30 protein-coding genes (1 of these 30 running past the window's edge) are annotated in these 57,671 nt (G+C 72.3%); 4 read left to right on the forward strand and 26 right to left on the reverse strand.

The window, feature by feature from the left end; translation table 11 throughout:
- From QSK30_RS28585 to QSK30_RS28595, 4 genes are all read right to left on the reverse strand, one after another.
- Nucleotides 1-191 (reverse strand): hypothetical protein (locus tag QSK30_RS28585; RefSeq protein WP_285507486.1); only part of this gene is annotated, 191 nt, incomplete at its 3' end.
- Nucleotides 192-234: 43 nt separating this feature from the next.
- Complete coding sequence (locus QSK30_RS37000) at nucleotides 235-420, reverse strand: transposase (protein WP_352231634.1); 186 nt, start codon at nucleotides 418-420, stop codon at nucleotides 235-237.
- A 105-nt stretch (nucleotides 421-525) separates the two neighbouring features.
- Nucleotides 526-1,224 carry a TetR/AcrR family transcriptional regulator gene (locus QSK30_RS28590; protein ID WP_285507488.1) on the reverse strand — a complete coding sequence of 233 codons (699 nt, stop codon included), beginning with the start codon at nucleotides 1,222-1,224 and terminating at the stop codon, nucleotides 526-528.
- Nucleotides 1,225-1,550: 326 nt separating this feature from the next.
- A complete protein-coding gene (locus QSK30_RS28595) occupies nucleotides 1,551-2,519 on the reverse strand; it encodes a quinone oxidoreductase family protein (RefSeq protein WP_285507489.1) in 969 nt (322 codons plus the stop codon).
- A 151-nt stretch (nucleotides 2,520-2,670) separates the two neighbouring features.
- Between QSK30_RS28595 and QSK30_RS28600 the strand changes: the two genes are divergently transcribed.
- Complete coding sequence (locus QSK30_RS28600; RefSeq protein WP_285507491.1) at nucleotides 2,671-3,522, forward strand: alpha/beta fold hydrolase; 852 nt, start codon at nucleotides 2,671-2,673, stop codon at nucleotides 3,520-3,522.
- Nucleotides 3,523-3,578: 56 nt separating this feature from the next.
- Here QSK30_RS28600 and QSK30_RS28605 read toward each other — a convergent pair whose 3' ends face one another.
- From QSK30_RS28605 to QSK30_RS28650, 10 genes are all read right to left on the reverse strand, one after another.
- On the reverse strand, nucleotides 3,579-6,164 hold the full coding sequence (locus tag QSK30_RS28605; RefSeq protein ID WP_285507493.1) for a VWA domain-containing protein: 2,586 nt from the start codon (nucleotides 6,162-6,164) through the stop codon (nucleotides 3,579-3,581).
- Nucleotides 6,165-6,502: 338 nt separating this feature from the next.
- Nucleotides 6,503-7,429 carry a TauD/TfdA family dioxygenase gene (locus tag QSK30_RS28610; RefSeq protein WP_285507495.1) on the reverse strand — a complete coding sequence of 309 codons (927 nt, stop codon included), beginning with the start codon at nucleotides 7,427-7,429 and terminating at the stop codon, nucleotides 6,503-6,505.
- A gap of 31 nt (nucleotides 7,430-7,460) precedes the next feature.
- The gene (locus QSK30_RS28615) at nucleotides 7,461-8,534 is read right to left on the reverse strand and encodes an ABC transporter substrate-binding protein (protein WP_285507497.1); all 1,074 of its coding nucleotides are present in this window, start codon (nucleotides 8,532-8,534) and stop codon (nucleotides 7,461-7,463) included.
- A 14-nt stretch (nucleotides 8,535-8,548) separates the two neighbouring features.
- Nucleotides 8,549-12,181 (reverse strand): non-ribosomal peptide synthetase, encoded by a 3,633-nt coding sequence (locus tag QSK30_RS28620; protein ID WP_285507499.1) that lies wholly within the window; start codon nucleotides 12,179-12,181, stop codon nucleotides 8,549-8,551.
- Complete coding sequence (locus QSK30_RS28625) at nucleotides 12,178-27,258, reverse strand: non-ribosomal peptide synthetase (RefSeq protein WP_285507501.1); 15,081 nt, start codon at nucleotides 27,256-27,258, stop codon at nucleotides 12,178-12,180. The genes QSK30_RS28620 and QSK30_RS28625 overlap by 4 nt, the downstream gene beginning before the upstream one ends.
- Nucleotides 27,255-31,853: a non-ribosomal peptide synthetase gene (locus QSK30_RS28630; protein ID WP_285507504.1), complete on the reverse strand. Its 4,599-nt coding sequence runs from the start codon at nucleotides 31,851-31,853 to the stop codon at nucleotides 27,255-27,257. The genes QSK30_RS28625 and QSK30_RS28630 overlap by 4 nt, the downstream gene beginning before the upstream one ends.
- Before the next feature lie 79 nt (nucleotides 31,854-31,932).
- Nucleotides 31,933-33,546 (reverse strand): (2,3-dihydroxybenzoyl)adenylate synthase, encoded by a 1,614-nt coding sequence (locus tag QSK30_RS28635; protein WP_285507506.1) that lies wholly within the window; start codon nucleotides 33,544-33,546, stop codon nucleotides 31,933-31,935.
- Complete coding sequence (locus tag QSK30_RS28640) at nucleotides 33,543-38,393, reverse strand: salicylate synthase (RefSeq protein ID WP_285507508.1); 4,851 nt, start codon at nucleotides 38,391-38,393, stop codon at nucleotides 33,543-33,545. Before QSK30_RS28640 ends, QSK30_RS28635 begins: the two co-directional genes overlap by 4 nt.
- The gene (locus tag QSK30_RS28645; RefSeq protein WP_285507510.1) at nucleotides 38,390-38,608 is read right to left on the reverse strand and encodes an MbtH family protein; all 219 of its coding nucleotides are present in this window, start codon (nucleotides 38,606-38,608) and stop codon (nucleotides 38,390-38,392) included. Before QSK30_RS28645 ends, QSK30_RS28640 begins: the two co-directional genes overlap by 4 nt.
- Nucleotides 38,609-38,899: 291 nt before the next feature.
- Nucleotides 38,900-39,823, reverse strand: coding sequence for a M48 family metalloprotease (locus tag QSK30_RS28650; RefSeq protein WP_285507512.1), 924 nt, complete (start codon nucleotides 39,821-39,823; stop codon nucleotides 38,900-38,902).
- Nucleotides 39,824-39,902: 79 nt separating this feature from the next.
- Here QSK30_RS28650 and QSK30_RS28655 point away from each other — a divergent pair, with 79 nt between their 5' ends.
- Nucleotides 39,903-40,289 carry a BlaI/MecI/CopY family transcriptional regulator gene (locus QSK30_RS28655; RefSeq protein ID WP_285507513.1) on the forward strand — a complete coding sequence of 129 codons (387 nt, stop codon included), beginning with the start codon at nucleotides 39,903-39,905 and terminating at the stop codon, nucleotides 40,287-40,289.
- A 238-nt stretch (nucleotides 40,290-40,527) separates the two neighbouring features.
- Here QSK30_RS28655 and QSK30_RS28660 read toward each other — a convergent pair whose 3' ends face one another.
- The 6 genes from QSK30_RS28660 to QSK30_RS28685 all read right to left on the reverse strand — a co-directional run bounded on the left by QSK30_RS28660 (nucleotide 40,528) and on the right by QSK30_RS28685 (nucleotide 47,747).
- Entirely contained in the window at nucleotides 40,528-41,463 is a 936-nt protein-coding gene (locus tag QSK30_RS28660; protein WP_285507514.1) for a DNA-3-methyladenine glycosylase family protein, read from the reverse strand.
- Between the two features lie 85 nt (nucleotides 41,464-41,548).
- Nucleotides 41,549-42,610, reverse strand: coding sequence for an LLM class flavin-dependent oxidoreductase (locus QSK30_RS28665; RefSeq protein ID WP_285507515.1), 1,062 nt, complete (start codon nucleotides 42,608-42,610; stop codon nucleotides 41,549-41,551).
- Nucleotides 42,607-44,265, reverse strand: coding sequence for an ABC transporter ATP-binding protein (locus QSK30_RS28670; RefSeq protein ID WP_285507516.1), 1,659 nt, complete (start codon nucleotides 44,263-44,265; stop codon nucleotides 42,607-42,609). The genes QSK30_RS28665 and QSK30_RS28670 overlap by 4 nt, the downstream gene beginning before the upstream one ends.
- Entirely contained in the window at nucleotides 44,244-45,092 is an 849-nt protein-coding gene (locus QSK30_RS28675; RefSeq protein ID WP_285507518.1) for an ABC transporter permease, read from the reverse strand. The genes QSK30_RS28670 and QSK30_RS28675 overlap by 22 nt, the downstream gene beginning before the upstream one ends.
- On the reverse strand, nucleotides 45,089-46,084 hold the full coding sequence (locus QSK30_RS28680; protein ID WP_285507519.1) for an ABC transporter permease: 996 nt from the start codon (nucleotides 46,082-46,084) through the stop codon (nucleotides 45,089-45,091). The genes QSK30_RS28675 and QSK30_RS28680 overlap by 4 nt, the downstream gene beginning before the upstream one ends.
- A 10-nt stretch (nucleotides 46,085-46,094) precedes the next feature.
- Nucleotides 46,095-47,747 (reverse strand): ABC transporter substrate-binding protein, encoded by a 1,653-nt coding sequence (locus QSK30_RS28685; protein WP_285507521.1) that lies wholly within the window; start codon nucleotides 47,745-47,747, stop codon nucleotides 46,095-46,097.
- Between the two features lie 150 nt (nucleotides 47,748-47,897).
- Between QSK30_RS28685 and QSK30_RS28690 the strand changes: the two genes are divergently transcribed.
- Entirely contained in the window at nucleotides 47,898-50,204 is a 2,307-nt protein-coding gene (locus QSK30_RS28690; protein ID WP_285507523.1) for a molybdopterin-dependent oxidoreductase, read from the forward strand.
- 44 nt (nucleotides 50,205-50,248) lie between these two features.
- Here the strand turns inward: QSK30_RS28690 and QSK30_RS28695 are convergent, their stop codons facing one another.
- From QSK30_RS28695 to QSK30_RS28705, 3 genes are all read right to left on the reverse strand, one after another.
- Entirely contained in the window at nucleotides 50,249-51,445 is a 1,197-nt protein-coding gene (locus QSK30_RS28695; protein ID WP_285507524.1) for an acyl-CoA dehydrogenase family protein, read from the reverse strand.
- Complete coding sequence (locus QSK30_RS28700) at nucleotides 51,442-52,662, reverse strand: LLM class flavin-dependent oxidoreductase (protein ID WP_285507525.1); 1,221 nt, start codon at nucleotides 52,660-52,662, stop codon at nucleotides 51,442-51,444. Before QSK30_RS28700 ends, QSK30_RS28695 begins: the two co-directional genes overlap by 4 nt.
- Before the next feature lie 146 nt (nucleotides 52,663-52,808).
- Complete coding sequence (locus QSK30_RS28705; RefSeq protein WP_285507526.1) at nucleotides 52,809-53,708, reverse strand: LysR family transcriptional regulator; 900 nt, start codon at nucleotides 53,706-53,708, stop codon at nucleotides 52,809-52,811.
- Between the two features lie 174 nt (nucleotides 53,709-53,882).
- On the opposite strand from QSK30_RS28705, the gene QSK30_RS28710 reads away from it, so the two are divergent.
- Nucleotides 53,883-54,428, forward strand: a complete 546-nt coding sequence (locus QSK30_RS28710) for a flavin reductase family protein (protein ID WP_285507527.1) — start codon at nucleotides 53,883-53,885, stop codon at nucleotides 54,426-54,428.
- A gap of 590 nt (nucleotides 54,429-55,018) precedes the next feature.
- Here QSK30_RS28710 and QSK30_RS28715 read toward each other — a convergent pair.
- From QSK30_RS28715 to QSK30_RS28725, 3 genes are all read right to left on the reverse strand, one after another.
- Complete coding sequence (locus tag QSK30_RS28715) at nucleotides 55,019-56,029, reverse strand: ketopantoate reductase family protein (RefSeq protein ID WP_285507529.1); 1,011 nt, start codon at nucleotides 56,027-56,029, stop codon at nucleotides 55,019-55,021.
- The gene (locus QSK30_RS28720; RefSeq protein WP_285507531.1) at nucleotides 56,026-56,739 is read right to left on the reverse strand and encodes an alpha/beta hydrolase; all 714 of its coding nucleotides are present in this window, start codon (nucleotides 56,737-56,739) and stop codon (nucleotides 56,026-56,028) included. Before QSK30_RS28720 ends, QSK30_RS28715 begins: the two co-directional genes overlap by 4 nt.
- 130 nt (nucleotides 56,740-56,869) lie before the next feature.
- Nucleotides 56,870-57,671: the 3' portion of an FAD-binding oxidoreductase gene (locus QSK30_RS28725; protein ID WP_285507538.1), read on the reverse strand. It continues 542 nt past the right edge of the window; the window shows 802 of its 1,344 coding nt (coding positions 543-1,344); its start codon lies off the right edge, out of view; the stop codon is at nucleotides 56,870-56,872.

The raw sequence follows: 57,671 nt of genomic DNA on the forward strand, positions 1-57,671 counted from the left end.
GATCCTGGTAGTGACTCCGCCACGGGACCGGCCGACGGCACGATCACATGGCTCGCTCTGCCCGCCGCGGGATTCGCTCGCCCCCTGTGCGGGGCGGCGGCGTGCTGATGCGCCCGCACGATGCTGGAATCGACCGATACCTCACGGTCCAGTTCAACGATCGCCCCGGCCAGCAGCCGCACCTGCGCCACCAGCGCGCACAGGGTACCGGTGCGCGACCAGCGCCAGAACCGGTTACAGACCGTCTTCCACAGCCCATCGCGCTCCGGAAGATCCCGCCACGCCTGTCTTGGCCTTGAACAACATCCCGTTGATCACCCGACGGTCATCCACCCGCGGACGACCCTCCGCCCCCGAAACGGGCAGCAACAGCTCGATGACCCGCCACTGTTCGTCAATCAGCTCATGCCTACGCACCACAACCCAAGATCACAGCAGATCACCCACACCAGCTTTGAGGACAGGCCCTAGGCGCCCCGTCCTGTCGGGCTTGTTTCTCGGCGAAACCGGGGGCTTTCGGCGCTGTCAGGAGTCTTGAGGGCGCGATGGATCGGGGGGACCGAGCAGGCCGTACAGCAGCAGGTCGGTGAGGGTGTCGATGGCCTCGTCGTCGGATAGGTCCGGGGTGATTGGCTCGGTGTCCTCCAGCAGCCACACTCGGCAGAACTGTTCTAGTAGGGCGATGATCGCGGAGGCGAGCACGACGGTGCGGCCCGCGAGGCGGACCCCGGCAGCACGCATGTCGTCGAGGTGGGCGCGCAGCATCGCGGTCTCTTCGTATCGTAGCGATACCACGCGCTTGGCGAAGGACTCGTTGCTCAGGGCCGCTTGCTGCAACGCGATCAGGATCGGTCGGTGCCGCTCGTAGGTGTTCCACAGGACGGCGACGTGCCAGCGCAGGTGTTCGCGGTTGGTGAGGTCGTGCACCGCCGTGTGGGTGGTGAGCTCGTTGCCCATCTCCGCGATCCAGTCCGCCAGCAGCGCCTCGAGCAGCGCTTCCTTATGCGGGAAGTGGTTGTAGAACGAGCCCGCGGACCGCTCGGCCGCCGCGGTGATGTCGGTGACCTTCGCGTTGAGGTACCCGCTGCGCTCGAAGACCCGCAGCGCCGCCGCCTTGAGCGCGGCCTCGGTGGCGGCGGCCTTGGCCTTCCTGGTGCCGCCGGCGGGCGGGTCCTCCCCCGCCCCCGTGCCGGGCCCGGTTCGGACCGGTGTCGCCTCGGCCATCGCCACTCCTTCGGGAGCCTGCCCTCGGCGTCGACTCCGGCACTCGCGACCGGCATAGGCGACGCCAGGTGGCATTCGTTGAACGCACGCTCAGTGAATCACCATTCTCTCAACCACTGTAGTGGGGACATCTGCACAGCACCGAGACGACACCGATCCGGAGGATCTCTGCCAGGTGAGGGCGCCGGGCTGGCCTGCGGCGCTGGCACGGTGGGCGATCTGGTCATCGCCCTCGATGATCGCCACGTCCAGGACGCGCTGCCAAGGGCCTCCCGCGGTCACCACCACAACCGTTCGCGCGCAGTCCTCTACGGCGAACTGCCCGCCTACGGGATGAGTACCTGGCGGCGGCCGTCTCGATCACCCCGTTGCCAAGCCTGTTCCACCTCCGCCAGCGGGACCTCCTCCACAGCGATCTTGATCGCGCCGGCAGCCGCGAACCGGCAGAGCTTTCCGAAGGCCTTGAGGCGCACCTCGTGCGGGGCGAATCCACCTGAGCCCGATAACGTCACCCTGGCGCTGCGCAGCGCCGCCGCGGGTAGTTCGACGGTGGCGCCGGCTAGGTCGCCGACCTGCACGATCCGGGTCTCGCGGGCGACCGGCTTGAACTCGTGCTGGGTGAGCGCGGCGAGCAGGGCTGCCATTGGCGGTCCCCACAGGTAGTCGACGACGACCTGGAAGCCGTCCTCGCCCGCCGCCGCGGCGAAAGCCGGGATCAGCTTGTCCTTGGGTAAGTCCAACGGGATCAGCGCGTCGGCGCCGAGGTCGGTCAGCGACTCCAGGGCCTGCCGGTCTCGGCCGGCGGCCACCACGCGCCCGGCGCCGAGGAGGCGGCCCAGCTGGATCGCGAGCCGCCCGCACACCCCGGTCGCGCCCAGTACGAGCACCGTGTCGCCCTCGGCGAGCTGCCCGCGCCACACGAGGGGGAGGTAGGCGGCCATCCCCGGGTTGATGAACGCGGCGGCTTCGGCGTCCGAGAGCCCGCTCGGCAGCGGGGCCCGCGTCCACGTCGGCACGACGGTGCGCTGCGCCATCGAGCCGAACGGCGTCCGCGGCAGCGCGAAGTAGTACCGGCCACCGTCCGGGCCGATCCCGACGCCGTCGAGGCCGCAGACGAGTGGCAGGTCAGCGGCATTGCCGCTGGTGTAGTGCTCGCCCGTCGCGCGCGCCCGGTCGACCCGGTGCAGCGCGGCCGCCCGGACCTCGATCAAGGACTCCCCGTCACCTGCTTCCGGGTCGCTGAACTCCGCGAAGCGGGGCGGTTCGCCGAAGGCGCTGAGTACGGCCGCGTGCATGTCAGACCACCTGAACCTCTCGAGTGACAACTGAATCGAACTTCGATGAATTCGGATTCACTGACTTGAGATTCAGTGTGACTCGAGCGCGCTCGGGTGTCAAGGCCGCCTGAGACCGGGTTCTGTCGGCCTTCTGGGGTAGTCATGACCCGTGGGCAACGAGACGAACGTCCAAGTCAACGGAGTCGACCTGTGCTTCCAGACCTTCGGCGCGCCGGACGCCCCGGCGGTCCTGCTGATCGCCGGGCTGTCGATGTCGATGGACCACTGGCCGGACGAGTTCTGCCGGCGGCTCGCGGCCGCCGGGCGGCTGGTCGTCCGCTACGACCTGCGGGACAACGGCCGCTCGGTCACCTATCCGCCCGGCGCGCCCGGCTACACCGGCGCGGACTTGGAGCGGGACGCCCTGGGTTTGCTCGACGCGCTGGGCCTGGCCCGCGCGCACCTGGTCGGGTTGTCCGCGGGTGGCGGGATCGCCCTGGTCCTGGCCATCGAGCACGCGGACCGGGTCTCGAGCCTGACCCTGATGTCCACCACGTCCGGATCGGGCGACGACCTGCCCCGGCCGGTGCCGCGGTTGCGGGCACGGTTCGCCGCGCCACCACCGGAGCCGGACTGGACAGACCGCGACGCGGTGGTCGACTACCTCGTCGACGACCTGCGCGCGTTCGCCGGGTCGCACCCGCAGGACGAGGCGGAGAAGCGCGCGCTGGCCGAGCGGGTCGTCGACCGCACCCTCGACATGGCCTCGAGCGTGCGGAACAACTGGCTCATCGACCACGGCGCCGGTGACCCGATCCGCCCGAGGCTGGACCGGGTCACCGCGCCGACACTGGTGATCCACGGGACCGAGGACCCGCTCTTCCCCGTCGAACACGGCGAAGCACTCGCGCGGGAGATCCCCGGCGCTCGACTGCTGGCACTGGACCGGGTCGGACACGAGGTGCCCCCGCGCGCGACCTGGGACACCGTCCTCGACGCGATCGTGGCACACACGTCCTGACCGAACTGTCCATAGTGGCCTGATCAATCAGGCCACTGTGGACAGTTGGCGCACCGTCACTTGCGGAGGACCACCCGCGCGGTGGTGATGTTGTTGCGGTAGTCGGGGTCGCGGACCACGAGCGAAGCACCGGCCCCGGCGATGGTCTGGGCACCGGTGAGCGTCCGGTCGGAGGTGACCGTCACGGCGTAGCTAGTCGACGTGCCGGACGCGAGCGTCGGGAGGTAGAACGCGACGACGCGCCCGTGGTCGGTGACTATGCCGCCCGCCGGGTTGGTGACGCGCGTGCCCTTGGGCAACGTGATGCCCGAGAGGATCGCGGTCGCGGCGGCCGGGCCGTTGTTGCGGACCGTTAGCGTCACGACAAACGGTGCCCCGCTCGTCGCGGTGGCGGGAGCGGAAAGGCTGACGGCGATGTCGGCCCTCGCCGGACCCTGAGGTGCGGTGACGTTGCCGGTGAAGGTGGCCGGTGTCGTCACGCCAGGCGTGGTCGCCGTGATGGTGACCAGCCCGGTCGTGCTCCCCGCGGTCAAAGTGGGTGCGGTGGCCTGCCCGTTGGTGCCAGTGTTCACCGTCGCGGCGGTGGCACCGCCCGCGAAAGCGGCTGTACCCGCGGTGACCGTGAAGGTGACCGGCGTGTCGACGGCCGGACCACCGGCGGTGTTCGTGACCGTGGCGACCAGTGGTGCGGCGAACGAGGTGCCCGCTGTCGCGGACTGACCGCTACCCGAGGTAGCCGCGATGGACGCCGGTACGGCGTTGGTAACCGATCCGGTGAATGTCGCGGGCGCGATCCCCGGAGCGCTCGCCGTGATGGTGACGCCCCCGGCCGTGCGTCCCGCCGTCAACACGGGTGAGGTCGCCCGCCCGTCAGTGCCGGTGGTCGCGGTCGCCGTCGCCGCGCCGCCGGGGAATGTGGCGGGGCCGGTAGTGGCGAAAGTGACGGGAGTACCCGCCGAGGGCTGCCCGATGGTGTCGGTCACCGTGGCCACGAGCGGCGCGGCGAACGGAGTGCCCGCCGGGGTGGACTGGCCGCCGCCCGAGGTGGGGGCGATGGCGCGGGGTACGGCAGCGGTGACGGTCTCGGTGAAGGTGGCGATCGAGGTGGTGCCCGGTGCGCTCGCAACCACGGTAACTGCCCCGGGAGTGATGCCCGCGGTCAAGGCGGGCGTGGTCGCGCGGCCGTCGGTCCCCGAGGTGACCGTCACCGATGTCGCGCCGCCGGGGAAGGTGGCCGGACCGGCGAGGGTGAAGGTGACGGGTGTTCCCGCCACGGGCTGCGAGGTGGGGTTGAGCACCGACGCGGTCAGTGCCGTCGGGAAGGCGGTTCCCGCGGGGGTTGACTGGCCGTTGCCCGCGACCGGGGCGAGCGTCAAGTCCGCGCCGGGGGTCGCGGCGTTGTCGAAGATTTCCCGCAAGATGGCCGAGTAGTCCGCGGCCGTCCCGTCCGGCCGGTAGACGTACCGGCCGCCGGTTTCGCGGGCCAGCCGTTCGAACACCGCCCGCGCCGACGGTGTCTCAGCCGCCGCACGCGTGTCCCCCGCCGCGACGCAGTCGCCGGAGAGCAGGACGTGCACCGGGACACCGAGGCCCCGGGCGCGGCCGATCAGGCCGTCGATGTCGCCGCTGTGCGGGGACGCGTCGGTGACCAGCACGATCTCGCCCGCGCTGTCCTCGTCACCGGTCAGGCGGTCCAGCGCCAGGCTCACCGCGCCTGCGGAGTCCTCCGGGCAGTCGTCGCCGCCGCTGGCGTAGAGGCCGTTGACGGCCGCGATGGCAGCGGCGGAGTCCGTGGTGTTGGGCAGCACCAGCGTCGGGCTGTCCTTGAAGGTGATCAGCTCGTAGGACACCTCGCGCTGCACCTGGTCGTAGTCCTCGCCGCCGCGGCTGCCGATGAACCCGGCGAGCGCGGACTTGGCCCCCGCCAGCTCGTTGCTCATCGACCCGGTGTCGTCGACGGCCATGTCGACCCGCAACGGCGGCCAAGTCGATACCAGGTTCTGGACCTTGACCTCGGCGCCGCACGAACCGGTGTGCGTGGTCTCCATGGCGGTGCGGTTCATCGGGTTCCGCGCCCCGCCGGGGACCTTGAGGATGGCGAAGTTGACCTCCGCGCCGGTGGTGAGGAAGTCGTCCTGGTAGACCGATCCGTGGCGGATGCCCACCGGACTCGGGTCCCGCGAGACCGTGGAGGCCATGAACCCCGAGACGGCGGCGGTCTGCGGCCCGAACGGGCAGGTGATGACGGTTTTCGCGTTGCCGGTGATCCCGGCGCCCCGCCCGTTGATCTGGGCCACGACGCTGCCGAAGCCGAAGAACACCCCGGCGGTCCCCAGCTGGGCGCGGGTGGCCACCGCGTCCTCGACGGTGACCCGGTTGCTCCCCCGGTCGATTGTGTACACCTTGGACGGGTCGAGCTGGTTCAGGTAGTCGAGCTTGAGGCCGCGCAACAACTCCCCCAGCACGGGGTTGCTCGCCACAGCGGCACGGCTGTAGTCCACCGACATCTTCGCGATGTCGTTTGTGGACACACTCTTATCGGCGGCGGGCGCCTGCTCGGCGGCCGCGGGTGACACCCCGACGCACAGGGCTATCGCCACTGCCGCGGCCAACCCCAATTCACGGATCTTCGTCGCACTCATGGACCTTCCTTTGTCGAAGCGGGCACTATCCCGGCGTTCGCGACACCTCACAAACCCGTTAGCCCCGCCGACGAGGAATCACCCGTGCAACCCGATCCCCCACCTGGGTGGGTGCACGAGCACACTGGGAGTGGACTTGGACGCGACGCCCCGATCGGGGGCCGGCGGCAAGGGCGGGGCCTGGCGGGCGGGCGCCGACGCTCGCCGTCCGGTCGACCTCGTCCCGCAGATGGTGCACGGCGATCTACCCGGCACCGTTGGACGAACCACGAACCCCAGAGTGCGCGGGTGAGGGTCGGGGCTGAGCTGGTCGGCCCCGACCTCCACTCGCCGGTGGATCAGGTGGCGTTGGATGGTTCGGCCATGGCCACGGCGATCTTGCGGGGGCCGGTGAACGGTTCGCGGCCGTGAGCGACTGACATGTTGTCCACCACCAGCAAGTCGTCGCGCTGGTAGTCGAAGCGGGTTGACGCGGTGCGGAAGCAGGCTCGTAGGTGGGCGACCACGTCGTCGGGGATTGGGGTGTTGTCGCCGTAGTAGGTGTTGTTGGGGAGTCCTTCTTGGCCGTACAGGTCTAGCAGGCCCTCCCGTACGTCGTCGGGGAGGCTGCTCTCGTGGAAAAGCACGATGTGGTTGAACCACACCGGGAGGCCGGTCACCGGGTGGGTGTGGACGGCGTCGCGGACGGCTGTGGTGCGCAGACCCTCGTCTGTCCACTCGGGAGTGATACCGCCTGCCGCGCACTGCCGTTCGACCTCGGTGCGGCTCTCCGTGCCGAACACGGTGGTCCAGCGCAGGCCGACGTCCTCGCCGTAGTTGCGCACGACCATCCACTTGCGACGCTCGAACTCCGCCCGCACGTCCGGGTCGACGGTCTCGTAGACCGCGCGGACCGACGCCAGCGGGGTGGCGCCCTGGGTCAGCGGCGGCTCGACGCAGTGGAAGAACAGCGTCAGCGGCCACACGGCCTGGTAGGACATCTCGTTGTGCAGCGGGATCTCCGCCGCCCGCGGGTACTCTGTCGAGGTGTAGACGTTGCCCTTGATCACGCTGCGCGGCGAGGACTGCTCGGTGTAGGTCAGCGGCTCGCCGGACAGGGCGCGCACGGCGTCGGCGAGGCCGTCCGGGCCACCGATGTCGAAGCCGCGCAGCAGCACGGCTCCCTTGGCGTGCAACAGGTCCCGGATGGCCGCGCGGTCGCGGCGCAGGCGGTCGAGCACGGGGCCGTCGCCCTCGACGACCTCAGCCAGGGTCGGTGCGGTCATCAGTGGTCCTCCGTGGGTCGAGCGGGGTGGTTCACGCCTTGCCCGCCGCCTGGACCAGCAGCGGAACGATCTTGTCCAGCGCGTAGGGGATGCTCAGCGTGGAGGGGAACGCCAGCGACAGCGCGGTCTCGACCTCCAACGGCACGTAGGCGCCGCGCTTGACCGCGGGCAGGGCCTGGAAGAGGCGGTCGGCCTCGACCTTGGCCCGCTCCTCGGGGTTGCGGAAGGAGAACAGGACCACGTCGGCGTCGAGCAGGGCGGTGTTCTCCTGCGCCACGACCGCGCGCCCGGCCGGACCGGACTGCGGCAGGCCGGTGACCTTGTCCGACAGCTTCATCCCGAGCTGGGAGATGAACGCGGCCGAGGCGTCGGCGGGCAGGATGATGGTGGCCAGGGCACCCTCGGCGTTGAGCAGGTTGAAGGTGAACGTCTTGCCCGCGAGCGCGGCCCCGTGCTGCTTCTTCGCGGCGTCGATCTTCGAGGTGACCTCGGCGACCAGCTTGTCGGCCTCGTCCTCGCGGCCCAGCGCGGTGCCGATCCGGCCGACCCGGGTCTGCCAGGTGTCCTCGGCGACGTCCTGGGCGTAGGACAGCGTGGGCGCGATCGCGCTGAGGTTGGCGTAGTCGTCGGCCAGGCTGTAGCTGTCGGTGGCCAGGATCAGGTCCGGGCCGAGCGCGATGATCTTCTCGAACGGCAGGCTGTCCTCATAGGACAGCTGCTCGACCTTGGCACCACCCAGCTTGGCCTCGACCCACGGCGGCAGGCCGGAGTCGAAGTTGGACGCCGGGGTGGTGGCGAGCGGGTTCACCCCGAGCGAGACGGCCTCGTCCAGGTCGCGCATGAAGCCGACCGTGACGACGCGCTGGGGCCGGGCCGGGATGACGGCCTTGCCCTCGGCACCGTCGATCGTCACCGGGAAGCCCCCGCCGCCCGCCGCGGGCCCCGCGGAGGTGGTGGGCGCGGACCCGGCGGAACCTCCGCTCCCGCACGCCGCCAGTCCGGCGGTGAGCGCGCCCACGCCGGTCGCGGTCAGGAAGAACCTCCGGGACAGCGGGCGCGCCACGCCAGTCCCGTTGTTGTGCACCATGTCGTTCGAGCCTCTCATGCTTTCTTGCCTGGTTACTGCTGGTCGGTGAGGGCGGCGGCGGCGATCGGACCGACGTCGCGCAGTGCCGCCGCGCCCATCAGGTCCTCGTGCGGCCAGTCGACCTCGCGCACGGACACGCGGCCCGCGACGTGGGGAGCCCAGTCTGGCGGTTGGCCATCGGAGGCGCGGACGAGCGTGAGGTCGCCCCGGTAGCGGTCGAGCGGGCCATCTCGGTCCACAGTGGACACTGTGCGCAGGCTCGTGACCAGGTCGCGGGCCCGCGCTTCGGGGAGTCCGGCGAGCACCGCGTCCGGGACGGTGTCCTCACCGGGTTCCTGGTCGGTGGTGGGGTGGCTGTCGAGCAGGACGAGCGCGCGGACCTCGCGGCCCGCCCGCTCGAGCAGGCAGGCGATCGCGTGGGCGATCACTCCGCCCAGCGACCACCCGAGCAGACACACCGGGCCTGCCGGAGCGGTCTCGGCGATGGCCGCGGCGTAGCGCTCGGCGACCTCGCGCAGCGTGGGCTCGCCGGTGAACTCCGTGGCCTGCAGGGCGAACACCGGCCGGTCCGGCAGGTGGGGCAGCAGGCCCGCGTAGGCCCAGCCGAGCCCGAGCGCCGGGTGCACGCAGAACAACGGTGGCGCGCTCCCGTTGGCGCGCAGGGGCATGACCGTGTCCAGCGCCCGGTCACTTTGCTGAGTGCCCAATCGCGCCGCGATGCCCGCCGGGGTCTGGCCGTCGAGGATCAGCCGGACACCGACCGCCGTCCCCAGTTCGGCACGAGCCCGGGAAGCGAGCCGGGCAGCGAGCAATGAATGCCCGCCCAGGGCGAGGAAGGAGTCGTCGGGGCCGACCTCCGGCAGGTCGAGCACCTCGGCGAAGAGGGCGCACAGCGCCTTCTCCGCCGGGGTGGCCGGTTGCCGGGTGGACGTGGTGGCGAAATCGGGAGCGGGCAGGGCGCGCCGGTCGAGCTTTCCGTTGGGCAGGGTCGGGAACTCCGCCAGCACCACCACCGCGGAAGGTACGAGGTACTCGGGCAGCAGCGCCGCGAGCCCGGCCCGGATGTCGGTGTCAGCGGCACCCGACGACCGGACCACGTAGGCCACGAGCCTGCCGGACCGCACGACCACCGCCGCCCGGCCGATCCCCGGAAGTCCACTCAAGACAGATTCGACCTCGCCCGGCTCGACCCGGTGGCCGCGGACCTTCACCTGGTCGTCGGCCCGGCCGAGGAAGTCGATGGTGCCGGAGGCGTTGTGCCGCACCAGGTCACCGGTCCGGTAGAGCCTGCCACCGGACCCGAACGGGTCGGCGACGAACCGGGACGCGGTCTCGGTCGGCCGTCCCACGTACCCGCGCGCCACGCCCGCGCCGCCGACGTACAGCTCACCGGGCACGCCCGCGGGCACGGGGTTGAGGGCCGAGTCGAGGACGTAGGCCGTGGTGTTGGCCATCGGGAGGCCGATGTGCGGCGCGGTGCCCGGCAGCACGCGCGTCCATAGCGCGTCGACCGTGGTCTCCGTGGGACCGTAGAAGTTTAGCCCGGTCACCCCGGCCCCCGCGAGGTTGCCCCAGAGCGCCGCCCCGACCGCTTCCGCTCCGGTCGCGACCACGGACGGCCGGTGCTCGCCGGCCAGCAAACCGTCCGCCACCAACAACTCCAGCAACGACGGCGGCACGTCCAAGAAGTCCACCCGGTGCTCCCGCACATAGCCGACGATCTCGACCGAGTCGCCCATCAAATCGTCGGGCAACACGTGCATCTCGTGCCCCGACAACATCCACACCAACGGGTCCACCGACCCGTCGAACGCGAACGACAACGCGTTGAGCACCCGGACCGCCCGTCCCAGCGGCTCCATCACCGCTCGGCGGTGCGCTTGCGCGAGGTTGGCCAAGCCGCCGTGGGTCGCCACGACACCCTTGGGGCGACCGGAGGAGCCCGAGGTGAACACGATGTACGCGGCCGAGTCCGGCCCCAGCGGACCGAGCGGCACGCCCGTGCCGGTCCAGGTCCGCGGGTCTGGCCGAACGCCGTCGAGGTCGTCGCGGGCCGTGATCACGATCGCGGGCGTGGCCTCGGCCAGCACCGCAGAAACCCGGGCAGCCGGGTAGACGGGATCGACCGGGACCACCACTCCCCCGGCCCGCCACACCGCCAACATCGCCACGACAACGTCCACCGACCGCGGCAACACCACCGCGACCCGGGTCTCCCTACCGACACCGAGGGACACCAGGTGTGCGGCCAACCTGTCCGCCAGCGCGCCCAGCTCGCCGAAGGTCAGCGACACGCCCGCACAGACGACAGCCACGGCGGCGGGGTCCTGCGCCGCGATCAAATCGAGGGCGAGAACCTCGGGGAACGCGACCACGTGGTCGTTCCAGCGAACCTGGTCGGCCGGGGACGAGCCACCGACCCGGCCAACCGGGCGCGCGGGATCGGCGGTGATCGCGGTCAGCACGTCGGCCAACCGCGCGGCGATCTCGGCCGCTCGGCGGGGTGCCACGAGGTCGGCGCGGTGCTCCAGCAACAGGCGCTCACCGGGTACGGCGGTCAGCGTCAGCGGGTAGTGGGTCGCGTCCTCGGTGTCCACAGCGGACACTCGCAGGTCGAGCGCGTCGCGCACCCGGTCGATACCGTCGTCGTCGACGGGGTAGGACTCGACGACCACCAGGGTGTCGAACAGCGGCCCAATTCCGGCGAGCGCCTGCACCTCGGCGAGGCCGAGGTGGTGGTGTTCCAGCGTCGCGGCCTGGGTCTGGTGCAGCATGCCTAGTAGCTCTGCCACCGAACGCCCCGGCCGCAGGTCGAGCCGGACGGGGACAGTGTTGATGAACAGTCCGACCATCGCCTCGGCCCCGGGAAGGTCGGCGGGCCTGCCCGAGACGGTGGCGCCGAACACGACGTCGTCGCGCCCGGTGAGTCTGCCCAGCGTGATTCCCCAGGCTGCATGCACGAGCGTGCTGAAGGTGACCCCCAGATCGCGGGCGCGCTCGACTAGGTCGACACCGTCGAAGGGCACCGGGATCCGGACGGTGCGCGCGGACGTGGTCGGCTCGCCCACCGGCGCGAGCAGCGTCGGCTCCGTCAGGCCGTCCAGGACACCACGCCACACATCCAGCGAGGTGGCCCGGTCCCGGCGGTTGAGCCAGGAGAGGAAGTCGCGGAACGGGCGGGGTGCGGGCAGCGGAATGCCCGCGTAGATGGCGAACAGATCGCGCAGCAGCAACGGCGCGGACCAGCCGTCCAGCAGGATGTGGTGGTTCGACAGGACCAGCCGGTGCCTATCCGGACCGGTCCGGATGAGCAGGAACCGGATTAGCGGCGGCTCGTCCATGGTGAACGGGGCCGCTCGGTCCGCGGCGAGCGCGTCGTCGACCGCGGGCCCGGTCAGCTCGACCTCGGTCCACGGCACGGCGACCCGGCGCAGCACGACCTGCACCGCGCCCGCCGGGTCGGCGACGAACGCGGCCCGCAGGTTGGCGTGGCGCGCGATCAACGCCTCCGCCGCCGATCGCAGCCGGGCCGGGTCGAGCGGGCCGGTGAGGTCCACGACCGTCTGGACGGTGTAGACGTCCTCGGTGTCGAGGGTGGCGTGGAACAGCAGGCCCTCTTGCAGCGGCGCGAGCGGCAGTACCTCCTCGATATTCGACCGGCTCACGGCGCGCCCCACTTGGCCTCGAAGGCGTCGAGCCTGCCCTGGTCGATCGACACCAGCGGCATGTCCGACGGGGTGTGCCCGCCGCCCGCGCGGCGGGTGTGGTCCACCAGGGCGCGCAGTGCCCGCGCCCACGCGTCGGCCAGCGCCACCACCTCGTCGTGGGTGAACACACCGTCCGGATAGGACCAAGTCGAGCGCAGCACAGGTCCGGCGGGAATGTCTTCGGTCAGGGCGGTGACTTCCAGGGCGGCCGGTGCGGGGGCGTCCAGGTCGGAGACGCCCGCGAGGTCAGCGAACTCGGCGGACTGCGTCCACGGCCCGGTCTGGCCGTCGGTGCCGTAGCGGCCGAGGTAGTTGAACAGGATCTGCGGCGCCGGGGCGGTCAACTCGGTAGCGGTGTCCAGGTTGAGGTGGCGCAGCAGGCCATAACCGATGCCCCTGTCGGGCAGCGCGCGCAAGGACTCCTTGACAAGCTTCACCGCGTCGCCCGCCTGGACACCGCCTGCGAACGCGTCGACAACGTCGACCGAGGTGAGGTCTAGGCGGACCGGGTACTGCGTGGTGAACCACCCGACCGTGCGGGAAAGCTCGGCACCGGGGACGACGTGCTCTTCCCGTCCGTGGCCCTCCAGGTCCACGGACACGATCGGCCGTGCCCTGCGGGAAGCGACGGCAAGCCCCAGGGCGGTCAACAGGATGTCCTCGACCCCGGCATAGAAGGCCTCCGGCACGGTCGTGAGCAAGGCGTCTGACACTTCGACGGGAACCTGCACACGCACCGACCGCAGCGAACCGATCGTGTCGCGCGTCGGGTCGAGCGGGCGCGAGCCCAGTGGCTCTTCCGGCTCCGAAAGCCATTGCGGCAGTTCGGCTACGCGCTCGGGGCGGCCCGCGGCGGCGACCAGACCGTGCGCCCAGTGTCGGAATGAGGTCGCGGGCGGGTCGAGCCGGAGTGAGCGGTAGGCCTCGACCAGGTCGGGTACCAGGATGCGCCAGGACACGCCGTCCACCACGAGGTGGTGCGCGACGAGCAGCACCGGGCCACGGTCGATCGCGACCACCTGGAGCACGACGCCGCGCTCAGGGGCGAGCCGGTCGGCGGCGGCGTCGAGTTCAGCCCGGACGTCACCCGAGCCGCGACGCACGAGCCCGGCGGTGTCACCGGCGGGCGGGATGGTCATCACCCATTCCCCGTCCACCCGGGCCATCGAGGCTCGGAGCACGTCGTGGGTGCGCACCAAGACGTCCACGGCACGGGCCAGCCGTTCGACATCGAGGTCGTCGGGGGCGGTGAGCACCACGGACTGGGCGTACCGGCGGCGTAGACCGTCGCGGGCGAGGACTGCGCGCATGATCGGCGTCAACGGCACGTCCCCGACTGGTGCGAGCCGTTCGGGTGCGGCGGTCTCGGACCGGGAGTCGGACACCAGTGCGAGCGCGGCCGGGGTCCGGTGGTCGAACACGTCTCGCGGGGAGATCCGCAGACCGGCGGCACGGGCCTTCGACACGAGCTGGATGGAGGCGATGCTGTCGCCGCCGAGCGCGAAGAACGAGTCGTCCGGCGCGACCAGGTCCCGGCCCAGCACCTCGGCGAACACGGCGCAGAGCCGCTCCTCCGCACCGCTCACGGGGGCCCGTACGGGCGCGTCGGACGCGAGTTCGGGTGCGGGGAGAGCCCGGCGGTCGACCTTGCCCGAGGGCATCAGCGGGAACGCGTCGAGGTAGGTGAAAGCCGTGGGCACCATGTGCTCGGGCAGCCGGGTGCCCAGCCACGACTCCAGGCCCCGCGGGTCCTGGCCGGGGTGGGTCACCAGGTAGGCGGCGAGCAGGGTCGCCCCGCCGGGGCCGCGCACCGTGGTGACGACGGCTTGGCGGACCGCGTCGTGCTCGCCCAGGGCGGCCTCGATCTCCTGGAGCTCGACCCGCATGCCGCGGATCTTGACCTGGTGGTCCACCCGGCCCAGGAACTCCAGCGTGCCCCGGGCGGTCCACCGGGCGAGGTCGCCGGTGCGGTAGAGCCGCTGCCCCGGGGTCCAGGGGTCGGCGACGAACCGGGCGGCGGTCTGCGCCGGGTCGCCGACGTAGCCGCGGCCCAGCGGGAGACCGCCGGTGTAGAGCTCGCCCTGCACGCCCACGGGCACCGGGTTGAGCGCGGCGTCGAGGACGTGCGCGCGGGTGTTCGGGTTGGGCCTGCCGATGCTGATGCCGTGCCGCTGCTCACCTTCGCGGTAGAACTCGTGGGTCACGCCGATGGTGGCCTCGGCCGGGCCGTAGCCGTGGTACATGACCGCGTCCAGCCCGGCCCGGAACCGGTCGAACAGCTCCGGGGTCAGCGCCTCGCCCCCGCACCAGACGTGCTTGAGCGAGGCGCGCACGGCGGCGATTTCGGGCAGCTGCAGCAGCATGTCCAGCATCGAGGCGACCAGGTAGGTGAAGCTGACCCGGTGCCGGGTGATCAGGTCGAGCAGGTACTCGACGTCGCGTTCCCCGCCCGGTTCGGCCACCACGACCGCCGCGCCGGTCACCAGCGGCAGGAAGATCTCGTTGATGGAGATGTCGAACCCGAGCGGTGCCTTGAACAGCGCGGCGTCGCCGGGGCCGAACCCGAGCATCTCCCGCTGCCACAGCAGCCGCGCCGCGATCGCCTGGTGGCAGATCATCGCGCCCTTGGGCGTCCCGGTGGAGCCCGAGGTGTAGATAACGTAGGCCAACCCGTCCGGGTGCAACGCCGGGGTGGCGGCCGGGGTGCCGGGGTCGTGCGGCTCGCCGACGAGCACTGGCACGTCCAGCTCGGGCAGGCCCTCGCCGGTCGCGCTGATCACCGCGCGCAGCCGCGCGGTGGCGTGGATGTCGGCGATCCGCCGGGCGGGCCAAGCGGGCTCGAGCGGCACGAACGCCGCGCCGATCCGCTGCACGCCGATGAGCGCGGCGACCAGGTCGGCGGAGCGTTCCAAGTGGACGCCCACCACCTGCTCGGGCGCCACGCCGCGCGCGGTGAGGGCGCGGGCCACGAGGTCGGCCCGCTGGTCGAGCTCGGCGTAGGTCAGGCGGAGGTCGCCGTCCACGACGGCGAGCGCGTCGGGGGTGCGGGCGACCTGCGCGGCGAACAGACCGGGCACGGTGGCGTCCGGGACCGGGGTCGCGGTGTCGTTCCACCCCACGACGAGCCGGTGCCGTTCGGCCGGGGCGAGCACGTCGAGCCGGGACAGCCGGGTGCCCGGCGCGGTGGCCAGCACGCGCATGACCCGGACCAGCCGCTCCGCCATGATGTCCACAGTGGACTTGTCGAACAAGTCGGCGTCGTACTCGACCGACCCGTCGAACGCGCCGTCCGGGCGCGGGGTGAGGTTGACCGCCAGGTCGAACTTCGCGCCGGTCTCCTGTTCCCCGGTCACCGGGGTGGCGGTCACCCCGGGCAGACCGGGGTTGCCCGCGTCGGCCGGGCGGAAGTCGACCATGGTCTGGAACAGCGGGTGCCTGCCCGCGGCGCGCTCGGGGTTGAGCACCTCGACGACCCGGTCGAACGGGGCCTCGGCGTTGGCGTAGGCGTCCAGCGCGGCCCCCCGGACCCGGGTGACCAGCTCGTGCGCGCTCGGGTCGCCGGTCAGGTCGGTGCGCAGGACCACGGTGTTGACGAAGAACCCGACCAGCTCGTGCAGCGCCGCCTCGTCGCGGCCCGCGACCAGCGCGCCCAGCGGGATGTCGGTGCCCGCGCCGAGCTTGTGCAGCAGCGCAGCCACGGCGGCCTGGGCGATCATGAAGTCAGTGGCCCCGGTGGCGTGGCCCAGGGTGCGCAGCCCGGTGACCACGTCGGCAGGGACCGTGAACCGGACGGCGCCGCCACGGGTGCCCGTGGTCGAGGACCGTGGGCGGTCGGTGGGCACGGGCACGGCCTCGGGGAGCCCGGCGAGGGTGTCGCCCCACCAGCGCAGACGGGTGGACAGAAGGCTGTCGTGGTCGTTCGCGGAGCCGAGCAGATCGCGCTGCCAGAGCGTGTAGTCGGTGTACTGCAGGGGAAGCGGCGCCCAGTCCGGCGTTTGGCCACGCAGTCGGGCCGCGTAGGCCGCGGCGAGGTCGCCCAGCAGCGGAGCGGTGGACCACTCGTCGCCGGCGATGTGGTGCACGACCACCGCGAGCACGTGGTCGTCCGGCCCCGAGCGCAGCAACGCGAGACGGATCGGCGGCTGGGTGTCGAGCGCGAACGGCCGCGACACGAATTCGGTCGGGTCCGTACCGTCGATCAGCTCGAACGGCACGGCAGCGCCGGTGAGGATGTGCTGGTACGGCGTTCCCCCCACATCGGGGTAAACCGTGCGCAGGATCTCGTGGCGGTCGACCACGTCGTGCGCGGCGGCACGGAGGGCATCGACGTCGAGCGGCCCTTGCAGGCGCGCGACGTAGGGGACGTTGTAGGTGCCGCTCGGCCCGTCGAGCCGGTGCAGGAACCACAGCCGCAGCTGGGCGGGTGACAGCGGGATCCGCTCCGGGCGGTCCCGGCGGGCGAGGACATTCCGAAGTGGAATGTTGTCGGCCGTGCCGATGCGGGCTGCCAGACCCGCGACGGTGGGGGCGTCGAACACCTGCCGGATCGACACGTCGGCGGCGAGCTCGGCGCGCAGCCGGGAGACCAGTCGCGCGGCGAGCAGCGAGTGCCCACCCAGGGCGAAGAACGAGTCGTCCACCCCGACCCGCTCGACCCCGAGCACCTCGGCGAACAGGGCCGCGACGAGCCGTTCGACCTCGGTGCGCGGTTCGGTCCCCGCACCCGTGAACTCGGGCGCGGGCAGGGCGCGGCGGTCGAGTTTCCCGTTGGGGGTCAACGGGAGCGCGTCGAGCACGACGAGCGCCGCGGGCACCAGGTAGTCGGGCAGGGACTTCGCCAGCTCGTCGCGGAGGTGCCCGGTGTCGATGGCCGAACCGGTCAGGTAGCCGACGAGGCGGGTGGTCCCGTTGTCGGCGCGCGCGACGACCGCGGCCTGGGCGATCTCGGGGAACGCCGTGAGCGCGGCCTCGACCTCACCCGGTTCGACCCGGTAGCCGCGGATCTTGACCTGGTCGTCGACCCGGCCGAGGAACTCGACGGTCCCGGCGGCCGTCCAGCGCACCAGGTCGCCGGTGCGGTAGATGCGGCCACCGGAGCCGAACGGGTCGGCGACGAAGCGGGCCGCACTCTCACCGGGGCGGTCGGCGTAGCCCCGGGCCAGACCGGCGCCCGCGACGTAGAGTTCCCCCGGCACGCCGACCGGGACCGGCGCGAGCGTGGTGTCCAGCACGTGGATCCTGGTGTTGGCCAGTGGACGGCCGATGTGCGGCGCGACGTCCGGGGTGATCCGGGTCCACAGCGCGTCGACCGTGCACTCGGTCGGACCGTAGAAGTTGACCGCGGTCACCCCTTCCGCTGCGGCGAGCCGGGACCACAGCGCGGGGCCGACGGCCTCGGCGCCGGTACCGACCACGGCGGGCGCGAGGTCGAGCAAACCCTCGGCGACCATCAGCTCCAGCAGCGACGGCGGCGCGTCCACGTAGTCGATCCGGTGGTCGCGGACGTAGCCCACGATCGCGGCCGGATCACCCATCGACCCCTCGGGCAGCACGTGCATCGTGTGCCCGGCGAGCATCCACACCAGCGGGTCCACCGACCCGTCGAAGGCGAAGGACATCAGGTTGAGCACCCGCACCGGGCGGCCCAGCGGCTCCACGAGCGCGCGGCGGTGCGCCACCGCCAGGTTGACCACGCCCTGGTGGGTGGCGACGACGCCCTTGGGGCGCCCAGTCGAGCCGGAGGTGAACACGATGTAGGCGGCGGACCCGGGTCGGGGGCGCACCGGAGTGGCGGTTCCCGACCACGGTTCGTCCAGGACGAGAACGGGTCCGGCGACGTCGGTCGACCGGGTGGCCAGCACGACCGCGGGCGCGGCCTCGGCCAGTACGGTCGCGATCCGCTCGGCCGGGTGGCGGGGGTCGACCGGAACGGCCACGCCGCCCGCCTTCCACACCGCGAGCAGGGCAACGACGACCTCGACGGACCGGGGCAGGACGATCCCGACCCGGGTCTCCAACCCGACCCCCGACGCGGCCAGCCGCGCCGCGAGGACGTCCGAACGCGCGTCCAACTCGGCGAAGGTCAACGACTCCGTGCCGCAGACGACGGCCGCGGTGTGCGGGACCAAGACGACCCGTTCGGCGAAGAGGTCGACCAGCGTCGCGTCGGGCACGTCAGTCACCGGCTGGTTCCACTGCCGCAAAAGCAGATCCCGTTCACCGGCGACCATGACGTCCACAGTGGACAACGGCTGGTCCGGCGCGGCGGCCAGTGCGGCGAAGACCCGGCCGAGCCGGTCGAGCAGGCCCTCGGCGGTGGCGCGGTCGAACAGGTCGGCGTCGTACTCGAGCGAGCCGAGCAGGCCGCCGTCGGTGTCGGCGGTGAAGGTGAAGCCGAGGTCGAACTTGGCCGGGGTGCCGGATCCCGGCTCGATCACCGTGGTCGCGAGGCCGTCGAGACCGGTGGTGCCGGAGCTGGGGATCCAGTGGTCGACCAGCGTCTGGAACAGCGGGTGGCCCGCCGACCGGTCGGGGTTGACCGCCTCGACGACGCTGTCGAACGGCACGTCGGCGTGGGCGTAGGCCGACAGCGCCGTGTCCCGGACCCGGCGCAGCAGTTCGCGCGGGGTCGGGTCGCCCGCCAGGTCGACGCGCAGCACGACGGTGTTGACGAAGAACCCGACGAGCCGGTCCAGCGCCGGGTCCGACCGACCGGACACCAGCGCGCCCAACGGGATGTCGGTGCCCGCGCCGAGGCGGTGCAGCAGGGTGGCGACGGCGGAGTGGGCCAGCATCAGCTCGCTCGCGCCGGTGTCGGCGAGCAGGGCGCGCACCGCGGCCATCGTCTCGGCCGGGACCTTCGCGCGCACCCGGCCGCTGCTCGCGGCGGGACCTGCCGGACGCGGTCGGTCAGTCGGCAGGGTGATGGCCGCCGGGACGCCCGCGAGTGTCTCGACCCAGTGCGCCAACCCACGGGACACCACGCTGCCCGGGTCGGCGGGGTCACCTAGGACTTCGTGCTGCCAGAGGGTGTGGTCGGCGTACTGCACGGGAAGCGGCGCCCAGTCCGGGGCGTGCCCGCGCCGCTGTGCGGCGTAGGCGGTGGCCAAGTCGTCCAGCAGCGGGCCGGTGGACCACTCGTCGCCCGCGATGTGGTGCAGCACCAGGGAAAGCACGTGGTCCTGGTCGTCGAGGCGCAGCAGCGCGACCCGGATCGGGACCTCCGACTCCAGGGCGATGGGGTGTCCGGCCGCGACGGCCAGGTCGTGGGCCAGGCTCTTCTCGCTGGAGGCCACCACGGTGAAGGGGACAGTGAAAGGGGCAGTGGCGTTGAAAGGGGCGGTGCCGAGCACGCGTTGTACCGGGGTCCCGTCGACCTCCGGGAACGTCGTGCGCAGCACCTCGTGCCTGGCCGCCACGTCGTCGAACGCCGCGCGCAACGCCGGGACGTCCAGGGAACCGGTCAGCCGCGCGGCGAAGGGCAGGTTGTACGCGGCGGACGGGCCGTCGAGCCGGTGCAGGAACCACAGCCGCCGCTGGGCCGGGGACAGCGGCACGTGCGCCGGTCGCGGCCTCGGGGTCAACGCAGGCGCGGCGACGGCCGCACGGCTGTCGAGGTGCGCGGCGAGCCCGGCCACGTCGGGGTGGTCGAACACCACGCGGATCGACAGGCCGCCGCCGAACTCCGCGCGGATGCGGGAGATCAGCCGGGTCGCCAGCAGCGAGTGGCCGCCCAGGGCGAAGAACGAGTCTTCAGCCCCGACCTCGGACAGGTCGAGTACCTCGGCGAACAGCGCGCACAGCCGGTGCTCGGTGGGCGTCGCGGGGCGGCGGGACGCCGTGGCCCGGTAGTCCGGCTCGGGCAACGCCCGGCGGTCGAGCTTGCCGTTGGGCAGGGTCGGGAACTCCGCCAGCACCACCACGGCGGCGGGCACGAGGTAGTCCGGTAGCCGCCGCGCCAACTCGGCGCGCACGACCTCCGGGGAGGTCTGACCGGTCAGGTAGGCGACCAACCGGGTGCCGTTGTCCTTCCTGGCCACGACGACCGCCTGGTTGACACCGTGAAGTCCACTGAGGACGGACTCGACCTCGCCCGGCTCCACACGGTGGCCGCGGACCTTGACCTGGTCGTCGGCACGGCCCAGGAACTCCACGGTCCCGGCCGCGGTCCGGCGCACCAGGTCGCCGGTGCGGTAGAGCCGACCGCCCGAGCCGAACGGATCGGCCACGAACCTGGACGCGGTATCGGCGGGGCGGTGGACGTAGCCCCGGGCGACGCCCGCGCCACCGACGTACAACTCCCCCGGCACGCCCGTCGGCACCGGGTTGAGACCTGAGTCGAGGACGTAGGCGGTGGTGCCCGCCACCGGTCGGCCGATGTGCGGTTCCGCGTCGGCGGTGATGATGGTCCACAGCGCGTCGACCGTGGCCTCGGTGGGACCGTAGAAGTTCAGCCCGGTTACGTCCGCCTCGGCCAGTGCCGTCCACAGCGCGAGTCCCACGGCCTCGGCACCGGTGGCCACGATCGACGGCCGGTGCTCACCGGCCAGCAAACCGTCCGCCACCAACAACTCCAGCAACGACGGCGGCACGTCCAAGAAGTCCACCCGGTGCTCCCGCACGTAGCCGACGATCCCGACGGAGTCGCCCATCAGGTCATCGGGCAACACGTGCATCTCGTGCCCGGACAACATCCACACCAACGGGTCCACCGACCCGTCGAACGCGAACGACAGCGAGTTGAGCACCCGGACCGCCCGACCCACTGGGTCCATCACGGCCCGGCGGTGCGCCGACGCCAGGTTCACGACCCCGCCATGGGTCGCCACGACACCCTTGGGGCACCCCGACGAGCCTGAGGTGAACACGATGTACGCGGCCGAGTCCGGCCCCACCGGGCCGAGCGGCACACCGGTGCCAGTCCACGATTCCTGATCAGGGTGAACGACCGGGATCCCGAGGTCGGTCCGCGTGGTGACGGCCACCGCGGGCGCGGCCTCAGCCAGGACGGTCGCGATCCGCTCCGCCGGGTAGGCCGGGTCCACCGGGACGACGACACCGCCCGCCTTCCACACCGCCAACATCGCCACCACGACGTGGACCGAGCGCGGCAGCACCACGGCGACCGGCACCTCGGGCCCAACGCCGACGGCCACCAGGTGCGCGGCCAGCTGGTCTGAGGAAGCGCCCAGCTCACCGAAGGTCAACGACACCCCGCCGCACACCACGGCCAGCGCGGCGGCGTCGTGCCCGGCCAAGAGGTCCGGGATGACCCTGCCATCGCTGACAACTGAGGTCTGCCGGGTGACGAGCGCGCGTTCCGCGGACCCGAGCAGATCGATGCGCGTGACAGCGGTGTCGGGTCGCTCGGCCAATGCGGTGAGCGCGGTGAACACCTTGTCCAGCACTGTCCGCACGGTGTCGGCGTCGAACAGGTCGGTGCGGTACTCCAGCTTGATCCGCAGCACGTCGCCGTCGGGCATCAGCATGAGCGTCAGCGGGTAGTGCGTGTAGCCGCGCGACCAGCCCACCTCGGCGGTGAGACCGCCGCTGAGGTCCGGGTCGAGCAGGCCCGCGTGGTCGAGCGGGAAGGTCTCGAAGACCATCAGCGTGTCGAAGAGCCGACCCGCGTCCACCTCGGTGACCCGCTGGATCTCGGTCAGCCCGAGGTGCTGGTGGTCGAGAACCGCGGTCTGCGCGTCCTGGAGCCGGGTCGCGACAGCGCGACCGGACTCGGCGGGCGACCAGCGGACCCGGACCGGCACGGTGTTGATGAACAGGCCGACCATCCGCTCCACGCCGGTCAGCTCCGGCGGGCGCCCCGACACGGTGACACCGAAGACCACGTCGTCGCGCCCGGTGAGGTGCCCGAGCACCAGACCCCACGCGGTGCTCAGCAGCGTGTTGAGCGTGACGCCGCAGCCGCGGGCCGCAGCGGTGAGCCGGGCGGTGAGGTCGGCCGGGACGACGTCCACGACCTCGGCGGGCAGCACGGCGCCGTCCGGGCGACCGGGTCCGGCGAGCAACGTGGCCTCGTCCACCCCGTCGAGCACCCCGGCCCACGCCGCCAGCGACTCCTGGTGGTCGCGGCGCGCCAACCAGGCGAGGAAGTCGCGGTAGGGGCGCGGCCGCTCCCCCGCCGCGGACTCGTAGAGGGCGAACAGGTCCCGCACGACCAGCGGCGTCGACCAACCGTCGAGCACGAGGTGGTGGTTGGTCACCACGAGCCGGTGGTCGTGTTCGCCCAACCGCACCAGGGTCACGCGCAGCAGCGGTGGCGCGGTCAGGTCGAAGCCCGCCTCGCGGTCCGCGACGAGGAAGTCCGCCAACGCCTCGGTGTCCCGCAGGTCCAGGGACGTGATCGTCGGTGCGGCCGACGCCAGCACGATCTGCACGGGATCGCCCGCGTCGTCGGCGAAGGCGGTGCGCAGCACGGGGTGCCGGTCCACCAGGTCGGCGGCGGCGGTGCGGAGCCGGTCGACGTTCAGGGGGCCACGCAGATCGACCACGAGCTGCACGGAGTAGAAGTCCACAGCGTCGGCGTCGAAACGCGCGTGGAACAGCAGCCCCTCTTGCAGCGGCGAGAGCGGCAACACGTCGCGCAGCGCGGGGTAGCGGCGTTCCCACCGCTCGATGTCTGTCTGAGTCGCCTGGACCAGCGGCAGGTCAGTCGGGGTCCGACCACCGCCGCCGCGCCGCACGTGCTCGGCGATGGCGGCCAGCGCGTCGGCCCACAGACCGGCAAGTTCGGCCACGTCCTCAGCGGTGAACACCCCGGGTGCGTAGCGCAGGGCCATGGACAACTGTTGCCCCGGCATGATCGCGAGGTTGGCCACCAGCGCCGCTCCCGCGGGCAAGTCCGGGTCGGCGGCCGGGGCGACGCCACCGAAGGAGATGTCGCCGAAGCCGAGCGGGTCGGCGGCGGGCGGCTCGGCGTGGCCGACGAAGTTGACCAAGATCTGCGGCTCGGGGGTCACCGGGAGCGCGTTGTCGCGGAACCGGAGCAGCCCGTAGCCGATGCCGCTGTCGGGGATGGCGCGCAGGTGGTGCTTGACCCGCTTGACCATTGTGGACACCGGCCCGCCGCCCGCGAACGCCTCGGCGAGATCGATGCCCGTGGCGTCGAGCCGGACCGGGTACTGGGTGTTGAACCACCCGACGGTGCGCGACAGGTCGGCGCCGGGGACGAGGTGCTGCTCTCGGCCGTGCGCCTCGATCGCCACCACTGTCGAAGTGGTCGAGCGCCACCGCGCGACGGCGAGGCCGAGCGCGGCGAGCAGGACCTCGTCCACTCGGGCGTGAAAAGCAGCGGTCACCTCGTCGAGCAGCGGCACGGGCGCGGTCAACGCGGTTTCGCGGACCGTGGCGCGGGTGTCGCGGGCCGGGTCGAGCCTGCGGGCACCCAGGACTGGGTCGTCGCCGACGAGGATGTCCTGCCACAGCGGCATTTCGGCGGTGCGATCGACGTCGGCAAGGTCCTGTGCCCAGCCGCGGAACGAGGTGCGCACGGGCGGCAGCGGATCGCCCGTGAGGGCGGTGGCGAAGTCTTCGGCCAGCACCCGGCAGGAGTAGCCGTCGGTGGCGATGTGGTGGAAGGTCAGGAGCACGCCTTGGCCGTCGAACCAGGTCGCGCGCAGCAGGATCCCGGCGGCCCGGTCTAGCAGCGCCACGGCGGCGGCGTGCTCCTCGGGCAATGACGCGGTGGCACGGGTCAGGACATCGTCAGCCTGAACCGTCCCAATGGGACGGATGTCCAGTTCGGCCACGGGGTCCGGCACGCGGGCGCGCAGCACGTCGTGGTGGTCGAGCAAGGTCTGCACCGCACGCACCACATCGGTCCGCCCGGCGTCCGTCGACACGAAGACAGCCTGCGAGAACCGCTCGAAGGGCCCGCCCCGTTCGAGGAACGCACGCATGATCGGGGTCAGCGCCACCGCGCCGACCGCGTCGGACTCGTCGGGGGTCTCCGGCTCGACCGAGCGACGCGCGAGGGCCGCGAGTTCGGACACGGTGCGCAGTTCGAAAACCTGCCGCGGTGAGAGCACCAGCCCCGCCGCGCGGGCGCGCCCGACGAGTTGGATCGCCACGATGCTGTCGCCGCCCAGCTCGAAGAACGAGTCGTCCACGCCGACGCTGTCCCGGTGCAGCACCTGGGCGAACAGATCGGCCAGCAGCCGCTCGGTGTCGTCCTGCGGCGCGCGGCTCGCGGTGCGGGCGAGGACCGGCGCGGGCAGTGCGCGCCGATCGAGCTTTCCGTTGGCGGTCAACGGAAGCACGTCCAAGACTGTGATCACCGCAGGCACCATGTGCGCGGGGAGAAGAGCGGCGGTGTGAGCGCGGGCGGCCTCAGCCGAGGCACCCACGACGTAACCCGCCAGGTACGCGCCTGCCGGCCCGTCGGTGCGCACGACGACGGCCGCGCCGGTCACGCCGGGGGCGCTCGCCAGCACCGACTCGACCTCGCCGGGTTCGATCCGGAACCCGCGGATCTTCACCTGGTCGTCGGCCCGGCCGAGGAACTCCAGCTCGCCGGTCGGGGTACGGCGCGCGAGGTCGCCGGAGCGGTAGAGGCGCTGCCCTGGCGTGCCGAAGGGGTCGGCGACGAACCGGGTCGCGGTCAACCCAGGGCGACCGAGGTAGCCGTGCGCGAGCTGCGGACCACCCAAGTACAGCTCGCCGGGCACGCCGTCGGGCACCGGCCGCAGCCCGCCGTCGAGCAGGTGGACGGCGAACCCCGGCAGGCCGTGGCCGATGACGCTGGCCGACGCGGCCAGCGCTTCGTCGTCGAGCAGGCGGTGCGTGACGTGCACAGTGGTCTCGGTGATCCCGTACATGTTCACCAGCGCGGGCCCGTCGGGGCGTCGCGCGCGCCAGTCGGCGAGCCGACCCGGGTCGAGCGCCTCGCCGCCGAAGACGACCACGCGCAGCGCGAGCGTGCGCCCGGTGTCGGCGGCGGCCAGCTGGTAGAACGCCGACGGTGTCTGGTTGAGCACGGTGACGCGGTGCCGGTCGAGCAGGTCGAGGAAGTCCTCCGGCGAGCGGGACACCTCGTGCGGGACCACCACGAGCGTGCCGCCGTGCAGCAGCGGCCCCCACAGCTCCCACACCGAGAAGTCGAACGCGAAGGAGTGGAACAGCGTCCACACGTCGTCGGGGCCGAAGTCGAAGCGCGCGCGGGCGGCGGCGAACAGGGCGACCACGGCCCGATGCGGCACGACCGCGCCCTTGGGGGTGCCGGTCGAGCCGGAGGTGTAGATGACGTAGGCGGTGTCGTCCGCACTGATCACCCCGCGAGGGCTAGAACCGTTGTGGCCCTGGGGATCGAGCCGCGGAATGCCGAGATCGACGAGGTCGGCGTTCGCCACGATGGCGACAGGTTTGGCGTCTTCGAGCACGAATCGCACCCGGTCGGCCGGGTAGTCGGGGTCGATCGGCAGGTAGCCCGCACCGGTCTTGAGCACCGCAAGTGCGGCGACGGCGAGGTCGGCCGAGCGGGGCAGAGCGATCGCGACCAGGTTCCCAGGCCCCGCACCGCGGGCGGCGAGGGCACCGGCCAGCGCCTCGGCGCGGGTGTCGAGATCGGCGTAGGTGAGGGAATCCGCGCCGGAGACGACCGCGACCGCGTGCGGCGTCCGGCCAACCTGCGCCTCGACCAAGTCGACCAGGGTCGTGTCCGGGACATCGAGCGGAACCGGGGCGCCGTGCGCCAGCAGTCGGGCCGACTCATCGGCGGAGAGCACCTCGATCGAGGACACCCGGACATCCGGGTCGGCGGCAACGGCGGTCAGCACTCGGCGCAGCTGGTCGAGCAGCCGGGTGGCCGCATCAGCGTCGATGACGTCCGGGCGGTGCTTGAGGGTCAGCTCGAGCCCGGTGGCGGAGGGCATCACCATGAGGGTCAGCGGGTAGTGGGTGGAGATCGGGCGGTCGGGGCGACGGGCGCGCAGGCCGCAGGCGGCGAGCGCGCTGTCGATGGCGCCGGTGTCGAACGGGAACGACTCGAACACGACCAGGCTGTCGAACAGCTCGCCGGTGCCCGACCAGGACGTCGCCGCCCGCTGGGTGTCGGTGAGCCCGACGTGCTGGTGGTCGAGCAGGTCCGCCTGCTCGACCTGGAGGCGGGCCGCGAGCGCGGCGACCGTCTCGTCCCGGCGCAGCCGCACCCGGACGGGGATGGTGTTGATGAACAGGCCCACCATGTTCTCCACGCCCGGCAGGTCCGCGGGCCTGCCGGACACGGTCGCGCCGAATACCACGTCGTCCCGACCGGTCAGGCGGCTGGTGAGCAGCGCCCAGGCCACCTGCACGAGCGTGTTGACCGTGACGCCGAGCGAACGCGCCCGGCTGGTCAGCTCCTCGGCGGGGACGTGCGCCACGACCTCGTCTGGCAGGGTGGCGGGACGGCCCACGGCGTCGGGGACGAGCAGGGTGGCGTCGGTAACGCTGTCGAGCGACCGCTCCCAGGCGGTCCGCGCCGCCGCCTGGTCACGCCCGGCGAGCCACCCGAGGTGGTCGCGGAACGGCCGGGCGGTCGGCAATCCGGGGTCGGCGCCGTCGGCGGCGTAGAGGGCGAACAGGTCGCGCATGAGCAGCGGGGTGGACCAGCCGTCCATCACGATGTGGTGGTTGGTCAGCACCAGCCGGTGGTGCTCGACGCCGAGCCGCAACACCATGGCGCGCAACAGGGGCGGCGTACCCAGGTCGAACCGGGTGCGGCGGTCGGCATCGATGATCTCGTCCGCGCGGGTCGGGTCACCGGTGAGGTCGTGCTCCACCCACGGCACGTCGACCTCGCGCAGCACCACCTGCACCGGGTCACCCACGTCGCGGACGAACGCGCTGCGCAGCGCGGTGTGCCTGCGCACCAGGGCGCCCACCGCCCGGCGCATCCTGGCGGCGTCGAACGGGCCGTCGAGGTCGATCACGAGCTGTGCCAGGTAGACGTCGGTCCCGTCCTCGTCCAGCGTCGAGTGGAACAGCAGGCCCTGCTGCAACGGGGACAGCGGGAGGATGTCCTCGATCGCCGAGGGGCTCATGCGCGCTTCCATTTCGCTTCGAGGGCGTCGAGTTGGCTCTGGTCCAGGGAGATCAGCGACATGTCCGAGGGCGTGCGGCCACCGGCCCCACCGCCCGCGGCGTGCCGGGCCAGCCCGCGCAGCGCCGTGCGCCAGTGCTCGGCGAGGGACTCGACCTCCGCCTGGTCGAACGCACCTTCGGCGTACATCCAGTGCGCGACAAGGCAAGGACCGTCGGCGGTGTCCTCGGTGACGGCGTTGACCACGAGGCCGGTGAACGGTGGCATCGCCGGGTCGTACGCGGCCGAGAGCCCGCCCGCCGGGACGGTCCACCCGGCCTCGCCCGCGGCGTCGAACCTGCCTAGGTAGTTGAAGCCGATCCGGGGCGCGGGCAGTACGGCGAGGTTGGTGTCACCGCGCAGGTGGCGCAGCACTCCGTAGCCGATGCCGTGGTCGGGCAGCGAACGCAGGTGTTCCTTGATCCGCTTGACCAGGGTGCCCGCGGCGGGACCGCCGTCGAGCGCGGCGGCGAGGTCGACGCCGGTGGTGTCCAGCCGCACGGGGTGCTGGCTGGTGAACCAGCCGATGGTGCGGGACAGATCGGTGCCCGGAACAGCGGCTTCCTGCCTGCCGTGCCCTTCCAGCAGCACGCTGAACGAGCGCGCGGAGCTGTCCCACGACCCGACGGCGACGCCGAGGGCGGTCAAGAGGACGTCGTCGACACCGGCGAAGAACAGGGCGGGAACGGAAGTCAGCACGGCGTCGGTGGTCTCGGCGTCCAACCGAACCGTGACCGTGCGGACATCCGACCAAGTGTGGTCCGAGCGCAACGCCCTACCCGACAATGGGTCTGGCCCGTCGAGGACGGACCGCCACACCGCCGACTCCGACGCCCGATCGGCCGCCCGGTCAGCGAGCCCCTTGGCCCACGCGCGGAACGAGGTCGGCACAGCGGCGAGCGCTTGGTCTCGGTACGCGGCGGCGAGGTCCTCCACGAACACCCGCCAGGACACCCCGTCCACGACGAGGTGGTGGGCGACGACGAGCAGCCGGGCCGTACCCGGGAACCACACGGCCTGCACGACCACGCCGGCCGTCAGCGCCAACCTGGCCGCCGCGGCGCTCAACTCAGTGTCCACATCAGACTGACCGGCGCGCAGCACCGACTCGGCCCGGACAGTGCCGACCGGCTGGAACTCCAGTGTGGGCAGGCCGTCGCCCCGGGTCAGCCGCGCGCGCAAGGCGTCGTGCCGGTCCAGCACGGCCTGCAGCGCACGGACCAGTCGGGGTTCCTCGATCGGGGCCGGGGCGTCGAGCAGCAGCGACATCCGGTGTCCGTCGCCGAGGGGTCCGCGCTCGGCGAACGAACGCATGATCGGCGTCAGCTCGACCGGGCCGACCCCGTCGTCCGCGGCGCGGGTGGTCGAGGCGGCGGCGATGGGCTTGGTGACGGCAGCGAGCTTGGCCGGGGTTCGGTGGGCGAACACGTCGCGCGGAGTGATCTTCAGGCCGGCCTTGCGGGCCCGGCTCACCAAGCGGATCGCGACGATGCTGTCGCCGCCGAGCTCGAAGAACGAGTCATCGACCCCGATCGACTCCTGGTTCAGCACCCCCGCGAACAGCTCCGCGATCACCGCCGCCAGCCCGCTCGCCGGGGCGGTGGCAGCCGGTGCAGCGGCAGCCGGGGCCGCGGCGAAGTCCGGCGCGGGCAGCGCGCGCCGGTCGAGCTTCCCGGACGGGGACAGCGGGATCTCCGGCAGCGGGATGACCACGGCGGGCACCATGTGCTCGGGCAGGACCGAGGCGACGTGGGCGCGCACCGCGCCGAGGTCGAGGTCTCGGGAGCCGACGACGTAGGCGGCCAGATAGGTCCCGCCGGGGCCATCGGTCCGGGCGATCACCGCGGCGCGGTCGACGTCGGGGTGCGTGGTGAGCACGGCGCTGACCTCGCCCGGTTCGACGCGGTAGCCGCGGATCTTGACCTGCTCGTCCACCCGCCCGCGGAACTCCAGCGTGCCGGTGGGCAGCAGGCGGACCCGGTCCCCCGTGCGGTAGAGCCGCCCATCACCGAAGGGGTTGGCGACGAACCGCGCCGCCGTCAACTCCGGTCGATTCAGGTAGCCGCGTGCGGCCTGCGCACCGCCGACGTACAGCTCGCCGTCGACGCCGACCGGGACCTGTCGCAGCCGGTTGTCCAATACGTGGCAGGTGACGTTGTCCACCGGCGATCCCACCGGCACCGGGCCAGGCGCGACGACACCGTCGACGGCCTCCACGGTGTGCAGCAGGCAGCCGACGGTGGTCTCGGTCGGGCCGTACTCGTTGATCACCTCCAGCCCCGGGGGCACGCGCCACCCGTCGAGCGCCTCGCCGCGCAGCGCCTCGCCCGCGATCACCAGCGTGCGCGGCCCGGAGTCTGCGAAGCGGACCGACGGCAGCAGTGGCAGGTGGCTCGGGGTGATCTTGAGGAACGTCGCGGCGCCGACCGCGTCGGCGATCGCGTCCGGCGAGTCCCCGCACAGCTCCAGGCAGCCGCCGGTGACCAACGGGCCGAACAGGGGCGTGACGGTGAAGTCGAACGAGATCGACGAGTGCGCGAGGGTGTGCCCGGACAGCCCGGCGAACCGGCGCACCGCCCACGCGAGGTGGTTGCGCAGAGCACCGTGCGAGACCACGACCCCCTTGGGCACGCCGGTGGAACCTGAGGTGTAGATGACGTACGCGGGGTGCTCGGGCCGAAGGGCGGTCTCCGGGTCGCCCGGCGGGAAACCGGCGAGCCGGTCGGCGGTGTCGGGGGCGTCGAGCAGGACAGTCGACAAGCCGGGGGTGGCGGGCAGCCGGGCGTCCTGGGTGGTGAGCAACAGCTCGGGCCGGGCGTCGGTCAGCATGAACCGGACTCGGTCGGCCGGGTACTCCGGGTCGACGGGCACGTACGCCGCGCCCGCCTTCGCCACGGCCAGCACGGCGACGACCATGTCCACCGACCGCGGCACGGCCAGCGCCACCACGGACTCGGGGCCGACGCCCTCCCCCACCAGCAGCCTGGCGAGCGCGGCGGCGCGCCGGTCGAGCTCGGCGTAGGTGACCCCGCGGCCCGCGGCCAGTACGGCCCGAGCGTCCGGTGTGGACACAACCTGTCGAGCGAACAGCGCGGGCAGCAGGGGTTCCGCGACCTCGGCGACCGTGTCGTTCCACGCGCGTAGCCGGGCGCGTTCGTCGTCGGTGAGGACGGGCAGGTCGGTGACGAGGGTCCCTGGTGCGGCCAGGACGGTGTCGAGGAGCAGGTCCAGGTGGCCGAGGAGCTGCGCGACCAGGGCCGTGCCGTGCGGGGTGGCCGGGTGGTTGGCCTCGACGGCGAGGTCGTCGCCGTCGGTCTCGACAGCCAGCGTCAGGGCGAACCGGGCGTCGGGGCCCGGCACGTGCCTGCGTACGGCGGCGAAACCGGCCTGGCGGAACGGCTCCAGCACCGGGGCGCGCAGGGACAGGACGACGTCGAACAGCCCGGCGTCACCACGCCCCCGGCCGGGGTCGACCGCGCGCGCCACGTCGTCGAGGTCGACGTCCTGGTGGGCGTAGGCGGCCAGACAGGTGCGCTTCGCGCGGGCGAGCAGGTCGGCGAAGGTGTCGCCGTCCTCGACCCGGGTGCGCAACGGGATGGTGTTGCCCAGGTAGCCGACCACCTCGGCGCCGCCCGCGAAGTCGCGGTTGACCACGGGAGCGCCGATCACCAGGTCGCGGGCACCGGTGTAGCGGTACAGCAGGGCGGTGACGGCGGCCAGCAGCACCATGAACGTGGACGCGCCGTCGGCCTTGGCGAGTGCGCGGACGCGGGCGGCGGTGCCCGGGCGCAGCGGGCGCTGCTGGTCCACACCGGACTCCGCTTGCCCCAGCAGCGGCAACTCCAGCGGCTCGGGCGGGTCGGCAAGAGCGTCCCGCCAGAACGTGAGTCCTTCGGCGGTGCCGGGACTGTCGCCCGCGAGATCGGTGAACTGGCGGGCCGGGGGCAACACGGCGTCCGGACGCGCGTACAGCTCCAGCAGCTCGCCGAAGAAGACCGCGGTGGTCGCGTCGTCCCAGGCGATGTGGTGGGCGACCACGACGACCGTCGTGGAGTTCGGCCCGGTGGTCAGCACACCGACGCGTAGCGGGGAGTCCACCGCGAGGTCGAACGGCGCGCCGCCCAGCTCCCGGCACACTCTGTCCACTTCAGACTCCCGCGCGCCTTCGGGCAGCCCGGTGAGGTCGCGCAGGTCGAGCACGGGGGCCAAGTCCGCGTGCGCGACCTGAACCACGTCGCCGTCGTCGACCATCTGATAGGTGGTGCGCAAGATGTCGTGCCGCGCGACAACCGCCCGCACAGCCCCGGCGAGGGCATCGACGTCGAGCGGGCCGACCAAGTCGGCCGCGATCCGGACGTTGTAGCCGACCGAGAGCGGGTCCAACTGCTGCAGCGACCACATCCGCCGCTGCCCCGCCGTCAGCCCGCGCTCCCGCCGAGCCGCCGCCGGGGGTCGCGCCGCGGCGGGTGTCTCGGCCAGCTGGCGCTCGGCCAGCCTGCGCCGCAGCAGCTCGCGGCGCAGGGTGTCGATGTCGGCTTGCCCGTCCTGGGTCGCCACGCTCGTGCCTCTTCCTCGTCGGACCCGGTCGCGCGCGGCGCGGACCCCGGCCCTGTGGTCGTGTGGGTGTGGGTGGGACTCAGTCGCCGGAGAGGCGCTCGACCAGCTCGCGCTTGCTGATCTTCCCGACCGCGGTCAGCGGGAACTCGTCGAGCACGACGAGCCGGTCCGGCAGCTTGAAGCGCGCCACGCCGAGCGCGACCAGGTGCGCCTTCAACACCTTGAGCTTGGGCGGCCCCTGCTCGCTCGCGACGATGACGGCGCACACCTGCTCGCCGAGCAGCTCGTCGGGCAGGCCGATCACCGCCGCCTGGGCCACGGCCGGGTGGGCCAGCAGCAGGTCCTCCAGTTCGGTGGCGGGCACCTTCTCGCCGCCGCGGTTGACCACGTCCTTGACGCGGCCCTCCACGACGAGGTGACCGCTGGGCAGCGCCCGCACCAGGTCGCCGGTGCGGAAGAAGCCGTCGGGGGTGAAGACCGTGGCGTTGTACTGCTCGGCCCGGTAGTAGCCGCGCGGGGTGTACGGACCCCGGGTGAGCAGCTCGCCGACGGTGCCGGGGGCCACGTCGTGGCCGTCCTCGTCGACGACGCGGATCTCGTCGTCGGGGCTCAGCGGCCTGCCCTGCGTGGTCTCGACCAGCTCGGCCGGGTCGTCGTCGCGGGTGTAGTTGAGCAGCCCCTCGGCCATGCCGAACACCTGCTGCGCCCGGCACCCCAGCGCCCCCGGGATCGCCCTGGCCAGGTCGGCGTCCATCTTGGCCCCGCCGACCTGCAGCAGCCGCAGGCTCGAGCGGTCGCCCGCCGACCAGGCCGCCGCGTCGACCCACAGCCGGGCCATCGGCGGCACCAGGGCGGTGACGGTGATCCGCTCGCGCTCGACCAGCTCGAAGGCGACGTCCGGACTGGGCGCCGGCGACAGCACGGCCGTGCCGCCGACCCCGAGCACACCCAGCAGACCCGGGCACGCCAACGGGAAGTTGTGCGCCACCGGCAGGCTGACCAGGTAGCGGTCGGCCGCGGTCAGCCCGCAGACCTCGGCGCTGGCCCGGGCGTTGTAGGCGTAGTCGTCGTGTGTGCGGGTGATCAGCTTGGGCCTGCCGGTGGTGCCGCCGGAGATCAGCAGCACCGCCACGTCGCCGGGGTCCACCGGTGGCAGGCCGGCGAGCACCGCGGGGTCACCCGCGACGGTGTCGAACGCGGCGAACCGACCGGGGTCGCCGACGACGAGCACGTGCCCGGCGACCGAAGGGATCTCCCCGGCCAGCTCCCGGTGGTCGAAACCCTGGTGGGTGTCGGGGATGACGTAACCGACGGCGCCGGACAGCTCGGCCAGGTGCGCGATCTCGGTGCGCCGGTGCGCGGGCAGCGCCATGACCGGCACCGCGCCGACCCGGGCCAGCGCGAAGAGCAGGACGACGAACTCCGCGACGTTCGGCAGCTGCACGATCACCCGGTCGCCGCGCCGGATCCCGCGGGCCAGCAGCCCGGCGGCGAGTACGTCGGCCGACCGGTCCAGCTCCCGGTACGAGATCCGCCGCGCCCCGTCGACGACCGCGACGGCGTCCCCGAACCGCTCGGCCCACTCGGTGAGCAGTCCGCCCAGCGCCACCCCGCGCCAGTACCCGATCGCCCGGTACCGCTCCGCCACCTCCGGCGGCCAACCGACCGCCCCGTCGAGCAATGCTCCGTTCACGCCTGCTCCCCCGTTCCGCCTGCCGCGGCGAGCACCTCGGCGTCGCTCATGGACTCGATCTCCCACACCAGTTCGGCCACCGCCTCCAGCCGCCCGGGGCGCTCCTGCGCGCGGACCAACTCGGCGGCGAACCCGGCCACCGTGGGCGCGGCGAACAGCGCCCGCACCGACACCGCGCGGGTGTCGAGCAGCTCGCGCAGGCGGGACACGATGGCGGTGGCGACCACGGAATCCCCGCCCACGGCGAACAACTCCTCGTCGCGGCCGACCCGCGGCAGCCCGAGGACCTGCCGCCAGGCGAGGTCGACGACCTTCTCCAGCGGGGTCTCCGGCCCGGCCGAGTCGTCGCGGGCGGGGTCGCTGACCAGCGCGCTCACCGCCTTGCGATCGACCTTCCCGTTGGTGCTCAACGGAATCGCGTCGAGCAGCGCGATCCGGTCCGGCACCATGTGGGCCGGGACAACACCGCGCAGCCGCCGCGCCAGGGCGGCGAGGTCCGGCCCGTCGTGCGCGGGCACGATCCCGGCGACCAGGCTGGGCCGCGGACCGCCGACGACCGCGGCGACGGCCTCGCGGACCGCCGGATCGGCCAGCAGCGCGGCCTCCACCTCGCCCAGTTCGACCCGGTAGCCCCGGATCTTGACCTGGTCGTCGCGGCGGCCGAGGAACTCGATCGTGCCGTCGTCCTGGTAGCGGGCCACGTCGCCGGTGCGGTACCAGCGCAGCCCCTCGTGGGTGACGAACCGGTCGGCGGTGCGCTCGGGGTCGCCCCGGTACCCGCGCGCGACACCGGCCCCGCCGATCCACAGTTCGCCGGGCACCCAGTCCGGGCAGTCCCGGCCCACCGCGTCGACGACCCGGCACCGCACACCACGCAGCGGCGTGCCGTAGGGCACCGCGTGCCAGTGGTCCGGCACCGGGCCCGCCACCTCGCGCACCGTGGAGTGGATGGCGGTCTCGGTGGTGCCGCCCAGAGCCACGAATCGACAGCCCGGCACTACCGCGGCCAGCCGAGGCGGCAGGTCGACGCCAACCCAGTCTCCGCCGAGCAGCACCAACCGGAGTGAGTCGCCCAGCGCGACACCGGAGACGAGCAGCAGGTCGAGCAACGCGGGCACGCAGTTGAGCACTGTCACGCCGTGCTCGGCGACGAGCTCGGCCCAGGACGTGGCGTCGCGCCGATCGTGCGCCACCGTCACCACGGCGCCACCGACCGACAGCGGGGCGAACAGGTCGAACACCGACAGGTCGAAGTCCAGCGCGGACAACGCCAACGCCCGGTCGCCCGGGCCGATGCCGAACCGCTCGACCAGGTCGTCGATGGTCGACATCGCCGCCCGGTGCGGCACCTCGACGCCCTTGGGCTCGCCGGTCGAGCCGGAGGTGAACAGCACGTACGCCAAGCGTTCCTCGTCACCGAGGACCGGAGCGGACAGCGGGCTGGCCGTCAACGCCTCGGCGATCGTCAGCGCGCCATCGGTCTCCCCGATGAGCACCCGATACCCCGCCAGCGCGGCGATGCGACGCGCGCGGGATTCGGGCTGCTCAACACCGACCGGCACGTACACCGCGCCTGCGGCGAGCACGCCGAGGACCGCCACGACCTGGTCCGGCCCCTTGGGCAGGGTCACCCCCACCGTGTCGCCGGGCCGCACACCGCGCTCCACGAGCGTGGCCGCCACCCGCAACGCGCGGTCGGCCAGTTCCGCGTAAGAGATCCGCTCACCCCCGAGCACCGCGGGCGCATGCGGCGTTTCGGCCGCGCGCGCGAAGAACCCCTCGTGTAGCAGCCTTCCGCTGCGCGGCCCGTCGGTGGCGTTAACCGCCGCCCGTCGTTGCCGCTGCGCCGCGGGGAGGAGGTCGGGGACTGGCGTCGCCCAGGCGTCCGAGTCCGCGGCGAGCGCGTGCACGAGCTCGGCGAAGGCGGTGAACATCGCGTCCACGACACCGTCGGCGAACTCCTCGTCGCGGGAGTCCCAGTTGACCAGCAGGCCGCCGTCGAGCTCAGTCACCTGGGCGTCGAGCAGCACCTGCGGGCCCTGCGAGATGATCCACACCGCGTCGCCGAAGCACCGCCGGGCACCCTCGTCGAACAGCTCACCCAGGCTCAGCGCACTGGTGAACACCACCGGTGCCAACACCTGCTCGCCGCGCAGCCGGGTCAGGTCGCGCAGCACCTCGACGCCGGTGTGGTCGGCGTGCGCGGCGTCGGCGTGCATCCGGGACTGGACCAGCGCGGCCCGGTCGGCGAACGACGCCCGCCGCGACAGGTCGATCTCCAGCAGCACGGAACTGGTGAAGTCGCCGACGAGCGCGGGCACGTCCGGGTGCACCGGCTCGCGGTCGAAGAGCGGGACGTTGATCAAGAACCGGGGGTCGGCACTCCAGTGGCCGATGGTCTCGGCGAACGCGGTGGCCACGGCCATCGCGGGCGTGATGCCGTGCGCCCGCGCCCGTTCGGCCAGCGCGCGCCGCTGCTCGGGCGAGAGCGTCGTGGCCCGGCGCGCGACACGGGGAACACCGGTGGACGGGCGAACCGCGGCAGGCAGGTCAGGCGCGCCAGGCAGGTTGGGCAGGCGTTCGCGCCACCACTGGGCGGACTCCCGCGCGGCGTCCCGCCGAGCGAGTGGGCGCGCGGCCCGGTACTGCCGGTAGCTGTAGGCGGGCGCGGGTCGGACCACCTCGGGTCGGGCGTAGCTCTCGGCGAGATCGGCGAGCATGATCCGGTAGCTGACCGCGTCCGCGGCCACCATGTCGACGTCGAGGTGCAGGCGGGTGCGCCCCTCGGGCAGCAGCGTCAGCTGGGTCGCGAAGACCTCGCCCGACTCGATGTCGAGCAACCGGTGCGAGTTTCCCTCGCGGATCGTTGCCAGGTGGGCGGACCGCTCGTCCTCGGTGAGCGCGCGCAGGTCGTGCACGACCAGTCCGCGCCAGCCCGAGGTCGCCGCGATGCGCTGCCGCCCGTTGTCGGTGACGACGACGCGCAGCATCTCGTGGCGGGCGACGAGCGCCTCGATCGCGGCGCGCAGCCGGTCCGGGTCGACGCCGTGGCCGTCGAACTCGGTGTAGAGGTGCGCGGCGACGCCGCCGAGGCGGTGGCTGGGGGTCCGGCCGACCCAGTAGGCGTGTTGCAGCACGGCGAGGTCGAAGGTCTCATCGACCGGACCGGCGGAATCGGCCGAGTCAGCGGGCTCCTCGGTGGGCTCGGCGATGGGCTCGGCGGTGACGTGGGCAGGTGCCTGTTCAGTGGGCGCGCGCTCGACGAGCAGCTTCGACCACCCGTCCAGCGTCGGGTTCCCGGCCAGCTCGGCGAAGTTCACCTCGATGCCCGCCCGGCGCCAGGTGCCCACCATCCGCATCAGCGCGATGGACTCCAAGCCGAGCTCGAACAGGTTGGCGTGCGCGTCGATCGCCTCGGGCTCCTCGTCGGTCAGCTCGGCCACGACGTGCCGCAGCCCCGCCACCGTCGAGACTGGAGCCATCGGAGCCATCGGAGCCACCGGGGCCACCGATGTGGTCTCCGCAGAGACCGCGTTCGCCGGGACCAGGAAGCGGGAGATGCTGCGCAGCTTCTCGCGCGTCTCCTCCAGTTCGCGGTCCGGAGTGGACAGACCGACGATGCCCGCGCCCGCGCGCAGCCAGGTCCGCCCGTCCTGGGTGAACACCGTGCGCAACACCAGCGCCGCGTCCAAACCGCCGTCGGCGTCGACAGCCAGCACCGCGCCGCTGTAGAGGCCGCGCGGCTGCTCGTGCCGGGAGATCAGCTCCAAGCCCTCCGGCTTCGGGATGCCGGAGGCGGTGATCGCGGGGAACAGCGCGGCGAAGGCCTGCCAGGGCCCGTTGCCGTCGGCGAGCTCGCCGCCCACCCGGGAGGCCAGGTGCTGGACGCTGCCGCGCTCCTTGACCGTCATGAACTCCTGGACGCCCACCGAGCCCGGGCGGCACAGCGCGCGCAGCTCGTCCTGGGCCAGCCGGACCGAGATCGCGTGCTCGTAGACCTCCTTGGGGTCGCCGAGCAGCTCCACGCGCCCGGCCAGGTCGCCCGCGGCGTCGCCGACCAGTTTGCGGGTGCCCGCCAACGGCTGGGTGGACACCGTGCCGTCGGCGGCGACCTCCACCACCGTCTCCGGGCTGAACCCGGCGGCCCGGAGACCGCCGAGGTCGAGCAGGAACGACCGGGCCGGGGTGTTGCCGCGCCTGCCCACCACGTAGGTGGCGACGAGGTCGACCGGCACCGGCACCGGCACGACCCGGGACAGGATGACCTTCTGCAGCTGGTCGGCCCGGATCTCGGCGACCGCCGCAGCGACGACCTCGCGGTAGTGCGGGTCGTCGCCGTCGGCCAGGTCAAACCCGACCCTCGGCGCACCCCACGCCTCCGCCGGGGCGCCCAGCGCCCGCTCGAGCCGGTCGAGCTCCCCCTCGTCCGGCCCGAGGAGCTCGGCCCGCCCGCCCTGGAACCGGACCTCCGCCGACGGCACCACCAGGTGCAGCAGCGGTCCGTCGCCCGCGGCCTCGGCCGCGCCGTGCAGCAGGTGCGCCAACTCGAACGCGGCCCAGCCGTAGGCCCGCCGCCACGGCACCGGCAGCTCGGCGAGCAGGGTGGCCACCTGGGCCATCGGGTCGGCCGAGAGCGGCGCGGCGCGCACCAGGCCGCCGTGGGTGACGGTGATCTCGTGCCGGGTCACGCGCAGTTCGGCCACGACGCCGGAGGCGAACGTCCAGCACCCGCCGCGCTCGTAGACGACGAACGGTCCCTCCGCCCGGCGCGCCAGGCCTGCCGCCGCGGCCAGCGGGTCGGCCACCTCGGCCGGGTGGGTGCGCGTGATCCACTGGTGGACGGTCATCCGCGGCGCTCCACCGCGGCGACCAGGCTCGCGGGCCGCAGGTCGGTCCAGTGGTGCTCGATGTAGTCCACACAGGACTGCCGGCTCGCGTTGCCGTGCGCGACCGCCCAGCCCGCGGGCACCTCCGCGAACGCGGGCCACAGCGAGTACTGGCCCTCGGTGTTGACCAGGGCGTGGAACTCGCCGTTCTCGTCGTCGAAGGGGTTGCCGGACATCTGCGAGAACCTCCAGGGGACCAGGTGGGCATGCTCGATCGACCGGCCACCACGGGCGACCGGTCGACGGACGGGAGAACTCGGGGTCGGCTACTCGGCGGGCGCGCGCGTGGGCACGCCGCGGGAGGGATCACCGAACGTCGACATGCGACCGCGCACCATGACCACTCCCGAGCTTAGGTAAGGCTAAACTTGCTTCTACTAGAATGTAGAAGCAGGTCACGCCGTGTCAAGGGTGCGAGACCCTGCGCACGGTGAAGTCCTCGCGCCGCGACGGAAAAGCGCGCCTTCTCAGCGCGCCGACGCCAGCGACAGCAGCTCGTGGAGGTCGTAGACGCACTCGCCGGTCCACACCACGGTGCCCACGGCCAGCGCGACCGGGATCAGGCCCGGCCAGCGCAGACCGCCGATCGGTGCCATCAGCGCCGAGACCCGCCGCGGGACGGCCCCCGGCGCGGACCCCAGCGCGGCGGGCAGGCCGCGCCCCAGGGCGCCGCGGCCGGACCGCGTGGCGGCCAACGCCGCGACGCCGATGGCGCGGGCGACGCGGCGGCGGTCGCCCAGTTCGCGCGCGGCCGCCTCGTCGGCGGCGCGTTCGACCAGGAAGGCGACCTTGCGCGCGACCGGCCACAGCACGGGGTGGGCGGTGGCGGCGTGCCTGCTCAGCCAGACCAGGCGGTGGTGCTCACCCGCCAGGTGGGCGCGCTCGTGGGCGATCACCGTCGCGCGCTGGTCCGCGTCGAGGACGTCGAGCATCCCGGTGGTGACGACCACCCGCCCGGGGCGGCCCGGCAGCGCGAACGCCTCGATCCGCTCGTCGTCGACCGTCACGACATCGCCGTCGGGTTCGAGCCAGTCGACCTCGGCGCGGGCCGCGCGCACCAGGCGGCGCCGCCGGGTCCACCGCACGGCCACGACCAGCACGGCGGCGCACGCCCACACCGCCGACACCCAGGACACCCACGGTACGTGTGCGGTGTCGGCGACGACCACCGCCGCCGACCAGTCCCCCAGCGCCGCGACCGCGGGCAGCTCGGCCAGCGCCTTGAGCCCGAAGACGACCAGGTTCACCGTGCTCGCGCAGGCCGCGACCACCGCCGACCAGGCGAACACCCGGGCCGCGAGATCCGGCCGCAGCCGGTCGGCGAACAGCCAGGCGCCGAGCAGCACCAGGACCGGGGTCGCCAGGACGGACCAGGCGAAGTGGTCGAACACGCGAACCTCCCGTGTGGATGATCAAGTGTGCCACGCCACCCCCGCACCACCTCCCACCAGCGGAGGTACGATCCGGCCCGTGCCCAACGCGCCCGCCGGACCGCCCTCCCGACGCCTCCCCGGCGCCTTGGCGGCCGAGGTCCTCCGGGTGCTCGGCGAGGCCGCCACGGCGCTGACCCCGGCCGAGGTGCGCGACCGGCTCGACCCCAGCGGCACGCTCTCCTACAGCACCGTCGTGACCACCCTGACCCGCCTGCACGACAAGCACCTGGCCACCCGCGTCCGCGACGGCCGCGCCTACCGCTACTCCGCCACCGCCGACCCGTCCGCCCTCACCGCGTGGCGGATGGGCAAGCTGCTGGAGAGCGAGCCGGACCGCGCCTCGGTGCTGACCAGGTTCGTCAGCGCCCTGGCCGAGGACGACGAACAACTCCTCCGCGGACTCCTGGACAAACTCGACGACTGACCGACCCGCCCCCGACCCGCACGCCCTGACCTGGTGCCGAGTCCGGCCCAGTCGCGGAGACGGTGCGGTGGCCCCGCAGGCACCGCAGGCGTGGCCAAGACCGGCCTGGTGCTCAAGAGCCGGGCTTGGGAGGGGCGGACCCGCGGGCGTGAGGCCCACCCGGGCCCCCGAGCTCCTGCCGAACGCCCGGCATGGCCTCGGCGGGCCGACCCGCCCCCAACTCGGCTTCCGGTGATCGTCACCCGCCGACGCGGAGGTAGTGGCCCCAGTAGCCCTGCCAGGGGCCGTAGTGGCTGGCGAGCCTGGTGAACTCCGCCTCGTCGACCGGGTGGCCGTAGACCTTGCTCGCGGCCCGCAGGCCCTCGCGGTCCGGGGCCATGCGCTCCATCCGGCCCAGCCCCCGGATCAGGATGAACGTGGCCGACCACGGCCCGACGCCCGGCAGCGCCTGGAGCGCCGCCTGGACCTCGTCGTAGTCGCCGGTGCGCAGGAACGCCTCGTCGAGGTCGGCCCACCGGGGCAGCCCCCGGTACAGGTATCCGGCTTTCCGCTCGTTGCCGATGAGTCCGAAGAGGACGTCCTGGTCGAGTGACAGCAACTGTTCCAGGTCAGGAAACGCCGCGAAGGCCGTGCCCGCCACCGTGATCTTGTTGTCGAAGTGCGACACCAGCGCCTGCTTCATCCCACGAGCCACCGGCAGCGGCACGCGTTGGCACAGCAGGGCCCAGCAGAACAGCTCCAACGGGGATGGGAACTTCACCTGGTGATAGCCGCGCAACCGCCGGGCGATACCCGCGAACGGCGCGTCGTGCTCGGCCAACGCGTAGAACTCGCCCAGGTCGTCGGCCAGTCCCAGCTGGAAGCTGACCCGGTCGGCGACCACGGCGACGGTCTTGTCGGTGATCTCGCCCGCGGACTCCAGCTCGCAGGCCAACCCACCGTCCGAGGCGGACAGTCGGGCGCCGACCACCACCCCGTTCGCCCGTACAGCCTGGACCAGGACGTCGTCGCTCGCGCCCTGCTCCCCCACCATGGCAGGGAAACCCCGGATGAACCGCAGGCTCGCGCCGAAGTCGAACGGCGCGACCGCGGGCAACACGGTACGGGCGTGCCCAGCCGACCCGTCCACAGTGTTCCGGTCCACATTGTCCTGACCCACAGTGTCCTGATCCACACGGCCCTCCTCGGCTGTCGAGCTCACGCACCTTCCGAGGATGCCTCACCCCACCGACATTCTCGTCGACCCGGACGGGTGGAGGTCAGCGGTGCCAGCCCAGGGCTGGGGCGACTGTCTCGACGAGGTCGGTGAGGAGTCGGACGTTGGCGGGCAGCGCGAACGCGGGCGGGAGGAAGAGGACGACCTCGTCGGCGGCGGCCAGACCGGGATCGGCCAAGACCGCCTCGGTGACCTCGTCCGGCGTGCCGTGGAAGACCGGGCTGATGCGGACGCCCGCTGGCAGGTCCGCGGTCACGACCGGGGTCAACGCGCCCTTGGGCCGCGAAGAGGCCATGCCCTCGGTGCGCCGTTGCAGGTCGTAGGCGGCGTAGGTGTCCCGCAGCGCGGCGGTCGTGCCGGGCAGGATGGAGGCTGCCACGGCGACCGGGGGCGGCTCGGTCTGGTGCTTGTCGCGCCACGTGGTGCGGTAGGCCTCGATGATCCGGGCCTGGTACTGCCCGAAGGTCTCGCCCTCGGCCAGGTCGTGCAGCACGGTCCCGGTCATCAGCCCGATGCCGAGTTCGGCGGCCCGGACCGCCGAGCCCAGGCTGGCCGCGCCCTGGCGGATACGGGCCCGCAGGCCGGGGTTGTGCGGGGTGACCTTGAGCTCGGTCCCCACCGGCGCGCCCTGGCCCGGCCCGTCGACGATGTGCAGGGTCTCCCCGCCGACCGCAGCCAGGAACCGCTGCTGCCTGCGCTCGGCCTCGGCGCGGGTGTCGGTGTCGACCGCGCCGAAGATCGCGTCCCAGGTGGCGTTGGCGCCGGTGGCCACGGTCAGCTCCAGGCGACCGCCGACCAGGAGGTCGGTGGTGCCCGCGGCCTCGGCCAGCAGGATCGGGTCCTGGTAGCGCATGGGCAGGACGGCGGTCCCGAGCGAGACGCGGTGCGTGTGCTGCCCCACGGCGGCGAGGAACGGCAGCGGCGAGGACAGGTAGTGGTCGAAGTGCCGCTGGTAGACCCAGCCGGACTGGTAGCCCAGCGCCTCGGCGGCCTCGAACAGCTCGATACCGTCGCGCAGACCCCGCGCCGGACCCGCGTCGTCGCTGAACGACACCCGGGTGTTGAAGCCGAGCCGCTGCTTGGGGCGGAAGGGGACGGTGGTCACGACGCTCCATTCGCGACGGTCGGGCGCGGCGCCGGGATCGACTCGACGAGCGCCCGGGTGTAGGGCTGCCGGGGGTTGTCGAAGACCGTCGCGACCGGGCCGCCCTCGACGACGCGACCCCGGTGCACGACCGAGACGGTGTGCGCGAGCTGGCGCACCAGCGCCAGGTCGTGCGAGACGAACACGTAGGTCAGGCCGAGCTCGGCCTGCAGCGACAGCAGCACCTCGACGATGCCCGCCTGGACGCTGACGTCGAGCGCCGAGGTCGGCTCGTCGAGCACGATCACGTCCGGTCGCAGCACCAGCGACCGGGCGAGGGCGACCCGTTGCCGCTGACCACCGGAGAGAGCCGCGGGCCTGCGGGAGAGTAGGTGCGCACCCAGCCCGACGGAGTCGAGCGCCGCGCGCACCCGCTCGGCCCGCTCCTGCCGGGTCCCGACGCCGAAGCGGTCGAGCGACTCCCCGACCAGGCGCTTGACTGTCCACTTCGGATCGAGCGAGGTGAACGGGTTCTGGTAGACCAGTTGCAGGTGCCTGCGGATCGAGCGCAGGGACGCGTGCGACCGGCCGGTCACCTCCTCGCCCGCCACCTTGATGCTGCCGCTGTCGGGCTCCTCCAGCCCGAGCAGCAGCCGGATGGTGGTCGTCTTGCCCGAGCCGGACTCCCCCACCAGCGCGTGGGTGGTGCCCGGCTCGACGACGAACGACACGTCGTCCACGGCGGTCAACGCGCGGCCCTCGACGGTGAACGTCTTGGTCACCCCGCTGACCTCGATCTTGGGCGGGCCGCTCTCCCGGACCCGGTCGCGCAGGTGCCGGTAGCGGTCGGGGTTGAGCGCGGGCACGTCGCCGTGCAGCTTGCGGGCGTACTCCGAGGTGGGCGCGGAGAACACCACCGCGGTGGCACCCGCCTCCTGCACGACACCGTCCTTGAGGACCACCAGGGAGTCGGCCCGCTCAGCGGCGATCGCCAGGTCGTGGGTGATCAGCAGCAGGCTGATGTCCAGGTCCTGGCGCAGCCGCGACAGCAGGTCGAGGATGCGCTTCTGGATGGTGACGTCCAGCGCCGAGGTCGGCTCGTCGGCGACGATCAGCGCGGGCCGCGGCAGCACGGTGAGTCCGATGAGGACGCGCTGGAGCATGCCCCCGGACAGCTGGTGCGGGTAGGAGTCGTGGACCCGGCGCGGGTCGTCCAGCCCCACCTGGGCGAACGTCTCCAGGATCAGGTCCTTGCGCTCGGCCGGGTTCAGCTCGCCGAGCAGGGCGGCGGCCTCCCTCGCCTGGGCGCCGATCGTGCGGACCGGGTTGAGCGAGTTGCCGGGGTCCTGCGGTACGAACCCGATCCGCCTGCCGCGCAGCGGGCGGAACCGCCGCTCGGACAACGAGAGGACGTCGTGGCCGTCGAACTCCACCCGACCGGTCGCCCGGCCCAGGCCGCGCGGCAGCAGGCGCAGCACCGCGCGGGCGATGGTCGACTTGCCGGAGCCGGACTCGCCGATGAGCGCCAGGCTCTCGCCCCGCCGCAGCCCGAAGCCCACGTCGGTGACCACCTGGTTGTCGCCGTAGGCGACGGAGAGGCCCTCGACCCGCAGCAGGTCGGGGGTCGCCGCGGGGGTCTCGACCCGGTCGAGGGTCAGTCGGTCTTGCGGAGCCATCGGCTGATCCTGTTCACGGAGAGGACGGTGGCGATCATGACGAGGGCGGGGGCGTAGATCAGCCACGGCGCCAGCGGGTAGTCCTTGCCCACCGAGATGAGCAGGCCCCAGTCCGAGGCGGGCGGCGGGTCGCCGTAGCCGAGGAACGCCAGGCTGGCGATGATCAGGATCGAGTACCCGAACTGGAGCACCGCGAGGGTGAGCACCGAGCGGGAGGCGTTGGGGAGCACGTGGCGGGTGAGGATGTGCCACCGCGACCCACCCTGCAGGTAGGCGGCCTCGACGAAGACGGCCCGGCCGGTCTTGAGCACCTCCGACCGCATCACCCTGGCGAAGATGCCCACCGCCGAGACACCGGTGGCGATGGCGGCGTTGGTGGTCTCGAAGCCCAGCGAGCTGACCACGATGACGGCGAGCAGGAACTCCGGGATCGCCAGGAACACGTCGACCAGCCGGGCGAGCACGGTGTCGGTCCAGCCGCCGACGAACCCGGCGACCAGCCCGATCAGGCCGCCGACCAAGACCGCGATGGCCACCGCGATCAGCGCGCTGCTCACCGAGGACGCGCTGCCGTGCACGACCCGCGCGAACAGGTCGCGGCCCAGGTGGTCGGTGCCGAACCAGTGCGCGCCGCTCGGCCCGAGGAACTTGTCCGCGGGCACGCCGACGGCCGGGTCGTGGCTGGTGAACAGGCCGGGCACGACCGACCAGAGCAGCACGAACGCCACCAGCGCGAACGAGATGACGACCGCGGGTGGGACCCGGCGGACCGCCGAACGCCGGAGCGCGGTCGTGGAGACGACAGGGGCGGGGGCGGGGGCGGTCACGGCGCGACCACCTCCGCCAGGTCGCGCGGCTCCGGTCGGGCGGCCGAGGTCGTGCCGCCGAGCCGCACCCGGGGGTCGAGCAGCGGGTACACCAGGTCGGCGACCAGGTTCACCACGACGAACACGATCGCCGCCAGCGTCACGATCGCCTGCAGCACCGGGAGGTCCTGGGTGGTCACCGACCGCTCGACCAGGCTGCCGATGCCGGTGCGCCCGAAGATCTGCTCGGTGATGACCGCCCCGCCGAGCAGCTCGCCGACGGTCAGCGCGATCACCGTGACCACCGGCAGCGACGACGGCTTGAGCAGGTGCCGCAGGAACAGCCGGGTCCGGCCCAGGCCGCGGGAGCGGGCGACCGAGGCGTACTCCTCCCCCGCCTCGTGGTCGAGGTTGGCGATGAGCACCTCGGTCACCCGCGCCGAGACCGGGATGCCCAGGGCGACGGCGGCGAAGAAGGTCGCCAGGCCGCCCTCGGAGTCGATCACCTGGAACAGCCCCAGCTGGAAGGCGAACACGTTGATCAGCACCAGGCCGATCACGAAGTTCGGCATGGACAGGAACAGCGACGGGAAGGCCCGCAGCAGCCGCCCGACCCGCCTGGGCAGGTACTGCGCGCCGAAGGCGGTGCCGAACGCGAGTACCAGGGCCACCCCCAGCGCCGAGAGCGCCAGGACCACAGTGGAGCCGAGCACCTCGCCCACCTGCCGGGTCACCGGCAGGCCCGAGCGCAGCGAGACCCCGAGGTCGCCCACCACGAACCGGGACAACGACGACCACAGCTGGACGTACACCGGTCGGTCGAGCCCGTAGTAGGCCACGATCCGGGTGATCTCCTCCTCGGTGAACCCGTTCTGCGGGTTGCGCAACGTGTTCGTCACCGGATCGCCGGGCAGCACGCTGATCACCACGAAAGTGAACATGTACGCCAGCAGGATGACGACGACGGCCTGCAGGACGCGCCGCAGCGCGTACTTCGCGTAGTCCCGGTTCACGGCGTCCCCGTCAGCCGATCCAGGCGGTGTAGTAGTTGGCGTAGGCCAAACCGTTGTAGGTCACGCCGTGCACCTTCGGCGACTGCAGGTAGATCCGCTGCACGATCTGGGTGAGCGGGACGAAGTAGCCCTGCTGGAGCACGTGGCCCTGCAACTGGTCGAGCAGCGGCGCGCGGGACTCCACGGTGGCGGCGCGGGCCACCCCGGTCGCCAGCTCGACCAGCTTCGGGTCGCTCTGACCGAGGCCGAACCAGTTCTCGCCCTTGTTGGCGTCGGTCAGCACACCGGCCACCGTGCCCGCGTCGATGAAGCTGCGGGTCACCTCGTAGGCGGCCACGCTGGGGCTGTTGACCTTGACCCGCTCGCCGTAGGTCACCACGTCGAAGGCCTGGATGGCGACCTTGAAGCCGATCTTCTTGAGCTGCTGGGCGACCAGCTCGTCGACCGACTTGGCGGTGGCCAGGTAGGGGTTGGCGTAGAGGGTGAGCTCGAGCGGCTTGCCGTCCTTGGCGCGCAGGCCGTCGGCGCCCCTGGCCCAGCCCGCCTCGTCGAGCAGGCCGTTGGCCTTGGCCGCGTCGAAGGCGAAGTCGGCGCTGTGGTCGGTCGAGCCGGGGACGTTGCTCTGGAAGAACGACTGCGCGGGCAGCCAGTCCTCGGTGTAGACCGTCGAGATGATCTCCTTGCGGTCGATGCCGTGCTGCAGCGCCCGCCGGACCCGCAGGTCGTCGAACGGCGCGACCTTGGTGTTCACCGCGAAGCCGTTGACGAAGCCGAGGTAGCGCGGGGTCGCGGTGGTGAAGCCCTGGGCCTTGAACGAGGCCAGCTCCTGCGGGGACGGGTTGTAGGCGACGTCGGCCTGGCCGGACTGGACCGCGGCGGTGCGCACCGAGGGCTGCGCGACGAGCTTGTAGGTGATCGTGTCCAACCGGGCCGGTCCCTGGTGGCTCAGCGCCTTGGGCGCCCAGTCGTAGTCGGCGCGCTTCTTGAGCACGACGCTGTCGCCCTGCTTCCAGGAGGCCACCACGAACGGGCCGCTGCCCAGGTCGTTGGACAGGTCGGCCTGCTGCGCGGCGGGCAGCGCGATGGTCTTCGGCGAGATCAGGATCGAACCGTGGTAGCCCAGGGTGGGGATGAAGCCGAGGGTCGGGGCGTTGAAGGTGACCTTGACCGTGGTCGCGTCGACGGCCTCGGACGCCTTGTAGGTCTTCGGGAACAGCCCGATGGGGTTGATGCCCCGGGTCGGGTCGCCCTTGGACCAGATGTCGAGGTTGGCCACGACGGCGGCGGCGTCGAGCGGCGTGCCGTCGGAGAACGTGACGCCCGAGCGCAGCTTGAGGGTGAACTGGGTGGCGTCGGTGTTCTGCTCCCAGCTCTGCGCGATCCAGGGGCTCACCGCGCCCTTCTCGTCGACGTAGACGAGCTTGTCGGTGAGGTGGCCCCAGATGTGGCCCTGGAAGCTGGAGATGGCGCTGTTGTTCGGGATCCAGGTGTCACCGAGCGAGTCGATGAGGAAGGTGACGGCGCCGCCCTGCTTGGGTTCGGCGGAGCCCCCCGAGCTCGCCGCACCGCCGGGCGCACACGCGGCCAGGCCGATGACGGCGGCCAGGCCGACGATCATCCGCGATGTGCGGCCGGGTGGACGGACTCGGCGTGAGGTCTGCACGGGGCTCTCTCCTCGAAACGGGTCGAAATGAGGTGGGGGATGGGACGAATCTAGGAGCGGCTCCCGCGCGGGGTCCAAGACGAAATGGGGATCGGATCCCATCCAGGAGTCTTATCAACGGTGGCCGCGGGCCTGGCTAGCATCGGGGCGGTGAGTACCAGTTCGCACTGGGGCACCTACCGGGTGGAGGTGTCCGCCGACGGCCGTGACGTGCTGGCCGCCCACCCCGAGGGCCCCGACGCCGCGCCCGCGATCGGCAACGTCGCCGACGGCCACCGGCACCGCTCGCGGGTGACCCGGCCGAGTGTGCGGCGCGCGTGGCTCGAACACGGGCCGGGCAAGGACTCCAGCCGCGGTGACACACCCTTCGTCGAGGTGGACTGGGACACCGCGCTCGGCCTGGTCGCGGGTGAGCTGGAGCGGGTGCGGTCGACCTTCGGCAACCAGGCCATCTTCGGCGGGTCCTACGGCTGGGGCAGCGCGGGCAGGCTGCACCACGCGCAGAGCCAGCTGCACCGGTTCCTGAACCGGATCGGCGGCTACACGCGCTCGGTCAACGACTACAGCCGGGGCGCGAGCATGGTGCTGCTGCCGCACCTGATCGGCGCGCGGGGCACGCTCGACCTGCGGCACAAACCCGTGTCCTGGGCGGACATCGCCGCGCACACGGACCTGCTGGTGAGTTTCGGCGGTGTGCGGCGGTCGAACACGTGGGTGGTGCCCGGCGGGCACGCCCGGCACGTCGGGTCGGACTTCGCCCGGGCCGTGGGGCGCACGACCGAGGTGGTGGCGCTGTCCGCCCAGCGGGACGACGCCTTCACCGACCTCGGCGCCGAGTGGGTGGGTGTCATGCCCGCCACGGACACCGCAGTCATGCTCGCCCTCGTGCACGTGCTGGTCGTGGACGGCCTAGCCGATGACGAGTTCCTCGCGAGGTACACGGTCGGCGCCGACGAGGTACGGCAGTACGTGCTGGGCTCGGTGGACGGGGTGGCCAAGACGCCGGAGTGGGCCGAGCGGATCAGCCGGACGCCCGCGGCGGTGATCCGCTCGTTGGCCCGCCGGATGGCGGCCGGTCGCACGCTGGTGAACGTCGTGTATTCGCTGCAGCGCGGCGAGCGCGGGGAACAAGCGGTGTTCGCGGCGCTGACGCTGGCGGCGTTCCTCGGCCAGATCGGCTTGCCCGGCGGCGGATTCGCGCACGGTTTCGGGTCGATGGGCGACTACGGGGTCGGGGTCGCGGGCCCGCCGTTGCCGACGTTCCCGCAGGGGCGCAACCCGGTGTCGGACTTCATCCCGTGCGCGCGGATCAGCGACCTGCTCCTGAATCCCGGCACCGAGATCCCGTACAACGGCGGTGTCGTGCGACTGCCGGAGACGCGGCTCGCGTATTGGGCGGGCGGCAACCCGTTCCACCACCACCAGGACCTCCGGCGGCTGCGCCGCGCTTTGTCCACTCTGGACACCTTCGTGGTGCACGAGACGCACTGGACGCCGACCGCCCGGCACGCGGACGTGGTCTTGCCGGTGGCGTCCACATTGGAGCGTGATGACCTGGCAGCGGGGGCGGGCGACAGCCGGTTGCGCGCTTCGCCGCGCGCGGTGCCACCTCGTGGGGAGGCCCGGGAGGAGTTCTGGATCTACACGGAGTTGGCCGCGCGACTGGGCGCGGACTTCGCCGAGGGGCTGGACTCGTCGCAGTGGTTGGAGCGGATCTACTCGACCTGGCGCGCCGCGCCTGGCTCACCGCCCGCCCCGTCATTCGCCGAGTTCTGGCGCGATGGTGGCGTCGACCTACCGCAGATCCCCTATCAGGACACGGTCTTCTCCTCGTTCCGGGAGGACCCGGTATCCCACCCGCTGGAAACCCCGAGCGGGCGGATCGAGCTGTTCTCGGCCACGGTGGCGGGCTTCGACCTGCCGGACTTCGCCGGACACGCGCAATGGCGGGAACCTTCGCAGTGGTGGGGTTCCACACTGGCGGCGGAGTTCGACCTGCACCTGTTGTGCAACCAGCCCTCGCACCGACTGCACAGCCAACTGGACATGGGCGCCGCCAGCCAGTCGACCAAGGTGGCCGGCCGGGAGGCGGTGCGCCTGAACCCCTCGGACGCGGCGGCCCGGGGACTGACGGACGGCGACGTGGCCCTTGTGCGCAGCGCCCAGGGAACCCTGCTGGCGGGCGTCGTCGTCTCCGACGCCCTGCTGCCGGGGGTGGCCCAGATGCACACCGGGGCCTGGTACGACCCGAGTGCGCCATCCGTCGCGGACTGCGTCAACGGGAACGTGAACGTCCTGACCCGGGACGTCGCCACGTCGACCTTGACCCAGGCCACCAGCGGCGCCCACGTGCTGGTGGCGGTCACCCGCTACGACGGACCGGTGCCACCGGTCCGGGCCTACGAACCGCCCGTCTTCGAGGGACAGGAAACGGGAGAACCGCTCTCACCACGGTAAGAGCGGTTCCACCACGTCGGGGGCCGATTGGGCGCGTGCAGAGCTCAACCTGCACTGGGTGCGAGGAGTACCCGCTTGCCTGCCGCGACCAGGGCGGCGTCCTCCTGGGGTGGGTGGACGCGGACGCACAGCACGTCACGCAGGTGGCGCTCCAGCCTGTTCCGGCGGGACAGCGCGGGATTGCCCAGGGCCGCGATCGCGGTCTGCACCGCCGTGACGGCGGCGCGGCCGATCGCCACCTTGATCACCGAGAGCTGGGGGACGACGGTCTCGTCCCCGGCCTCGACGCGCAGCAAAGCGCCGTGCAGCAACGTCTCCGCCTGGGCGATCTGCAGGTCGATCTCCCCCGCGACCGACTGGATGCGCTCGGTCGTGGCGATGGGGCGGCCGAGCGCGGTGGGCACGCGCGAACGGGCGAAGTCCGCGAACGCCTGCCGGGCCGCCCTCGCGACACCGATGTACAGGGCCGGGTGACCGAAGCTGCTCGGTCCGGCCGTGGCCGCCGGGTCCCGGTAGACGCCGTCGGGCCCGCGCGGGATCTCGACGAACGACCCCGCAGGCAGCTGGACCGCCTCGTAGCGGACGTCGTGGGTGTTGGAGGCGCGCAGGCCCAGGTGGTCCCAGGTGTCGTGCCAGGTGATGCCGGGCCGGTCGCCGGGGACGATCGCGTGGCCGACACGCGGGGCGTCCGGGTTCCCACCCGGTTCGTCGGCGACCGCCCACACCAGGTGGTAGGCCAGGGCCGCACCGCCGGTGGCGTAGGACTTGTGGCCGTCGAGCACCCAGCCGGACGCGCTGCGCCGGGCCGTCGTCTTCGGCAGCCCGCCGCGGGCCGGGGCGCCCAGTTCCGGCTCCGCCCGGATGGCGTTGACCGGTGCCGGGCCCGCGATCGAGCGCTCCAGCAGGTCGTCGTAGAGGGCCGCTGGCCAGTGCGCGTTGACGGCCTGGGCCGTGTGCGCCATCAGCGTGTTCGCCGCGATCAAGGCCACCGACGGATCGCCCTCGCCGAGTGCGGTGAGGATGCGGGCGGTGTCCCGCGGGCCTGCTTCCGCTCCGCCATAACGCTTTCCGACGGTGGCGGTGAGCAGGCCCGCGCGGTGCGCGGCGGCGAGACCACGCACCGGCACGGCGCCGCTCTGGTCGTACTCCGCCGCGGTCTCGGCGATCTCGGCCGTGACCGCCGCGAGCGCGTCGTCGGTGAGGTCCGGGACGGGGAGGCCGAGGACAGGGGTGCTCGTCACGCCTGGCCCGCCGTGGCGTAGCGGCGGTACGGCTCGGCGTAGTTGCCGAGGTGCTCGGCCTGGAGCGTGCCGCGCGTGCCGGTCGCCGCGCGGTGGGCGAGTTCCTGGCGCACCAGGGGAAGCACGTGCTTGCCGTAGTCCACGGCGTCGGCGAGCGTGTCGTAGCCCCGGATGCTCACCAGGTCGGCGCCGCGGTCGACGTAGTCGAGGATCGCGGCCGCGACCGTCTCCGGCGAGCCCACCAGCGCGGTGGAGGCACCACCGGCGTTGGTGACCGCGGCGGTCCGGGTCCACAGCGCCCGGTCGTAGAGGTCGGCCTTCTCCGCGAACGAGAGTGCCCGCTGCGAGCCGACGTTCTGCGGCGAGCCCTTCTGCACCAGGCTCTGCTTGCCGTAGGCGGACTTGGCGAAGGTGTCGGCGATCTTGGCGACGTACTCGTGGGCCTTCTGCCAGGCCAGCTCGTCGGTCTTGGCGATGATCGGGCGGAAGGTCACCCAGATGCGCGGCAGCGTGGTGCGGCCCGCGGCCCCGGCGATCGCGTGGACGCGCTCGATCTCGGCGCGCAGGTCGTCGAGCGGCTCGCCCCAGAAGCTGAAGATGTCGGCCTTCTCGCCGCCGACCTGGAACGCCTCGTCCGACTGGCCGCCGATGGAGATCGGGATGGGGCCTGCGTACGGCGCGAAGCCGGGGCCGAAGTCGTCGAACTTGTAGAACTCGCCCTCGTGGCTGAACGGCGCCGGCTCGGTCCAGGCGCGCCGCAGCACGTCGATGTACTCCGAGGTGCGCGCGTAGCGGCGGTCCTTGGGCAGGTAGTCGCCGTGCCGGGCCTGCTCGGCGTCGCTGCCGCCGGAGATCAGGTGGACCACCGCCCGGCCCTCGGTGAGCTGGTCGAGGGTCGCGAGCTTCTGGGCGCCGACCTGCGGGATGGTCGTGTTCGGGCGCAGCGCGACGATCGGCCTGAGGTGCTCGGTGAGCTGGCCGACGGCCGCGGCGGTGACGAACGAGTCCGCGGAGTTGGAGCCGTAGGGCAGCAGCGTGTAGTCGTACCCGCCCTCCTCCAGGGATCGGACGTAGGTGCGGAAGTACGCCAGGTCGATCCCCCGGCTCGGGACCGGGTTCAGCTCGGTCGACGGGTTCAGGTGCGACAGGCTGATGAACTCGACCACGGGCGAGGCGGTCTCCGGGATCTTCTGGTCGAAAGCAGGTGCGCTGGTCACCGCTCGAACGTATGGCGCGGCCCGGGCGGGCGTCCAAGACAAGAGCGCGATGGGTTCCGATAGGTCCGCGTTATCGACGGGGTCAGGCACTGTTGTCGACGGGGTCAGGCACGGTGTCCACGGGGTCAGGCGCTGTGATCGACTGGTCAGGCCCCCTGGGCGACGGTGTCCGCGGCGGGCACGAGCTGCAGGTGCGGGCGCTGGGCGAAGAACTCCACCCCGGCCGAGAGCGCGGTCTGCTCCACCTCGGACGCCAGGCCCCGGCGGGCGACCATCCGCAGGTGGGTCGTGCCCGCGTCGGGCAGCTCGCCGCAGACGGTCAGGCCCGGCGGGCGGCTGCCCGTGCTCGGCAGCAGCGCGACACCGAGACCGGCACGGACACCGGCGAGGACGCCCTCCAGCGTCGTCGACTGCGCGGTGACCTCGACGTGGCGCCCCTCGCCGGTCAGGATCGAGAGCGCCCGCTCGCGCAGGCCGCACGGCTCCTCGAAGGCGATCAGCGGCCAGGTCTCTCCCGGCCCGGGCGGCTGCCAGCCGCGCGCGGTGTACCAGACCAGCGGCAACCGCCCGACCAGGTGCCCGGGGCCCTGCCCGCCCGGGTCGAGCACGAAGGCGAAGTCGACCGTGCCCTTGCCGACGGACTCGGCCAGCTGGGTCGACCGGCCGATCTCGAAGCGGGTCGCGCAGTCGGGGAACGCGGCCTGCAGCGCCCGGATCATCTCCGGCAGGATCTGCCCCGCGCTGTGCTCGGTGGAGCCGACCACGATCGTCTGACTGGGCCGCGCCTGCAACCTGCGCAGCGACGCGTCGTGGACCTCGACGATCCGCCGCGCCTCGGCCAGTACCCGCTCACCCTCGTGGGTGAGGCGCATGTTGCGCCCGTCCCGCTCGAACAGCTTGCGCTTGAGCCCACGCTCGAGGAGCCGCACGTGCTGGCTCAGCGCCGGCTGGCTGATGTGGCGCACCGCGGCGGCCTTGCTGAACCCGCCGCACTCGGCGATCGCGACGAGCGTGCGCAAGTGTTCCAGGTCGAGCGAGTTCGTCATGTCCCGATTAGAGCTGATCGAGCCACCATCCCATATGCCTGACCGGCATGTGAGAACGCGGGCCGAGGCCCTTGCCAACCCATAACCCCTGCGCATGGGATGTGATCGCGAAAGGCTCTTGGACACGCCCACCCACCCCGGGCGATGGTGGACTCGGAGCGGAAGGAGCACAAGATGAGTCGTCCCACCGAGGTCACCCGAGATCCACGCACAACGGACACGGCACTCGCGGGCCTCCCCCAGGACCTCGACCAGGGCGTCCTGCGCGCCGCCTTCGGCGCCTTCCCAACCGGCGTCGTCGCCGTCGCCGCACGCGTGGACAACCAGGTGGTCGGCATCGCCGCCAGCTCGTTCACCTCGGTGTCCCTGGACCCACCCCTGGTCTCCTTCGCCATCAGCACCACATCCCGAACCTGGCCCGCACTACGCCGCGCAGACCACCTGGGCGTGACTGTGCTGGCCGACCACCACGACCGAGTCGCCCGCCAACTCGCAGGCCCGGCCGACACCCGCTTCGCCAACCTCGACACCACCACCGACGACAACGGCGCAGTAACCCTGCCCGACGGTGTCGCTTGGTTCGACACCACGATCCACCACCAGGTAGAGGCAGGCGACCACACCATCGTCCTACTCCGCCTGCACGCGGTAGCGCACGTCGAACACAAAAGACCACTGGTCTTCCACCGAAGCGGATTCGGCCTACACCGCCCCACCTGACCCCACGGCCCACGGCCATAGTCCACAGTGGAGCCTCCCCACCAGCCCCACCCACAAACTCAACTGAATCCCACCCCCACCAAACCGCAGCGGAAAGGCCGACCCCGCTGGAACGCAAGTCCCGCTACGAATGCTCGATCTAGTGGACTCGCTTCGTGTGGGGGGAGAGTGCCGCTAAACTTGCCGTGGGTGGGGATGCCCTTCCCTGCCCTTTGCTCTCCACCGCGGTGCTCCAGGGGCCCCACACGAAGCGAGTTCACTAGATCGAGCCCCCTATCTTTTCCTCGGGCAACCCATGTCTACAAGCCACCCGTGGCGTCGACCCCAGGGCAGCACATCCCATGAGCTGCCCGAGCAAGAGCGGGGCTCGATTGGCTGGACTGCCTTCGCGCGGGGCCCCTAGAGCACCGCGGTGGGGAAAAAGCGTGGAGTGAAGGGCATCCCCACCACACGGCAAGTTTAGCGGTGCTCTCCCCCCACACGAAGGCAGTCCACCCAATCGAGCACAAACGTAACGGGTCTTGCGTACCAGCGGGCTCGGCATTTAGAGATTGAGAGATTCAGAGATTTAGGGCTCTCTCCAGAGGCGTCTACGCCGGCTCGGGCACCGTGTTCAGTTCGGGCAGGATGGTCACCAGGTCGTTGTCGTCCAGTGAGCGGGCCGGGGTTCGCTGGGCCACCGCACGCCCGATCCGTGCCAATACCGCTGCGTTGACCGGTGCCTCGTGTCCGTGGAGTCGGGCCAGTAGGACGATCTCGCCGTTCAGGAACTCCGATTCCACGGTGGCGCCCCTGACCAGGCTCTGCCACGTGGAGTGTCCGATGCGTTCGTGGCCGGGGATTGGCTGGGACACGAATCCCGAGAGGTCCTGCGTGCTCTCCTCCGCCACGTTCGCAGCCCGGATGCCGGCCGCCGCGAGCACTTCCCGGGCCTCCTGTCGGACGAGTTCGCCCGCCCGGGTGCGCAAGGGTGAGTCGGGGTAGAGCGCGTCCAGGGCGTTGGGCAGGATCGAGATCAGCTTGCCCGCCTTGAAGGACACGATGTCGGGCACGATCTCGAAACCCAGGTTGGACTCGGTGAAGTCGGTCGCGATCGTGTCGAGGCGGGGGTCTGTGCCGGTTGGGTACTTGCCTGCCCAGAAGACGCCCGCGATCGGTGCGGCCGGTGAGATGACCTCGCCAGGGGCTACGTGCGTGGCGGGGGACCATGACACAGCACCGAACACTGTGCTGAAGCGGCGCAGGGCACTTCGTTCGCTGTCGAGTCCATTTTGGAGTGTCAGGACCGGGAGCTCGGTAGCCGCGACGCCGGTGCCGACCGGTTGCCAGGCCCAGGCCGCGAGTGCCGTGTCGGCGTCCTGGGTCTTGGTGGCCAGGACGAGCACGTCGTCCGGCCGCAGTTCCAGTTCGGCGGGCTCGCCGACCACCGGCAGTTGCAACGTCGTTGTGCCGTCCGGGCGGATGTAGCGCAGGCCGGTCTCGCGCAGGGCGGCGAGGTGTGCGCCGCGGGCGACCAGTACGACTTCGCGGCCGGTCAGGTGCAGTTCGGCGGCTGTGGTGGCGCCGACCGCGCCTGCGCCGATGACCACGTAGCGGGTCACAGTGCCTCCACGCGTTCGATGGTGGGGAGGTCGGAGCCGAGTCGCAAGCGTTCCAGGAAGCGGACGACCACGGCGGCGGCTGTGCGGTGGGTCTGGTTGTTGAGTGCGTCGTGGGCGGTGTCGGCGAGGCTGATCAGTTCGCCATGCGGCAGCCGGCCGTACCAATCGCGCACATCATCCACTGTGGACAGTGTGTCGGCTGCGCCGTGCACGCCGAGCACCGGAACCGGGATGGCCGTCGGGTTGGCGCGCTCGATCCAGTCCGCGGGCGGGGCCGTCCACAGGGCACCGCGCTGGAACTCGGAGTCGTCGGTGAGCCGGGCCCGGTGGGTCGGGCAGGTGGTGCGGGCTTCCAGTTCCGCGTCCCAGTCCTGCTCGACCTGGGACGCCTGGCCGACCGGCAGGCCCGCCAAGACGAGGCCCTGCACGGTGACACTGCGCTCCGCGACGAGCAGGGCCGCGAACAGGGCGCCGGTGTCGGAGCCGAGCAGCACGTGCGGGGCGGCCTCGTCGGCGAGCAGGGCCTTGACGGTCGCGGTGGCGGCGGCCGGGTCGCCGGTCGGGTCGTCGAGGACGTGCACCCGGTAGGCGTCGAAGCTCAGCCGCAGGCCGAGGCGCTGGTAGACGGCGGCGTCCTCGCCGCGGCCGGGCAGCACCACGACGGTCGCGCGGGCGGCCAGGTGGGGCGGGATGTCGTATGTGGCGGTCACGAGGGCTCCGTAGTGGGTGGGCAGGGCACGCGAGGGCGGCAGTGGCGAAACTATGGGCACGGGTCCGCGCGGGTCCAATGCGCGTTCGTGATGGTGAGCCATCACGAATCGTCATCACTGGAACCGGCCGTCACTGGATGGCCTTGCCGGGGTTGAGGATCCCGGCCGGGTCGAACACGGCCTTGACCCGCCGGTGCAGGTCGAGCACCGGTTCGCCCAGCTCGGCGGCGAGCCAGGGGCGTTTGAGCACGCCGACGCCGTGCTCGCCGGTGAGCGTGCCGCCCACCGCGAGGGCCTGGTCGAAGATCGCGGCGACGGCCCGCTCGACCTGCTCGGGTGGGGCGCTGTCGGCGAGCACGATCGGGTGCAGGTTCCCGTCCCCGGCGTGCGCGAACACGAAGATCCGCACGCCGGTGCGCGCCGCGATCGCCGCCACCGCGGTGACCGTCTCGGCGAGTCGCGAGCGGGGCACCGCGATGTCCTCGATCAGCACCCGGCCGTGCCGCTCGATGGCCGGGAGCGCGGCCCGGCGGGTCGCCACCAGCCGGTCCGCCGTGGCCGGGTCGGTGGTGGCCTCGAAGGCGGTGGCCAGCGGCCGGATCAGGCGTTCGGCCGCGGCCAGTTCGGCCTCGGCGCCGTAGCCGTCGGTCTGCAGGAGCAGGAAGACCTCGCCCCGGGTGTGCAGGTCGCTGCCCTGCGCCTCGTCGATCGCGACGAGGGTGGCCTGGTCGATCAGCTCCGCGGTGGACGGCCGCAACCCGTTGCGCTGCAACAAGGTTATCGCCGCGACGGCGTCCTCGGCGGTGGCGAAGAAGACGCCTGCCGTGGCGGTCGAGACTGGCAGCGGGGACAGCCGCAGGGTGGCGCCGACGATCACCCCGAGCGTGCCCTCGGAGCCGACCAGCAGGCTGGTGAGGTCGTACCCGGTGACG

It is taken from the genome of Actinokineospora sp. NBRC 105648 (genome assembly GCF_030269645.1).
In the GTDB taxonomy this organism is placed as follows: Bacteria; Actinomycetota; Actinomycetes; order Mycobacteriales; family Pseudonocardiaceae; genus Actinokineospora.

Excerpts from the sequence above, each read along its gene's own strand:
- QSK30_RS28645 (WP_285507510.1), bottom strand. The coding sequence starts at position 38,608 with ATGTCCGGCAACCCCTTCGACGACGAGAACGGCGAGTTCCACGCCCTG.
- QSK30_RS28595 (WP_285507489.1), bottom strand. The coding sequence starts at position 2,519 with ATGCACGCGGCCGTACTCAGCGCCTTCGGCGAACCGCCCCGCTTCGCG.
- QSK30_RS28710 (WP_285507527.1), top strand. The coding sequence starts at position 53,883 with ATGAGTCGTCCCACCGAGGTCACCCGAGATCCACGCACAACGGACACG.
- QSK30_RS28625 (WP_285507501.1), bottom strand. The coding sequence starts at position 27,258 with ATGAGCCCCTCGGCGATCGAGGACATCCTCCCGCTGTCCCCGTTGCAG.
- QSK30_RS28615 (WP_285507497.1), bottom strand. The coding sequence starts at position 8,534 with ATGAGAGGCTCGAACGACATGGTGCACAACAACGGGACTGGCGTGGCG.
- QSK30_RS28705 (WP_285507526.1), bottom strand. The coding sequence starts at position 53,708 with ATGACGAACTCGCTCGACCTGGAACACTTGCGCACGCTCGTCGCGATC.
- QSK30_RS28670 (WP_285507516.1), bottom strand. The coding sequence starts at position 44,265 with ATGGCTCCGCAAGACCGACTGACCCTCGACCGGGTCGAGACCCCCGCG.
- QSK30_RS28610 (WP_285507495.1), bottom strand. The coding sequence starts at position 7,429 with ATGACCGCACCGACCCTGGCTGAGGTCGTCGAGGGCGACGGCCCCGTG.
- QSK30_RS28640 (WP_285507508.1), bottom strand. The coding sequence starts at position 38,393 with ATGACCGTCCACCAGTGGATCACGCGCACCCACCCGGCCGAGGTGGCC.
- QSK30_RS28605 (WP_285507493.1), bottom strand. The coding sequence starts at position 6,164 with ATGAGTGCGACGAAGATCCGTGAATTGGGGTTGGCCGCGGCAGTGGCG.
- QSK30_RS28590 (WP_285507488.1), bottom strand. The coding sequence starts at position 1,224 with ATGGCCGAGGCGACACCGGTCCGAACCGGGCCCGGCACGGGGGCGGGG.